General features: G+C 65.8%; 52 protein-coding genes, 7 tRNA genes, 1 pseudogene and 1 riboswitch. Of the genes and pseudogenes, 36 read left to right on the forward strand and 24 right to left on the reverse strand.

Features of this window, described 5'->3' with window-relative positions; translation table 11 throughout:
• Window positions 1-81 precede the first annotated feature (81 nt).
• Both msrB and FB478_RS00740 read right to left on the reverse strand, forming a co-directional pair.
• A complete protein-coding gene (gene msrB, locus FB478_RS00735) occupies window positions 82-648 on the reverse strand; it encodes a peptide-methionine (R)-S-oxide reductase MsrB (RefSeq protein WP_186447704.1) in 567 nt (188 codons plus the stop codon).
• A gap of 14 nt (window positions 649-662) precedes the next feature.
• Window positions 663-1,154, reverse strand: a complete 492-nt coding sequence (locus tag FB478_RS00740) for a hypothetical protein (protein ID WP_018770756.1) — start codon at window positions 1,152-1,154, stop codon at window positions 663-665.
• 170 nt (window positions 1,155-1,324) lie between these two features.
• On the opposite strand from FB478_RS00740, the gene FB478_RS00745 reads away from it, so the two are divergent.
• From FB478_RS00745 to FB478_RS00760, 4 genes are read left to right on the forward strand one after another with little or no spacing between them, the layout of a single operon-like run.
• Entirely contained in the window at window positions 1,325-2,596 is a 1,272-nt protein-coding gene (locus FB478_RS00745) for a S9 family peptidase (RefSeq protein ID WP_144599649.1), read from the forward strand.
• A gap of 1 nt (window position 2,597) precedes the next feature.
• Complete coding sequence (locus FB478_RS00750; RefSeq protein ID WP_144599650.1) at window positions 2,598-4,238, forward strand: succinic semialdehyde dehydrogenase; 1,641 nt, start codon at window positions 2,598-2,600, stop codon at window positions 4,236-4,238.
• Window position 4,239: 1 nt separating this feature from the next.
• Complete coding sequence (locus tag FB478_RS00755; protein WP_018770759.1) at window positions 4,240-5,118, forward strand: SDR family oxidoreductase; 879 nt, start codon at window positions 4,240-4,242, stop codon at window positions 5,116-5,118.
• 60 nt (window positions 5,119-5,178) lie between these two features.
• Window positions 5,179-6,954 carry a multicopper oxidase family protein gene (locus FB478_RS00760; RefSeq protein WP_144599651.1) on the forward strand — a complete coding sequence of 592 codons (1,776 nt, stop codon included), beginning with the start codon at window positions 5,179-5,181 and terminating at the stop codon, window positions 6,952-6,954.
• A 25-nt stretch (window positions 6,955-6,979) separates the two neighbouring features.
• Here FB478_RS00760 and ybaK read toward each other — a convergent pair whose 3' ends face one another.
• Genes ybaK through FB478_RS00775 form a run of 3 tightly spaced genes read right to left on the reverse strand, consistent with a single transcriptional unit; the run spans window position 6,980 to window position 8,914 of the window.
• A complete protein-coding gene (ybaK, locus tag FB478_RS00765; protein WP_056393654.1) occupies window positions 6,980-7,492 on the reverse strand; it encodes a Cys-tRNA(Pro) deacylase in 513 nt (170 codons plus the stop codon).
• 10 nt (window positions 7,493-7,502) lie between these two features.
• Window positions 7,503-7,961, reverse strand: coding sequence for a SufE family protein (locus tag FB478_RS00770; RefSeq protein WP_056393656.1), 459 nt, complete (start codon window positions 7,959-7,961; stop codon window positions 7,503-7,505).
• Window positions 7,962-7,990: 29 nt separating this feature from the next.
• On the reverse strand, window positions 7,991-8,914 hold the full coding sequence (locus tag FB478_RS00775) for a sulfurtransferase (protein WP_018770763.1): 924 nt from the start codon (window positions 8,912-8,914) through the stop codon (window positions 7,991-7,993).
• Between the two features lie 215 nt (window positions 8,915-9,129).
• Here FB478_RS00775 and zapE point away from each other — a divergent pair, with 215 nt between their 5' ends.
• On the forward strand, window positions 9,130-10,167 hold the full coding sequence (gene zapE, locus FB478_RS00780; protein WP_018770764.1) for a cell division protein ZapE: 1,038 nt from the start codon (window positions 9,130-9,132) through the stop codon (window positions 10,165-10,167).
• On the opposite strand, the gene FB478_RS00785 is transcribed toward zapE, so the two are convergent.
• The 7 genes from FB478_RS00785 to FB478_RS00815 form a co-directional block, all read right to left on the reverse strand.
• On the reverse strand, window positions 10,164-11,384 hold the full coding sequence (locus FB478_RS00785) for a benzoate/H(+) symporter BenE family transporter (protein WP_186447705.1): 1,221 nt from the start codon (window positions 11,382-11,384) through the stop codon (window positions 10,164-10,166). The genes zapE and FB478_RS00785 overlap by 4 nt on opposite strands.
• Before the next feature lie 165 nt (window positions 11,385-11,549).
• On the reverse strand, window positions 11,550-11,813 hold the full coding sequence (locus FB478_RS00790) for an antitoxin (RefSeq protein WP_026265999.1): 264 nt from the start codon (window positions 11,811-11,813) through the stop codon (window positions 11,550-11,552).
• A gap of 137 nt (window positions 11,814-11,950) precedes the next feature.
• A tRNA-Val gene (locus FB478_RS00795) sits at window positions 11,951-12,025 on the reverse strand.
• 32 nt (window positions 12,026-12,057) lie between these two features.
• Window positions 12,058-12,130: transfer RNA gene (locus FB478_RS00800), tRNA-Gly, on the reverse strand.
• Window positions 12,131-12,184: 54 nt separating this feature from the next.
• Window positions 12,185-12,256: transfer RNA gene (locus FB478_RS00805), tRNA-Val, on the reverse strand.
• Window positions 12,257-12,294: 38 nt separating this feature from the next.
• Window positions 12,295-12,365, reverse strand: a tRNA-Cys gene (locus tag FB478_RS00810).
• A gap of 47 nt (window positions 12,366-12,412) precedes the next feature.
• Window positions 12,413-12,485 (reverse strand) — tRNA-Gly (locus tag FB478_RS00815).
• Between the two features lie 328 nt (window positions 12,486-12,813).
• Between FB478_RS00815 and FB478_RS00820 the strand changes: the two genes are divergently transcribed.
• The 14 genes from FB478_RS00820 (at window position 12,814) to hisF (ending at window position 24,171) form a co-directional block, all read left to right on the forward strand.
• Window positions 12,814-12,885 (forward strand) — tRNA-Val (locus tag FB478_RS00820).
• A gap of 105 nt (window positions 12,886-12,990) precedes the next feature.
• Window positions 12,991-13,851, forward strand: a complete 861-nt coding sequence (locus tag FB478_RS00825) for a cytochrome (RefSeq protein ID WP_056393657.1) — start codon at window positions 12,991-12,993, stop codon at window positions 13,849-13,851.
• 77 nt (window positions 13,852-13,928) lie between these two features.
• Entirely contained in the window at window positions 13,929-14,531 is a 603-nt protein-coding gene (gene def, locus FB478_RS00830) for a peptide deformylase (protein ID WP_018770768.1), read from the forward strand.
• The gene (gene fmt / locus FB478_RS00835) at window positions 14,528-15,448 is read left to right on the forward strand and encodes a methionyl-tRNA formyltransferase (protein WP_056393658.1); all 921 of its coding nucleotides are present in this window, start codon (window positions 14,528-14,530) and stop codon (window positions 15,446-15,448) included. Before def ends, fmt begins: the two co-directional genes overlap by 4 nt.
• Complete coding sequence (locus FB478_RS00840) at window positions 15,445-17,025, forward strand: RsmB/NOP family class I SAM-dependent RNA methyltransferase (protein ID WP_186447706.1); 1,581 nt, start codon at window positions 15,445-15,447, stop codon at window positions 17,023-17,025. Before fmt ends, FB478_RS00840 begins: the two co-directional genes overlap by 4 nt.
• Window positions 17,026-17,203: 178 nt before the next feature.
• Entirely contained in the window at window positions 17,204-17,881 is a 678-nt protein-coding gene (rpe, locus tag FB478_RS00845) for a ribulose-phosphate 3-epimerase (protein ID WP_018770771.1), read from the forward strand.
• 39 nt (window positions 17,882-17,920) lie between these two features.
• Window positions 17,921-18,069: riboswitch (FMN riboswitch) on the forward strand.
• A 168-nt stretch (window positions 18,070-18,237) separates the two neighbouring features.
• Window positions 18,238-19,377, forward strand: a complete 1,140-nt coding sequence (gene ribD / locus FB478_RS00850) for a bifunctional diaminohydroxyphosphoribosylaminopyrimidine deaminase/5-amino-6-(5-phosphoribosylamino)uracil reductase RibD (RefSeq protein ID WP_144599652.1) — start codon at window positions 18,238-18,240, stop codon at window positions 19,375-19,377.
• A complete protein-coding gene (locus tag FB478_RS00855; protein WP_144599653.1) occupies window positions 19,377-20,039 on the forward strand; it encodes a riboflavin synthase in 663 nt (220 codons plus the stop codon). Before ribD ends, FB478_RS00855 begins: the two co-directional genes overlap by 1 nt.
• A complete protein-coding gene (gene ribB, locus FB478_RS00860) occupies window positions 20,036-20,785 on the forward strand; it encodes a 3,4-dihydroxy-2-butanone-4-phosphate synthase (RefSeq protein ID WP_144599654.1) in 750 nt (249 codons plus the stop codon). The genes FB478_RS00855 and ribB overlap by 4 nt, the downstream gene beginning before the upstream one ends.
• Window positions 20,782-21,516 (forward strand): GTP cyclohydrolase II, encoded by a 735-nt coding sequence (gene ribA, locus FB478_RS00865; protein ID WP_056393665.1) that lies wholly within the window; start codon window positions 20,782-20,784, stop codon window positions 21,514-21,516. Before ribB ends, ribA begins: the two co-directional genes overlap by 4 nt.
• 15 nt (window positions 21,517-21,531) lie before the next feature.
• Window positions 21,532-22,020, forward strand: coding sequence for a 6,7-dimethyl-8-ribityllumazine synthase (ribH, locus tag FB478_RS00870; protein ID WP_056393668.1), 489 nt, complete (start codon window positions 21,532-21,534; stop codon window positions 22,018-22,020).
• A 123-nt stretch (window positions 22,021-22,143) separates the two neighbouring features.
• Window positions 22,144-22,407 carry a phosphoribosyl-ATP diphosphatase gene (locus tag FB478_RS00875; RefSeq protein WP_009358176.1) on the forward strand — a complete coding sequence of 88 codons (264 nt, stop codon included), beginning with the start codon at window positions 22,144-22,146 and terminating at the stop codon, window positions 22,405-22,407.
• An 85-nt stretch (window positions 22,408-22,492) separates the two neighbouring features.
• Window positions 22,493-23,353 (forward strand): ATP phosphoribosyltransferase, encoded by an 861-nt coding sequence (gene hisG / locus FB478_RS00880; RefSeq protein ID WP_018770777.1) that lies wholly within the window; start codon window positions 22,493-22,495, stop codon window positions 23,351-23,353.
• 41 nt (window positions 23,354-23,394) lie between these two features.
• Window positions 23,395-24,171 (forward strand): imidazole glycerol phosphate synthase subunit HisF, encoded by a 777-nt coding sequence (gene hisF / locus FB478_RS00885; RefSeq protein ID WP_018770778.1) that lies wholly within the window; start codon window positions 23,395-23,397, stop codon window positions 24,169-24,171.
• A gap of 66 nt (window positions 24,172-24,237) precedes the next feature.
• Here the strand turns inward: hisF and FB478_RS00890 are convergent, their stop codons facing one another.
• Window positions 24,238-24,882: a TIGR03085 family metal-binding protein gene (locus FB478_RS00890; protein WP_018770779.1), complete on the reverse strand. Its 645-nt coding sequence runs from the start codon at window positions 24,880-24,882 to the stop codon at window positions 24,238-24,240.
• A 112-nt stretch (window positions 24,883-24,994) separates the two neighbouring features.
• Here FB478_RS00890 and hisI point away from each other — a divergent pair, with 112 nt between their 5' ends.
• The 11 genes from hisI to pyk all read left to right on the forward strand — a co-directional run bounded on the left by hisI (window position 24,995) and on the right by pyk (window position 40,414).
• Window positions 24,995-25,447 (forward strand): phosphoribosyl-AMP cyclohydrolase, encoded by a 453-nt coding sequence (gene hisI, locus FB478_RS00895; RefSeq protein ID WP_018770780.1) that lies wholly within the window; start codon window positions 24,995-24,997, stop codon window positions 25,445-25,447.
• A gap of 111 nt (window positions 25,448-25,558) precedes the next feature.
• Window positions 25,559-27,121, forward strand: a complete 1,563-nt coding sequence (locus FB478_RS00900) for an anthranilate synthase component I (protein WP_018770782.1) — start codon at window positions 25,559-25,561, stop codon at window positions 27,119-27,121.
• Window positions 27,121-27,825 (forward strand): Trp biosynthesis-associated membrane protein, encoded by a 705-nt coding sequence (locus FB478_RS00905; protein ID WP_261377327.1) that lies wholly within the window; start codon window positions 27,121-27,123, stop codon window positions 27,823-27,825. Before FB478_RS00900 ends, FB478_RS00905 begins: the two co-directional genes overlap by 1 nt.
• A 104-nt stretch (window positions 27,826-27,929) precedes the next feature.
• Complete coding sequence (locus FB478_RS00910; RefSeq protein WP_018770784.1) at window positions 27,930-28,217, forward strand: HGxxPAAW family protein; 288 nt, start codon at window positions 27,930-27,932, stop codon at window positions 28,215-28,217.
• Window positions 28,217-29,038, forward strand: coding sequence for an indole-3-glycerol phosphate synthase TrpC (gene trpC / locus FB478_RS00915; protein ID WP_144599655.1), 822 nt, complete (start codon window positions 28,217-28,219; stop codon window positions 29,036-29,038). Before FB478_RS00910 ends, trpC begins: the two co-directional genes overlap by 1 nt.
• A 126-nt stretch (window positions 29,039-29,164) precedes the next feature.
• Window positions 29,165-30,484 carry a tryptophan synthase subunit beta gene (gene trpB / locus FB478_RS00920; protein WP_134164343.1) on the forward strand — a complete coding sequence of 440 codons (1,320 nt, stop codon included), beginning with the start codon at window positions 29,165-29,167 and terminating at the stop codon, window positions 30,482-30,484.
• Window positions 30,485-30,495: 11 nt separating this feature from the next.
• Window positions 30,496-31,329: a tryptophan synthase subunit alpha gene (gene trpA / locus FB478_RS00925; RefSeq protein WP_144600022.1), complete on the forward strand. Its 834-nt coding sequence runs from the start codon at window positions 30,496-30,498 to the stop codon at window positions 31,327-31,329.
• A 3-nt stretch (window positions 31,330-31,332) separates the two neighbouring features.
• A complete protein-coding gene (gene lgt / locus FB478_RS00930) occupies window positions 31,333-32,499 on the forward strand; it encodes a prolipoprotein diacylglyceryl transferase (protein ID WP_056393675.1) in 1,167 nt (388 codons plus the stop codon).
• A 263-nt stretch (window positions 32,500-32,762) separates the two neighbouring features.
• On the forward strand, window positions 32,763-37,376 hold the full coding sequence (gltB, locus tag FB478_RS00935; RefSeq protein ID WP_144599656.1) for a glutamate synthase large subunit: 4,614 nt from the start codon (window positions 32,763-32,765) through the stop codon (window positions 37,374-37,376).
• On the forward strand, window positions 37,369-38,826 hold the full coding sequence (locus tag FB478_RS00940; protein ID WP_056393678.1) for a glutamate synthase subunit beta: 1,458 nt from the start codon (window positions 37,369-37,371) through the stop codon (window positions 38,824-38,826). The genes gltB and FB478_RS00940 overlap by 8 nt, the downstream gene beginning before the upstream one ends.
• A 91-nt stretch (window positions 38,827-38,917) precedes the next feature.
• The gene (gene pyk, locus FB478_RS00945) at window positions 38,918-40,414 is read left to right on the forward strand and encodes a pyruvate kinase (RefSeq protein ID WP_134164340.1); all 1,497 of its coding nucleotides are present in this window, start codon (window positions 38,918-38,920) and stop codon (window positions 40,412-40,414) included.
• A 122-nt stretch (window positions 40,415-40,536) separates the two neighbouring features.
• Here the strand turns inward: pyk and FB478_RS00950 are convergent, their stop codons facing one another.
• Window positions 40,537-41,142, reverse strand: a complete 606-nt coding sequence (locus FB478_RS00950) for an ANTAR domain-containing response regulator (RefSeq protein ID WP_009358190.1) — start codon at window positions 41,140-41,142, stop codon at window positions 40,537-40,539.
• Between the two features lie 201 nt (window positions 41,143-41,343).
• Between FB478_RS00950 and FB478_RS00955 the strand changes: the two genes are divergently transcribed.
• Both FB478_RS00955 and FB478_RS00960 read left to right on the forward strand, forming a co-directional pair.
• Window positions 41,344-41,425, forward strand: a tRNA-Leu gene (locus FB478_RS00955).
• Window positions 41,426-41,677: 252 nt separating this feature from the next.
• Window positions 41,678-42,822, forward strand: a protein-coding gene (locus FB478_RS00960; RefSeq protein ID WP_144599657.1) for an IS3 family transposase whose coding sequence is annotated in 2 segments (ribosomal slippage) — window positions 41,678-41,954 and window positions 41,954-42,822 — 1,146 coding nt in all. Because the reading frame shifts where the segments join, the coding sequence is not laid out codon by codon here.
• Here the strand turns inward: FB478_RS00960 and FB478_RS21505 are convergent.
• From FB478_RS21505 to FB478_RS01010, 10 genes and pseudogenes are all read right to left on the reverse strand, one after another.
• The gene (locus FB478_RS21505) at window positions 42,819-43,052 is read right to left on the reverse strand and encodes an ankyrin repeat domain-containing protein (RefSeq protein WP_395858334.1); all 234 of its coding nucleotides are present in this window, start codon (window positions 43,050-43,052) and stop codon (window positions 42,819-42,821) included. The genes FB478_RS00960 and FB478_RS21505 overlap by 4 nt on opposite strands.
• A gap of 58 nt (window positions 43,053-43,110) precedes the next feature.
• Entirely contained in the window at window positions 43,111-43,569 is a 459-nt protein-coding gene (locus FB478_RS00970; RefSeq protein ID WP_144599659.1) for a hypothetical protein, read from the reverse strand.
• Window positions 43,570-43,800: 231 nt separating this feature from the next.
• Window positions 43,801-44,646 carry a fumarylacetoacetate hydrolase family protein gene (locus FB478_RS00975; protein ID WP_056393925.1) on the reverse strand — a complete coding sequence of 282 codons (846 nt, stop codon included), beginning with the start codon at window positions 44,644-44,646 and terminating at the stop codon, window positions 43,801-43,803.
• 2 nt (window positions 44,647-44,648) lie between these two features.
• A complete protein-coding gene (locus FB478_RS00980) occupies window positions 44,649-45,434 on the reverse strand; it encodes a 2-keto-4-pentenoate hydratase (RefSeq protein ID WP_056393927.1) in 786 nt (261 codons plus the stop codon).
• Between the two features lie 90 nt (window positions 45,435-45,524).
• The gene (locus FB478_RS00985) at window positions 45,525-47,105 is read right to left on the reverse strand and encodes an aldehyde dehydrogenase (NADP(+)) (protein ID WP_056393929.1); all 1,581 of its coding nucleotides are present in this window, start codon (window positions 47,103-47,105) and stop codon (window positions 45,525-45,527) included.
• A gap of 43 nt (window positions 47,106-47,148) precedes the next feature.
• Window positions 47,149-47,565 carry an ester cyclase gene (locus FB478_RS00990; RefSeq protein ID WP_056393931.1) on the reverse strand — a complete coding sequence of 139 codons (417 nt, stop codon included), beginning with the start codon at window positions 47,563-47,565 and terminating at the stop codon, window positions 47,149-47,151.
• Window positions 47,562-48,143 carry a flavin reductase family protein gene (locus FB478_RS00995; protein WP_056393932.1) on the reverse strand — a complete coding sequence of 194 codons (582 nt, stop codon included), beginning with the start codon at window positions 48,141-48,143 and terminating at the stop codon, window positions 47,562-47,564. The genes FB478_RS00990 and FB478_RS00995 overlap by 4 nt, the downstream gene beginning before the upstream one ends.
• A 45-nt stretch (window positions 48,144-48,188) precedes the next feature.
• Window positions 48,189-48,707 (reverse strand): flavin reductase family protein, encoded by a 519-nt coding sequence (locus tag FB478_RS01000; RefSeq protein ID WP_056393934.1) that lies wholly within the window; start codon window positions 48,705-48,707, stop codon window positions 48,189-48,191.
• Window positions 48,704-50,017 (reverse strand): annotated as a pseudogene (locus tag FB478_RS01005) (flavin monoamine oxidase family protein); the annotation flags it as partial. The pseudogene FB478_RS01005 and the gene FB478_RS01000, both read right to left, overlap by 4 nt.
• Before the next feature lie 27 nt (window positions 50,018-50,044).
• Window positions 50,045-51,442, reverse strand: a complete 1,398-nt coding sequence (locus FB478_RS01010) for an LLM class flavin-dependent oxidoreductase (RefSeq protein WP_056393938.1) — start codon at window positions 51,440-51,442, stop codon at window positions 50,045-50,047.
• A gap of 345 nt (window positions 51,443-51,787) precedes the next feature.
• Here FB478_RS01010 and FB478_RS01015 point away from each other — a divergent pair, with 345 nt between their 5' ends.
• The 4 genes from FB478_RS01015 (at window position 51,788) to FB478_RS01035 (ending at window position 56,466) form a co-directional block, all read left to right on the forward strand.
• Window positions 51,788-53,152, forward strand: a complete 1,365-nt coding sequence (locus tag FB478_RS01015; protein WP_235509896.1) for an MFS transporter — start codon at window positions 51,788-51,790, stop codon at window positions 53,150-53,152.
• Between the two features lie 58 nt (window positions 53,153-53,210).
• Window positions 53,211-54,068 carry an HpcH/HpaI aldolase/citrate lyase family protein gene (locus FB478_RS01020; protein WP_056393941.1) on the forward strand — a complete coding sequence of 286 codons (858 nt, stop codon included), beginning with the start codon at window positions 53,211-53,213 and terminating at the stop codon, window positions 54,066-54,068.
• A gap of 129 nt (window positions 54,069-54,197) precedes the next feature.
• Window positions 54,198-55,016 (forward strand): IclR family transcriptional regulator, encoded by an 819-nt coding sequence (locus FB478_RS01025; protein WP_056394025.1) that lies wholly within the window; start codon window positions 54,198-54,200, stop codon window positions 55,014-55,016.
• A gap of 1,174 nt (window positions 55,017-56,190) precedes the next feature.
• Window positions 56,191-56,466 carry a hypothetical protein gene (locus FB478_RS01035; RefSeq protein WP_056393943.1) on the forward strand — a complete coding sequence of 92 codons (276 nt, stop codon included), beginning with the start codon at window positions 56,191-56,193 and terminating at the stop codon, window positions 56,464-56,466.
• The last annotated feature ends 166 nt before the right edge of the window (window positions 56,467-56,632 follow it).

Raw genomic sequence — 56,632 nt, forward strand, 5'->3', positions numbered from 1 at the left:
GCTTAGCCTCGATGGTTTCCGGGAAGGATCGAGACTGTCCCTCCGCTGTGGGATCAGTCCCGGAACGCTGCCCTCTCCGGCTCAGCTTTCCGGCGTGCTGTCCCCAACATCATCCCGGGCCACCAGCCGGAGTGACACCGAATTGATGCAGTAGCGCTGGTCGGTGGGCGTTCCATACCCCTCGCCCTCAAAGACGTGGCCCAGGTGCGAGTCGCACGACGCGCACCGCACCTCAATCCTTTCCATGCCCAGGGTCCTGTCGTGGATGTAGCGGACATTCCCCTCAGCGAGCGGAGCCCAGAAGGAAGGCCAGCCGCAGTGCGAGTCAAACTTTTCGTTGCTGGTGAACAGTTCGGCGCCACACGCCCGGCACTGATACACACCCTCTGTGTGGGTGTCCCAGTACTCACCGGTGTAAGGGCGCTCGGTTCCGGCCTGCCGCAGCACGTGGTACTCCTCCGGCGTCAGTTCCTCCCGCCACTGTTCATCGCTCTTCCTGACGGCAGTTTCCGGGATGCCGGTGTCCTGCTGAGGGGTGTCCTGCGTGGCAGTGTCATGCCGGGCCGGGTCCTGCGTGGCAGGGGCCGGTGCTCCGCCAACAACGCCTGCCGACTTGTTACCGAAGATGCTGTTTCCAAAGATGCTCATAGCATTCCCAACGCTCAGGAGTCGCCGATAAATCCCGAGCCCGCGTACAGGTGGAGCACAGGGACACCGAGCTGGTCCTGCGCCTTGTTGGCCCAGTCGGTGTGGAAGGTATCGGCCACGGCATGCGGCCTGGTGATCACCACGGCCTGCGAGGCGCCGGTTTCCCGGACCTTCGCCACAAGGCCGTCCACCGCCTTCCCCTCCACCACCTGGCCGCTCACACCCGAGCCCAGGCCCTCCAGCGCGGCAAGCGAGGTGGCGAGCGTTTCATCCGCGTGCGCCCGCTCGGCGGCGGCGTCCGGGTTGCGGCCGGCGAGTTCCCGGAATGCCTTGGCAACGTCCAGCATGGAGAGGTTTTCGAGGAAGTCCACGAGCAGGTGGCGCTCGGTGTTCGCAGGGACCAGGACCAGCAGCCGGCTGTCCGACCCATCCACCAGCCGTTCAATGTTCACGCGGTCGTCCGCGCCCAGGGGTTCTTCGGTCAGGATGATGATCGGATCACTCATGGCCTTAGCCTAGCGCCGCTCGGGGGCGCCTGCACCGCACTTGCGGAAAGTGCCGGAACACGACCGGAGAGCCGTGCGCCGCCGTGCCTTTCCTGTCCGGGAATGCGGGTATCGGCGGCAACGCCGGTAAGAATAGTCCCATGGCACCTTTCCGGCGAGCGCGCCCTGCAATGACTGCAACCACCAGGGATTCCGGCGGAATGTCGCCGGGGGCGAAGTGGGCCATCGGCGGAGCTGTCGCCGGCGGCTCCGTGGCCAGCCTGCTGGGCGCCGGTTCGTCCGCGCTCGCCGTGTACTTTGCCCGCCGCGTCATTACCCCGGCCCGGCAACGGGCAGCGGACAAGGAACTGCTGGCCGTAATCCGGGACGGGCAGAAGCAGCAGGTGATCCTGGCCGCCAATGACGACACCACCGTGGATGGGGTTTACGGATTCTTTTTCGACGGCGGCAAGGGCCACGCGCGGATCGGCCGCATCATCTCCTACTCGCCGGCCGAACGCACGGTCCTGCGCGAGGTCGAAGCCGTCTACAGCGGCGACCTGTCCACGGCCCGCTGGGGATGGTGGAGCGGCGCCACCTACCCTGACCCGGCCGCCGTCGGAATTCCTGCCGAGGACGTGCTGATACCCGTGGAGCGCGGGGAAGCGCCGGCCTGGCTGGTCCGGGCCAAGGGGACAGCCCGCACCTGGGCCATCATGGTGCACGGCCGCGGAGCCACCCGGCAGGAAGCGCTGCGGGCGGTGGGACCGGCACTGGAGCTGGGCCTGACCAGCCTGCTGGTGTCCTACCGCAACGACGGGCTGGCGCCGTCGGCCGATGACGGACGGTACGGCCTGGGCTCTACGGAGTGGCAGGACATCGAAGCCGCCATTGAGTATGCGCTGGCCCAGGGGGCCGAGGAAATTGTCCTGTTCGGCTGGTCCATGGGAGGGGCCATCTGCCTGCAGACCGCGGACCTTTCCCGGTACCGGCACCTGATCCGGGCCATGGTGCTTGACGCACCCGTGATCGACTGGGTCACCGTGTTGGCGCACCATGCACAGCTGAACCGGATTCCGTCGCTGGTGGGCCGCTACGGGCAGCTGATGCTGGGCCACCCGCTGGGGCGCCGCCTGACCGGCCTGTCGGCACCGGTGGACCTGAAAGTCATGGACTGGGTGTCCCGGGCCGTGGAGCTGCGGACACCCACGCTGATCATCCACAGCGTTGACGACGAGTACGTGCCCTACGGACCGTCCGCGCTCCTGGCCGAACGGAACCCGGAGATGGTCACGTTCGAGACGTTCAACCACGCACGGCACACCAAGGAATGGAATGTGGACCCCGAGCGCTGGGAACGGCTGGTTAAGGCCTGGCTCCGGCAGCAGCTCGCTCCGCGCCTCAACCCCGGCACGGGGCTCACCCCTGGAACGCTGGCCGGGCACACCGCTGCGGGGGCGTGACATGGCGGACGAACTCCACGAACAACAGCCCGGGACGGCGGCCTTGAGCGCGCGGGGCCGGGATCTCGCCGCGGGACTGTCAAGGCTGGTTGCGGCAGCACCGGGCGCTCCGACGCAGGCTTCGCACGCACCCTTTGACGGCACGCATGTGGGCGAAGTGCCCGTGTGCAGCGCACCCGACGTTGATGCCGCCGTCGGAACTGCCCGCGTGGCGCAGCGGTACTGGGCAGGCGTTTCCGTCGAAGACCGTTGCCGGGTGATCCGGCGCTTCCGCCGGCTGGTGCTGGACCGGGAGCAGGACATCCTGGACCTGGTGCAGGCAGAGAGCGGCAAGTCCCGGCTGAGCGCCTTTGAGGAACTTGCGGACGTGGTCCTGACGGCGGACTACTATGCGCGCACAGCAGAACGGCACCTTGGGCCGCGCCGCCGGAAGGGCGCCGCCCCGGTCCTGACCCGCACCACCGAACACCGTCTTCCGAAGGGAGTGGTGGGGGTCATCAGCCCCTGGAACTACCCGCTGACCCTTGCGGTCTCGGACGCCGTCCCGGCCCTGCTGGCCGGGAACGGCATCGTCCTGAAGCCGGATTCGCAGACGCCCTTCACCGCCCTGCTGATGCTCAAAATGCTCCGGCAGGCGGGGCTTCCCGCAGGCCTGTTCCAAGTGGTCACAGGGCCCGGCACTGCAATTGGCCCTGCCTTGATCGCGCGGGTCGACTTTCTGATGTTCACCGGATCCTCGCAGACCGGCAAGACCGTGGCGCGGCAGTGCAGTGAGCGGCTGATCGGCTTCTCGGCCGAACTCGGCGGCAAGAACCCCATGCTGGTCCTGGCCGATGCGGATGTGGGCAAAGCCGCCGCCGGCGCGGTACACGCCTGTTTTTCCAACTCCGGACAGCTGTGCGTCAGCATCGAACGGATCTACGTGCACACTGACGTCCATGACAGCTTCCTGGCCGCCTTCGCGGCCGCGGTGAAAGGCATCCGCATGGCTCCCGGACCGGACTGGGACATTGGCATGGGATCCCTCATCAGCCCGGCGCAGCTGGAACGGGTTGACCGCCACGTCCAGGATGCGCTCGCCAAAGGAGCCCAACTGGTCACCGGCGGACGGCACCGGCCGGATCTGGGGCCGCTGTTCTACGAGCCAACGGTCCTGACGGGAGTCACGCAGGAGATGCTCCTTGCCAGGGAAGAGACCTTTGGGCCGGTGGTGGCCGTCTACCGCACAACGGACGACGACGAAGCCGTTGCCCTGGCCAACGATTCCGACTTCGGACTGAATGCCAGCGTCTGGTCGGCCCGGCGGGGCGAGGCAGTGGCCCGCAGGCTTCTGACGGGAACGGTCAATGTCAATGAAGGCTACGCAGCCACCTGGGCATCCCATGATGCACCGATCGGGGGCATGAAGGAGTCCGGCGCAGGCCGCCGCCACGGCCGGGAAGGCATCCTCAAGTACACCGAGCCGCAGACCATCGCCGTGCAGCGGCTGCTCCGTGTTGCACCCCTTCCCGGCATGTCCAACCGGACCTACGCACGGATCATGAAAGGGGCCATCAGGGTGATGGGCCGCGTACCCCGAAGCCGTCAAAGGACACTGCCCGTGGCGCCGGGACACGCGCCGCCAACATCGCAGGAGGACTGATATGCCCCAGGGAACCAGGCTTTCCGGCGCAACTGTGCTGATCACGGGAGGCGGCAGCGGGCTGGGCCGCCGCCTGGCGCTTGGAGCAGCCCGGCGCGGAAGCCGGGTGGTGATCTGGGATGTGGACGTCCAACGCGGCACGGCGGTGCGCGACGAGATCCGGGCTGCCGGCGGTTTGGCCGAAGCCCATGCCGTGGACGTCACGGACCGTGGGGGCGTGAAGGCCGCGGCGGCTGTTGCCGGACCCGTGGATATCCTGGTCAACAACGCCGGAGTGGTCAGCGGCCTGGCACTCCTCGACGCCACGGAAGAAGCCATCGAAAGGACCATGAAGGTCAACGTCATGGCCCTGTACTGGGTCACCCGCGGCTTCCTGGGCGGAATGGTAGACCGCCGGCGGGGAACCGTGGTCACCATTGCCAGTGCTGCAGCCCTGGTGGGCGTCGCCCGCCAGACAGACTATTCCGCCAGCAAGTTTGCCGCCTTCGGCTTCAACGAATCACTCCGTGCCGAGCTCCGCGCTGGAAAAATTGGTGTCAATACGCTGGCGGTGTGCCCTTATTACATCGACACGGGGATGTTCGACGGCGTCCGGACGCGCTGGCCCCTGCTTCTTCCCATCCTCCAGGAAGAGCAGGTGGCAACCAAGGTCCTGGATGCCATCGAGGCCGGGCGCCGAAAGCTGGTCCTGCCGCCCATCGTGAACCTGCTGCCGGCCCTGCGGGTCCTTCCGGTTGGCGTCTTCGACCGGGTCATGGACGTGCTGGGGGTCAACCAAACCATGGACCATTTCACCGGCCGCGCCGCGGGGCGGACTGGAGGGCATACCGGGGTGGCCCACCCCCTTACAGAGGGGACCCGTGACCCTATGACGGACTAAAGCACAGGTTTATCCTGCTGCCCAAGGGGGGATACCGCTGCGAAGAAATGGGGCCCCAAAATGCGCATTACAAGACGACAACTGCTGCAGGCCGGCGCTGTGGCCGGTGCAGGTGTTCTGACCCAGGCTTATGGATCCGGGGCCAGCCCGGGACTGGCGGCCCCCGTTCCCCCGCCCGGCATCTTTACGGAGCAGCTTCCCACGCTCGCCGACCTGGGGGTTATCGACATGCGGTCCGGCGGCAACCTTGAGTTGTGGGCCCGCAACTCCCGCCACCGCTTCCAGGCCCGGATGGGCCTGACCGACACCCTGACGTACCAGGACGCCGGATCATCCAGGACTTACCTGGGCCCGGTCATTATCGCCCGGAAGGGTACGCCCCTGAGCCTCACCGTCCACAACGATATGGGGCGGCATCCTCTTGCCTTCGCCATTGACCCCGAACTGGTACCGCAGGGCAGCAACGATGCCCGTTTTCCCAGGACGGCTGTCCACCTCCACGGCGGCAACACTGCACCAACGTCCGACGGCGGCCCTGGACAGACTTTCCGGCCCGGCGCCTCGTACACCTACCACTATGGCAACAACCAGGATGCGGCCGGCCTCTGGTACCACGACCACGCGCTGGGCCTCACCCGCCTGAATGTCTACGCCGGGCTGGCCGGTGGCTACCTGCTCCGGGACACCCGCAGTACGGGCATCGACACCGGCGACGGGACACATCTTCCACCGCCGCCATATGAATTGCCGCTGGTCATCCAGGACCGCATGTTCAACCCGGACGGCTCGTTTGCCTACCCGCCCAACCCTGAACTAGTGGACGCAGACGGCGCAGCCCGGCCCTGGGCCCCTGAGTTCTTCGGCGATGTTGCCACGGTCAACGGAAAATGCCGGCCCAACCTGGACGTGGCCCGCGGCAAGTACCGCTTCCGGATGTTCAACGGCTCCAACGCGCGGTTCTACGACTTCAAGTTCATCGCGGACGGCACCGCAGTCACTTTCCACCAGATAGGGTCCGACGGCGGCCTGCTGGACGCCCCGGTCAGGCTCAACAGGCTGGTCATGGGACCCGGTGAGCGGGCAGACATTGTGGTGGACTTCGCCGGGCTGAAGGCAGGTTCGAAGGTGGTCCTGGCCAACAGTGCCCGGGTGCCCTTCCCGAACGGGCCGGAATCTGTCCAGCGCGGCGCCATCCCGCTCCCACAAATCATGCAGTTCACTGTCCTCTCCGAGCCCGGCTATACGGTGCCGCTGCCGGCCCAGCTGCGGTCCGAGCCTCTCACCCGGCTGGAACTGCCCACCGTGGCCACCAGGTCCATGGCATTGGTGGAAGTGGCGAACGCCGATGACGTTCCCATCATGGCGCTGCTGAACAACAGGATGTTCGACAGCCCCGACATCACGGTGGTGAAGCAAGACACACTGGAGCAGTGGGAGCTCATCAACACCACGGTGGACGCCCACCCGATCCACCTTCACTTCACCCAGTTCCAGGTGCTCAACCGGCAAAAGTTCGATGCCGACTCCTACCTTGAGGCCACGGACTACGTAGACCCCAAAACCGGACTCGTCACGCCCGGAAGGGGGTGCGCTGTACCGGTCAAGCCCTTCCTGATCGGCCGTCCCAAGGCCGCGCCGGCCAATGAACAGGGATGGAAGGACACCGTGGTGGCGATGCCTGGCGAAGTGACGCGGATCCGCGTCCCCTTCGGTGCAGCCGCGGCAGGAGGTGACCCACTGGCCATCGGCTCATCCTTCACGGGTGAATACGTCTGGCACTGCCACATTTTGGAGCACGAGGACAACGACATGATGCAGCGGTACGTAATCGAGTAGCCAGGGGCTCCCAGCCCCTGCACTGCTATGGACGGGAGCTGCCCGCAGCCGGCGAACCAATGGGCGCCGCAACAGCTTCCGTCAGCCGGATGAGGTCGGCCGGAGCTAGCTCGATGTCCAGGCCGCGGCGCCCCCCGGACACCAGCATCGTCTCCAGCCGCAACGCGGAGGAGTCCAGGACCGTGGGGGAGGGCTGGCGCTGGCCGATCGGGGAGATGCCGCCCAGCACATAGCCTGTGCGCCGCTGGGCCGCTGCGGGATCGGCCATGGCAGCCTTCTTGGCTCCGAGTGCGGCAGCCATTGCCTTCAGGTCGAGGGTTCCGTTGACAGGTACGATGCCCACGGCCAGCCGGCCCTCCACGTCCACCATCAACGTCTTGAAGACGCGGGACGGATCAATGCCGAGGGCCTCGGCGGCCTCGGTGCCATAGCTCGCGGCCGCCGGATCGTGGGTGTAGGGGTGGAGCACAAAGGGAACCCCGGCCGCGGTCAAAGCCGCTGTGGCCGGGGTTCCCTGGGAGCCGTTCCTGCGTGCCATGGAGGCGGGGTCAGGCGACCTTGGCGGCGGCGGCCACCTTGCGCTTGATCCTTCCCAGCATGGCCGTCATGCCCCTCATGCGCAGCGGGGTGATGGCCCGGGTGAGCCCCAGCAGCTCCGGCATGTCGTCCGGCACGGACAGGATCTCCTCCGCGGACAGGCCGTCCAGTCCCTCGTGCAGGACGCCGGCAAAACCCCGGGTGGTGGGAGCCTCAGCCGGGGCCTTGAAGTACAGCCGCACGGCGCCGGCGGGACCGGCGTCGTTCTTCTCTGTCTCGATGGTGAGGAACAGCGGCGACTGGCACTCCACCACCTGCTCCAGGAGTTCGGGGTGGTCCTTGAGCCGGTCGGGGAGCTCCGGCAGTCCTTCGGAGAACTCCAGCAGCAGCTGCAGCCTCTCGGGTTCGGACAGGGCCTGGAAGTCGTCCACGATTGCCGCCAGGGCGGAAGGCAAAGCTTGAGTAGTCATCGTTCCAAGTCTACGCGGGTGGTCCTGCGTCAGGCTCCGACGGCGACGGGAACGGAACCACGCTCGGCGCCCTTGACGATCGGCACGCGCACGGCGTTGCCCCACTCGGTCCACGATCCGTCGTAGTTGCGGACGGAATCAAAGCCCAGGAGGTACTTCAGGGCGAACCAGGTGTGGCTGGACCGCTCGCCGATGCGGCAGTACGCCACGACGTCGTCACCCTCGGACAGCCCGGCTTCGCCCAGGTAGATGGCCTCCAGCTCCTCCCTGCTGCGGAAGGTGCCGTCAGCTGCGGCGGCACGGGCCCAGGGAATGGATGCCGCAGTGGGGATGTGGCCGCCGCGGAGGGCGCCCTCCTCCGGGTAGGCAGGCATGTGGGTGCGCTGGCCGGTGTATTCCTCGGGGGAGCGGACGTCGATGAGGGGCTTGCCCAGGTGAGCCAGGACGTCGTCCTTGAAGGCGCGGATCGGGGCGTCGTCGCGCTCAACTACCGGGTAGCTGCCCCGGGCGGGGGCAGGCCGGTCCTTGGTCAGCTCGCGGCCTTCGGCGATCCATTTGTCCCGGCCGCCGTCGAGCAGCCGGACATCCTGGTGGCCAAAGAGCGTGAAGACCCAGAGCGCGTATGCGGCCCACCAGTTGGATTTGTCGCCATAGATGACCACGGTGCTGTCCCGGGAGATGCCCTTGGACGCCGCCAGCTCAGCGAAGGCCGCGCCGTCAATGTAGTCGCGGGACACTTCGTCGTTCAGGTCGGTGTGCCAGTCGATCTTGACGGCACCGGGGATATGGCCGGTCTCGTACAGCAGCACGTCCTCGTCGGACTCCACCACCACCAGCCCGCCATTGGCCACTGCGCCGTCCTTGATGGCAGCCGCGAGCCACTCCGTGGAAACGAGCCGCTCCGGGTGGGCGTAGGCTGCGAACTTCTCATTCTGTTCAACCGGGTAGGGCATGGCTTGGCCTTTCAGTAAGAGCACGGGAAACCGTGGAACATGCATTGGAACCTGTTCCCACCCTAGCCAGCGCCCATGACGTTGTCCGTATTCCGTTAATAGGACGAAATGTTGCCTTCGTCACGCCCTCGGTCGGGAGGGAGGCAACCAGCCCGGGTCCGGTCCGCATTGCCGGTATCCTTTCTGGGGACCAACCACCAGCAGAACGGACCACCTTGGTACAGATCGAACAGCTTGCCGCCCGCACTCCGGCAGTTTCGGTGGACGAACTCCTCAAGGGCTTCTACCCATCGCCGCGGTTCGGGGAGGTCTCCTTTGCGAGCTACCGCCCGGACCCCAAGCAGCCCAGCCAGGCCGCCGCCGTGCGCGAACTGGAAGGGTTTGCCGACGGCGTGGGGTCGGGCAACGGAGGCGGGCTGTTCAAGAAGCTGTTCGGCAAAAAGGACGATTCCCGTGCCGGCATCTACCTTGACGGCGGGTTTGGCGTGGGCAAGACCCACCTGCTCGCTTCGCTGTGGCATGCCTCGCCGGGCCCCAAGGCTTTCGGCACGTTCGTGGAGTACACCAACCTCGTGGGCGCCCTGTCCTTCCGCAAGACCGTTGACGCCCTGAGCAGCTACAAGCTGGTCTGCATCGACGAATTCGAACTCGACGATCCCGGCGACACCGTCCTGATGTCCCGGCTCATGCGGGAACTGGCCGACGCCGGCGTCAAGCTCGCCGCCACGTCCAACACTTTGCCGGGTTCCCTGGGTGACGGCCGCTTTGCCGCAGTAGACTTCCAGCGCGAAATCCAGGTCCTGGCGGACCAGTTCGAGGTCATCCGCATCGACGGCGAGGACTTCCGCCACCGCGGCCTCCCCGCCGCACCGGCCCCGCTGAGAAACAGCGAACTTAACGCCCACATGAAGGCGGAGTTCGACGGCAAGACGGTTGCCCAGGACGAATTCTCCACCCTCATCCACCACCTGGCCGGTGTCCACCCCAGCCGCTACCGCCAACTGATTGACGGCATTGACGGCGTGGTGTGGCGCAACGTGGAAACCATCAAGGAGCAGGCTGTGGCGCTGCGGTTCGTGGTTCTGGCGGACCGGCTCTACGACAAGGACGTTCCCATCCTGGCCAGCGGCGTCCCCTTCGACCAGCTGTTCACCGAGGAAATGATGACCGGCGGGTACATGAAGAAATACTTCCGCGCCGTGTCCCGCCTGACCGCCCTGGCGCGTGAAGGGCAGAACCACGAACCGTCCTAAGAGGCGGTCCCGCTGCGCCGTGGCTGCAGCACCCACCGCACCGCCAGCCCGGCAATGAGCGCCCAGAACGCGGAACCGATTCCCGCAAATGCCAGGCCTGAGGCCGCCATCAGGAACGTGACGGCCGGGGCGATGCGGTCTTCCGTGTCCGCCAGGGCAGCCGAAATCGCCGACGCAAGGGTTCCCAGCAGGGCCAACCCGGCCACTGCTTCGAGCATCCCGGCCGGCGCCAGGTTCACCACCGCCACCAGGGCAGCGGAAAAAGCGGCAAGCACCAGGTAGGCCAGCCCGGAGGTGAAGCCGGCAACCCACCGCCTGCTCCGGTCCCCGCCTGCTTCCCCGCCCGCGGCCAGCGCCGCGCTGAGCGCTGCAAGATTGATGGCGTGGCCGCCGAACGGAGCCCCCGCAACAGTCCCCGCTCCCGTGACCAGCATCGCCGGCCGCCACGGAGTGTCATATCCGAATGACCGCAGGACAGCCACCCCGGGAACGTTCTGCGACGCCATGGTCACCACGAACAACGGGACGGCGATGCCCACCAGGGCCTGCAGGCTGAACGCCGGCGTGGTCCAGGCGAGTGCGGGCATAAGGCCTCCCGCGTCCACCGGCGTCCCGGCGGACGCCAGGGAAATTCCGATCACGCCCAGGGCCATGAGCAAAGCCGCGGGTACCGCCCACCGCGGAGCGAACTTCATCATCACCAGCCAGCACAGGATCACCGGCGCCACAAAACCGGGCACCGTGCCCAGGGCTTTGAAGGGGGCCAGGCAAAGCTGGAGCAGGACCCCCGCCAGCATCGCCTGCGCCAGCGGGGACGGAATCCGCGCCATCAACCTGCCAAGCGCCGGCACCATGCCGGTCAGGGCCAACAGCAGGCCTGTCGCCAGGAAGGCGCCGACGGCGGCCGGCCACCCGCCGTCGGGCATTCCCGCTGCAGCCAGCAGCGCCGCACCCGGCGTCGACCAGGCCAGTGTCACCGGAACCCGGGAGCGCCAGGCGAGGACCAGGACGCCCAGCCCGACGGCGAGGGTCAGCGCCAGCAGGCCGGACGCGGCCTGGGTGGAATCGGCGCCCACCGCCTTGAGGCCGGCGAGGACTACGGCAAAGGACGAGGTAAAGCCCACCAGGGCGGTAACGATCCCGGCGACAACGGGCCGGGAGTCGAACCGCGGCAGTCCGGCCTTGGTTGTCCTGGAGGGTGCAGGGGAGTTGGGCATACCCGGCAGGTTACCGGCGCGGGTTTGGGAACCGGCAATCGGGGCTGCCAAAGGCAGACTGGCCGGGCAGCCGAGGGCATTTTTAAACGCCAAAGGCGCGGGCGCCGCCTCGCGGCGGGACCCGCGCCCCGTTGACGTGCTGGGGCAAGGCCCCGACCAAATCCTTTACGGAGCCCTGTCCACCGGCGGAACCGGATTTTCAGGAGCTGCCGGGGGAACCTGTCCGGGGGCAGGTGCCTGGCCCGGGGTTCCGTTCTTGTCAATGAGCTTGGAAGCGCCATCCTGGATCTTGTCGACGTGGCCTGCGTACTTGCCGCCGGTCTTCGTGTCGACGAAATCGCCGGCCTTGCTGATGCCGTCCTTGATGGCCTGCTCGTTGCCGCGGATGAGACCCTGAGCCTTGCCCTTTAGATCGTCAATCAAACCCACGAGCACCTCCCTTCTGTCGCGGAGCCAGGTCGCTCCTCGCGCCTTCGATCCTATCCGGGCGTGAAAGGTGTGCCAAGGGAATTCGCCTGCAGCGGATTGGGAATACGAAAAAAGCAGCTCCGCAGAGCTGCTTTACATGGTGGGCGATACTGGGATCGAACCAGTGACCTCTTCCGTGTCAGGGAAGCGCGCTACCGCTGCGCCAATCGCCCCGAACCGGAAGACCGGCTGTGGGATGTAAGAGAGCGGACGACGAGATTCGAACTCGCGACATCCACCTTGGCAAGGTGGTGCTCTACCAGCTGAGCTACGTCCGCGTGTGCAGGATGGACCGGTAAACCGGTGGTACTGCGGGCAAGTTGCCTTGCCAGTGGGCGATACTGGGATCGAACCAGTGACCTCTTCCGTGTCAGGGAAGCGCGCTACCGCTGCGCCAATCGCCCATTGCATCCGAAGGATCCGGAAACCATGGTTTTCACCGAGGTGGGTACGGGATTCGAACCCGTGTATACGGCTTTGCAGGCCGCTGCCTCGCCTCTCGGCCAACCCACCGTGTTAGCGTCAATTCCGAAGAACCTTTGCTGTGACAGTGTCCTGCGAGCGGACGACGAGATTCGAACTCGCGACATCCACCTTGGCAAGGTGGTGCTCTACCAGCTGAGCTACGTCCGCATTTTGGAGGGTTGATTCCCTGCCGTTTCCGGCATTTCCTCGCGTTCCAACGAGTAAAAACAATATAGGAGGTTCCGGGATTCTCCAAATCGCGCCGGCCCTGCGCCCATTGTGTGCCTCCAGATCGCTGTAATCACGCGGTTTTTGCGAGTTACAGGTGTGTAATTTCCGACGGCGGCAGGGGCGCCCGGGGGCGGCAGGCTGTGCTCCGCCGGGCTGCTTTCGAGGATTCCCGGCCAGGCAGAGGCTGCGGCGCGGTACCGGTCAGCGGGGTGTGTTGTTCGATTTTTGAAATAGGGCAGAGGTGGGCTAGCATTCAAATGCATCGGGGCGATTGGCGCAGTGGTAGCGCGCTTCGTTCACACCGAAGAGGTCACTGGTTCGAACCCAGTATCGCCCACCGCAGAGGCCCGTTTCCGCTCATCAGCAGCGGAGACGGGCCTTTTTCATGTGCAGCGCCTGCCTCCCGGAGCTTTTGTCGGCCCCCTGTGAAAGAGTCTTTTGTATGACTGATCCGCTTCTCGCCCACGCCACCGAATACGGCCGGATGTACGCACGGTCAACGTCTGAGCAGTTTTCCGTACCTTCCATCACCACGGTTATCAGCCAGCAGCCGCATGGCCTTGATGGCTGGTTCGGTTACATGGGTGCCAGCAGCCTGGCCAATGATCCGCTGCTGTCGGACTGCCTGGGCAGCCCGGCCAAAATCAAGCAGGCCATCAACCGTGCGGCCAAGGCTGCGGAAACCTATCGTGATGATGCCGCCCGGCGCGGGGACCGCGTCCACAATTACTGCGAGCAGGTGGCGTTGCGAGCGCTGGGACGTCCCCACGCCATGAAGGAGGCCCGTGAGGCGTTGGCCGCCAACGGGGAGGAAGCGTTCGCGGTCCGCTTCGACGAGTGGTGGGAGCTCTTCCAGGTGGAGCCCATCGCCCCCGAGATCACGGTCTGGAACAACACCGTGGGCTACGCCGGCACCCTTGACCTTGTGGCGCGGATCAACGGACGCATTTGCCTGATCGACTACAAGACCAAGGGCACAACGCGAGACGGCCTGGTCAAACCGCTGGACGACAAAGTAGTGATGCAGCTGGTGGCCGGCATGAAGGCGGAGGAAAGCCTGGTGGATGCGGAGGCGGGAACCTGGGAGCCCTGGAAGTACGGCGAAAACCCGGTCCTGCTGGCCGTCGCCATCGGGGAGACGGAGGTCCGGCCCGTCCGTGCCAACCCCGAGGTCCTCAAGAACCACTGGTGGAAATTCTGCGCCTTGCGCCGGGTCTGGGAACTGTCGGCGGACACCATCAGTGCAGGCACCGCGCTGCTGCCCATCGCACCCCCGCCGCTGGCACAGGCCCGTACCGCCTAAGCGCCGGATGGACCCGGAGAGACTGCACCTAAACTGGATAGGTTCCCTTTGCCGCCAACCGTGAGGACAAACAGCGCATGGCTATTCTGAATATCCGCATCATCGGTGATCCTGTGCTGCGCACAGTTGCCGATCCCGTGACGGAATTCGGACCCGAGCTTGCCAAACTGGTGGCCGACATGACCGAAACCATGGAGGACGTGGACGGTGCAGGGCTTGCCGCCCCGCAGGTCGGCGTCAGCAAGCGCGTCTTCACCTACCGCATCGACGGTGTGGAAGGGCACATCATCAATCCGGTCCTGGAGAACAGCGGGGACTACCAGCCGGACCAGGTGGAAGGCTGCCTGTCCATTCCGGGCCTCGGTTTCCCTGTCCGCCGCTTCCGCGCCACCCGGGTCACCGGCGTGGACATGCATGGACATCCGGTGTCCATCGACGGGGAGGGCATGCTGGCACGCTGCTTCCAGCACGAAAATGACCACCTGGACGGCATCCTCTACACCGACCGCCTCGAAGGCGAAGACCGGAAGGCTGCCTTGCGGTCCATCCGCAACGCCAATTACGACGCCGTCGCCGGGCGGACCACAGCCAAGCGCGCCAAGAACGTGGGATCGAGTTTCGGCGGGGCCGGCTTTGGCCAAACCAGCACCCCCGGCTCCAGCTTTGGCGGAGCAGGGTGAGGGTCCTCTTCGCGGGGACGCCCGCCGTCGCCGTGCCATCCCTGGACGCCCTCGTCAATGCCGGCTTCAACGTGGTCGCGGTCCTGACCCGTCCCGATGCCCCGGTAGGCCGCAAACGCGTACTGACGCCGTCGCCGGTGGCACAACGGGCCGGGGAACTGGGCATTGATGTCATCCGTGCCGCCCGGGTCGACGCCGACGCCGTCGCCGCCATCGCCGCAGTGCAGCCGGACGTCGCGGCCATCGTTGCCTACGGCGGACTGGTCCCCCCTGCGGCCCTGGGCATACCGCCGCACGGCTGGGTCAATCTGCATTTCTCCCTGCTGCCGGCCTGGCGAGGCGCGGCACCGGTCCAGCGGTCCGTCATTGCCGGAGACGATGTCACAGGTGCCGTGACCTTCCAGCTTGAAGAGGGACTCGACACCGGTCCTGTTTTTGGCACCCTCACCGAGGCGGTCAGGCCCCAGGACACGGCAGGAGACCTGCTTGAGCGGCTTTCCCGCAGCGGTGCCGTCCTGCTGGCGCAGACACTGTCCGCCATCGAGGCCGGAAAAGCGTCGCCGCAGCCGCAGGCCGGAGAGGTCTCCCTGGCACCCAAGCTGACCCTGGAAGACGGACACCTTAACTGGTCCCACCCGGCCCTTGCCATCAACAGGCAGGCACGCGGAGTCACCCCTGAGCCCGGCGCCTGGACCCTGCTGGACGGGCAGCGGGTCAAGCTCGAACCTGTCCGGCTCCGGCCGGATATTTCAGGACTTGCCCCTGGCTCAGTGGCATTGCAGGGGAAAGCCGTGTTGGTGGGAACAGGTTCACACGCCGTGGAACTCACCCGGGTCCAGCCCGCTGGGAAAAAGATGATGGCTGCAGCCGACTGGGCACGCGGCATGGCTTCACTGGAGGGTGTGGTGTTCGAATGAGCGTGTCCGGCGGTAATACAGGTGGACGGAACACGGGCGGACCAAACACCGGCGGAGGGGGAAGCGCCGGAGGAGGCGGCCGCGGCAAGGGCGGACCCCGGGATGCCAGCAGAAGGGATGCCAAAGGGCGGGAACGCAACCGCGGGCCGCAGCGGAACTTCACCGGGCAGGCGCCGTCGCAGCGGACCAGGCGCGCCGATCCAGCCCGCCTGGTGGCCTTCGAAGTGCTGCGTGCCGTGGCTGAGGAGGACGCCTACGCCAACCTCGTGCTGCCCGCGCGGATCCGGCACCACCGGCTGGACAAACGCGACGCCGGATTCGCCACGGAACTAAGCTACGGAGCCCTGCGCGGCCAAGGCACCTACGACGCCATCCTGGCGCGGTGCGTGGACCGGCCCCTGGCCCAGCTTGACCCCGCCGTCCTCGACGCCCTCCGTATCGGCGCCCACCAGCTGCTGGCCATGCGGGTCCCCGCGCACGCCGCCCTGGACCAGACGGTTGGACTTGCCCGTGCCGTCATCGGGGCGGGACCCTCCGCGCTGATCAATGCCGTCCTCCGCAAGGTCACTGCCCACCCCCTTGAGGAATGGCTGGACCTGCTGGTGGAGGGCGAAACCGACGAGACGAAGATTGCCTCGCTCAGGTACGCCCACCCCGAATGGATTGTCCGGGCAATGCGCCAGTCGCTCGTGGCCCATGGCCGGCCCGCAGCCGAGATCAACGACCTGCTCGAAGCGGACAACGCCGCCCCTGTGGTCAACCTTGTGGCCCTGCCGGGGCTGGGCAGCCTCGACGAAGCGCTGGAAAACGGTGCCACCCCCGGGGAACTGGTGGAAGGCTCCGCGCTCTCCAGCGGCGGTGACCTGAGGCGGCTGGCATCCGTACGCGCCGGTACCCTCCGGGTGCAGGATGTCGGTTCCCAGCTGGTGGCCAGGGCCCTGGCCGCAGTGAACCTCGGCCAGGCGGCCGATGGTGCCGGTGAAGCGTGGCTCGACCTCTGCGCAGGCCCGGGTGGAAAGGCGGCACTCCTTGGTGCCCTTGCGCACCAGCGGGGGGCCACGCTTCTTGCGAACGAGCCCGCCCCGCACCGCGCAAAGCTTGTCAGCCAGGCACTGTCCGCCGTACCGCAGGACAGCTGGCAGGTCCGGACCGGCGACGGCCGGGATGTAGGCGCCGAACAGCCGGGGCAATACTCCCGTGTCCTTGTGGACGTTCCCTGCACCGGCCTGGGGGCACTTCGGCGCAGGCCCGAGTCCCGGTGGCGTCGCTCGCCCAAGGACATTGCAGACCTGGGCCCACTGCAGCGCGAGCTGCTGAACTCTGCCCTGGCCGCGGTTCGGCCCGGGGGAGTGGTGGCCTACGTGACGTGTTCACCGCACCCGGCAGAGACCACAGCTGTTGTGGCCGACGTGCTCCGGAAGCGCGGCGACCTGGAACTCCTCGATGCCGGCGCCGCACTTGACGCAGTCAGCCTCACTGGAAGCCTTGGCGCGGGCCATGAACTGACCGCGCAGCTCTGGCCCCACATCCACCACACCGATGCCATGTTCCTGGCCCTGATACAGAAAAAATCCTGACAGGAGAAGAAACCCTGACAGGCAAAGAAACCTGACAGGCAAAGAAACCTGACAGGCAAAGAAACCTGGCCAGGAAGAATTCCCGGCTTCCCGACCTGCGGCTACCAGCCCCGCCCGCTCCCTGCAGCGGGCTGGAACTTCGCTGCGACCAACGCACGTTCATCCGAAAGGCAACCCTGTGACGCAATGCTGCATCAACCCGAGCATCCTCTCCGCCGACTTCGTCAACCTTGAGGCCGAACTGCGGCGGATCAGCAACGCCGACGCCGTGCACGTGGACGTCATGGACAACCACTTCGTCCCCAACCTGACCATCGGGCTGCCGGTGGTGCAGCGGATCCAGGCCGTCAGCCCGGTTCCACTCGACGCCCACCTGATGATTGCCGACGCGGACCGCTGGGCGCCCGGGTTCGCCGACGCAGGCCTGGCATCGGTCACGTTCCACGCCGAGGCATCCATTGCGCCCATCAAGCTGGCGCGGGAACTGCGCAGCAGGGGGGCCAAAGCGGGCATGGCGCTTCGCCCCGCCACCCCCGTGGAGCCGTACCTCGACATGCTGCCGGAGCTGGACATGCTGCTCATCATGACTGTGGAACCGGGCTTTGGCGGCCAGGCGTTCCTGGACGTCACGCTCCCCAAAATCCGCCGGGCCCGCGAAGCTGTGGAAGGCTCCGGGCTGGGAGTTGCCATCCAGGTGGACGGCGGGATCACCGAGGAAACCATCACCCGCGCCGCCGAGGCCGGCGCCAACGTCTTTGTGGCGGGCTCTGCCGTCTACGGCGCCGATGACCCCGCCGCAGCCATCGACCTGCTGCGCCACAAGGGCAGCCGGACATTACGCGGGGCGACGGAATAACCGGGTGCCCCTGCCGGTTGTGGCACAATAACAACACACATACGTGCTCCGGGGTCGGTGTAAGTCCGAACCGGCGGTGACAGTCCGCGACCCGCGAGCCGGCTTCCTCCCAGGAGGATTCCGGCGGACGGTTGAACCGGTGGAATTCCGGTACCGACAGTTAAAGTCTGGATGAGAGAAGCACGTACAGCTGTATCAGTGGGCCCGTTGGGTCCGCAACGTTCTGCTGTCGTATCCCCGGAGCCATCGCGGTTCGACAGGGAAGGAACGACACGCATGAACCCCCAGCGATGGCTCTTAACCGCCGAAAATACTGCCGCCTCCAAGGCAGGCACCCCATCCGTCCCGGCCGCCGCATGACGGGCCCGGTGGAACTGAAGCCCGCGGCCGGGGTGGTCACCGCCTTCAGCGCCGACGTAACCCGCGCCATGGAGCACGCCCTGCAGGCAGCCCTGCAGGGTCCGCGCGGAGCGAATCCCCTGGTGGGCGCCGTCGTCGTCGGTCCTGACGGGCGCCAACTTGTCACCGGCTACCACCGCGGCGCCGGCACCGCGCATGCCGAAGCGGACGCAATCGCCCAGGCCGCCGCCGTCGGCCTTGATCTATCCGGCTGCACCATGGTGGTCACGCTGGAGCCCTGCGACCACGTGGGCCGCACCGGGCCGTGCACGCAGGCGATCATCGACGCCGGCATCACGGACGTGGTGTACGCCGTCGACGACCCCCATGACCCGGCGGCCGGTGGCGCAGCAACACTGCGGGCGGCCGGCGTCCGGGTCCGCAGTGGCCTCGGCGCCGACGAATCCCTGGACCTGAACCGCCAGTGGTTTGAGGCAGTCGCCGCCAAGCGCCCGTTCGTCACCCTCCACATCGCCCAGACCCTGGACGCCCGGATAGCAGCCGAAGACGGCACCAGCCAATGGATCTCCAGCCCTGAGTCGCTGGCAGACAACCACGGAATCCGCGGCCGCATCGACGCCATCCTGGTGGGCACCCAGACCGTGCTGGTGGACAACCCCCGCCTGACCGCCCGGGAACCCTCCGGAGACCCCGCACCCAAACAGCCGGTACGGGCCGTCATGGGACTGCGCGGAATTCCGGACGACGCCGCGATCCACGGCGATGACGGCCTGGCTGTCCACCTCCCCACCCGGAACCCCCGCGAAGCGTTGACCCTGCTGTACAAAGCCGGGATCCGGCATGTGATGGTGGAAGGCGGCTCACGGATCCTCAGCTCCTTCCTCTCTGCCGGCCTGGTAGACGAACTCATCGTCTACCTTGCCCCCACCCTGCTGGGATCCGGCACCCCCGCCCTGAACGGGCTGGGCATCACCAGCCTCCCGGACGCCCAGCAATGGGAATGGGACGAGGCCGACGGCGGCGCCGTCCGGACGCTCGGCCGGGACCTCAGGCTTCACCTCAGACCGCAACGGAAAGTTGCACTCGACCACCCACCAACCCGCGGCAGCGCGGAGCAAGCCCAGGGAGGCTACTGATGTTCACCGGAATTATTGCCGAGCAGGGGCAGGTGCTGTCCGTCGAGCGTGACGGTAACACCAGCGCCACCGTGCGGCTGCACGCCCCCGGCTCCACCGAAGGCCTGGCACTTGGCGGCTCCATCGCCGTGAACGGGGTCTGCCTCACGGCAACCGCCATCGACGGCAAGGAGTTCAGCGTGGACGTCATGGGGGAGACCCTGGTCCGGAGCACCATCGGCGAACTCGCAGCCGGCGATTCGGTCAACCTGGAGCGCTGTGTTCCCGCGGGCGGCCGGCTGGACGGACACGTGGTCCAGGGCCACGTGGACGGCGTGGGGGTCCTGCTGGAACGCGAACACCAGGGCAACTGGGAGCGGCTGCGTTTTGGCGTCCCCGCCAACCTGGCCCGCTACATTGCCGAGAAAGGCTCCATCGCCATCGACGGCGTCTCCCTCACCGTGACGGCCGTCAGCCCGGCTTCGGAGCAGGAACCCTGGTTCGAGGTAGGCCTGATCCCCACCACGCTGGCAGAAACGGGCCTGGGGACCAAAACCACCGGCAGCCGGGTGAACCTGGAGGTCGACGTGCTGGCAAAGTACACCGAGCGGCTGCTGGCCTTCCGCGACGCGGATGCAGCAACCGGTACCGGTGGCGCCGCGGTTGCAGGAGGTGCACGGTGAACGCCGCCGTACGCCTGGAACCCGCCGCATCCGCGGAGGCTGTCACTGTGACCGATGGACGGACGTCCGCGCCTGCCGTGGGACTGGACTCCATTGAGGACGCAGTCCGGGCCATGGCCGCCGGCCGGCCCGTGCTCGTCGTCGACAACGAGGACCGCGAAAACGAAGGCGACATCATCTTCGCCGCCCAGCACGCCACGCCCGCCCTGATGGGCTGGACCATCCGGTACAGCTCCGGCGTCATTTGCGTGCCGCTGACCGGAGACCGCGCGGATGCGCTGGCACTGCCTCCCATGACGGCGATCAACGAGGACGCCAAAGGCACGGCCTACACGGTGTCCTGCGACGCCGCCACCGGCGTCAGCACCGGAATCTCCGCCACGGACCGGGCCCTGACCGCCCGGATTCTGGCCGACCCGCACGCCGGTCCTGCATCCGTGACCCGCCCGGGGCATATTTTCCCGCTTCGCGCGGTTGACGGTGGAGTGCGGGAACGCCAGGGGCACACCGAGGCCGCGGTGGACCTGTGCCGCCTTGCAGGCCTGGAGCCTGTCGGGGTGATCGCGGAAGTGGTGTATGACGACGGTGAAATGATGCGCCTGGACGGGCTCCGTTCGTTCGCAGCTGAACATGGATGCCCCCTGATCTCCATCGAGGACCTGGTGGCGTATCTTGAAGCCGGGGCCGGGGGAACCCAGCGTGAGGATGTCCGGGTAACGCCGGGCGAAGAGAAGGAGAAGCGATGACGGCAGCGGCAGCCACCGACGACAGCCACCAGAACGGCCACCGGAAACACCACACGGTGTCCGGCGCAGCGCCCCATCCCGTCAGCGGAGGGCCGGTTGTACAGTTGCCCACGGCCTTCGGCGAGTTCGTGGCACAGGCATGGACGGACCTGGTGACGGGTGTGGAACACCTCGCCGTCAGTTCCCCCAACGCTCCCACTGACGGTAAAGCACCACTGGTGCGGCTGCACTCCGAGTGCCTCACCGGCGACGTCTTCGGTTCCTACCGCTGCGACTGCGGCGAACAACTTGCCTTCGCGCTGGAACTGATCCGGGACAACGGCGGCACGCTGCTCTACCTGCGCGGGCAGGAAGGCCGCGGCATTGGCCTGGCCAACAAGATCAAGGCCTACGCCCTGCAGGAAGCCGGCTTCGACACAGTTGAGGCGAACGAGCAGCTGGGCCTCCCCGTTGACGCCAGGTGCTACAAGGCCGCAGCCCAGATCCTGGCCGAAATGGGCCTGCATGAGGTGCGGCTGCTGAGCAACAACCCGGACAAGCAGAACAGGCTGGCCAAGGCGGGCGTGAAGGTCGTGGAAATGGTGCCTACGGAGGTGCCGTCCCGCGAACAGAACATCCGCTACCTGCGCACCAAGAAGGACCGCATGGAACACCGGCTGCTGCTGGACACCGGCGTGGCTCCCGTGCCCGTGCCCGCCCCTGAAACCCCTTTCGACCACGAACAAGACTGAACGGAACAAGAACCCATGAGTGGACACGGCGCCCCCGACATCGACCTCAGCACCCTCAACCCGGCCGAGACGTCGCAGCTGAAACTGGCCATCATCGCAGCAAGCTGGCACACACAGATCATGGACGGGCTCCTGGACGGCGCACTCCGGGCCGCCAAGGATGCCGGCATCGCCGAGCCCACGGTGCTGCGGGTTCCCGGCAGCTTCGAGCTCCCGGTTGCCGCGGCGCGGCTGGCACGGCACTTTGACGCCGTTGTTGCCCTCGGCGTCGTGATCCGCGGCGGAACCCCGCACTTTGACTACGTCTGCCAGGCCGCGACGTCGGGCCTCACCGACGTCAGCGTGTCCACGGGCGTGCCGGTGGGCTTCGGCGTGCTCACCTGCGACAACGAACAGCAGGGGCTGGACCGGGCAGGCCTGCCCGGCTCCAAGGAAGACAAGGGCCATGAGGCCGTGACAGCTGCGCTGGCTACCGCCGTCGTCCTCAAGCAGTACCGGAGCTAGGCGCAGCACCGGACCCGGCGTCAGGTTGTTGCACGGGCGCGGTGTGTGTATTCGCTCACATCGCGCCCGTCATGCAACGGCCCGGGAAGCGCCGCTGCGGCTGCACCAAGTAGGCTGGAGGGCGTGAAGAATTTCGAGACGCTGTTCGCTGAGCTCAGCGAGAAGGCAGCCACCCGCCCGGAAGGCTCCCGCACCGTCGCTGAATTGGAGTCCGGTGTTCACGGCATCGGCAAAAAAGTCGTTGAGGAAGCAGCCGAAGTGTGGATGGCTGCCGAATATGAATCCGATGAAGCCGCGGCCGAGGAAATCTCCCAGCTGCTGTACCACCTGCAGGTTCTGATGCTCGCCAAAGGCCTGACCCTGGAAGACGTCTACAAGCATCTGTAGCCACCGGTCCGGCGCACTGCCGCCGGGCCCGCCGTGGCCTGCACTGCCTGAAAACCCAGACCTTCCACCCCAGAAAGAATTTCCCATGCTGCGAGTAGCCGTCCCCAACAAGGGCTCCCTGTCCGAAGCCGCCTCCGCCATGCTCTCCGAAGCCGGCTACCGCCAGCGCCGCGACACGCGCGAACTGGTCATGGTGGACCCTGACAACGAGATCGAGTTCTTCTTCCTCCGCCCCCGCGATATTGCGGTCTATGTCGGCCAGGGAACGCTCGACGTCGGCATCACCGGACGCGACCTGCTCCTGGACGCCGGCGTGGAAGCCGAAGAGCTGCTGCCGCTGGGTTTCGCCGGCTCCACCTTCCGTTTTGCCGGACCCGTCGGCGACTTCAGCAAGGTGGAGGAACTCGAGGGCAAGCGCCTGGCCACCAGCTACGACGGACTGCTGCGCAACTACCTGGCCGAACGCGGCATCAACGCCAAGGTGGTCCGGCTGGATGGCGCGGTTGAATCCTCGGTCCGCCTGGGCGTCGCCGACGCCATCGCCGACGTCGTGGAAACCGGCAACACCCTCAAGGCCGCCGGCATGGAAATCTTCGGCGACCCCATCCTCAAATCCGAGGCCGTCCTGATCCGCCGCACCGGCAACGGGGGCGCCGCCAACGGCACCGCCAAGGAAATCGACGTCCTCATCCGCCGGCTCCAGGGCGTCCTGGTGGCACGCCAGTACGTGCTGATGGACTACGACATCCGCAAGGAACTCGTGGAGAAGGCGGCCGGCCTGACGCCTGGCCTCGAATCGCCCACGGTCTCGCCGCTGCGCGACTCCGACTGGGTGGCCGTCCGGTCCATGGTTCCCAAGAAGGAAACCAACCGCATCATGGATGAATTGTACGACCTCGGCGCCCGCGCCATCCTGGTCAGCAGCATCCACGCCTGCCGCATCTGAGCCGGCCCCGCAGCAACCAACACAGACTCCAGGAGTACCCCATGGCAGTAGCAGTACGCGTCATTCCCTGCCTCGACGTCGACGCCGGACGCGTCGTCAAGGGCGTCAACTTCGAGGGCCTGCGCGATGCCGGCGACCCCGTGGAACTCGCCCACCGCTACGACAACGCCGGCGCCGACGAACTGACCTTCCTTGACGTCACAGCTTCCTCGGGCAACCGCGAGACCACGTTCGACGTTGTCCGCCGCACGGCCGAAGAAGTATTCATCCCGCTGACGGTGGGCGGCGGCGTCCGCGGCGTGGCGGAAGTGGACAAGCTCCTGCGCTACGGCGCCGACAAGGCCTCCATCAACACCGCGGCCGTGGCCCGGCCCGACGTCATCGACGAAATCACCCGGCACTTCGGTTCCCAGGTGCTCGTCCTGTCCGTTGACGCCCGCCGCACCCGCCCGGGGTCCCAGCCCACGCCGTCGGGATTCGAAGTGACCACCCACGGCGGCCGCACCGGCACCGGCATCGACGCCATTGAGTGGGCCAGGGAAGCGGCTGACCGCGGGGTGGGGGAGATCCTGCTGAACTCCATCGACGCCGACGGCACCAAGGACGGGTTCGACCTCGAACTCATCAAGCTGGTCCGGGCGGCCGTCAGGGTCCCGATCATCGCGTCCGGCGGTGCCGGAGAGCCCGCACACTTCCCGCCGGCCGTCGCAGCCGGCGCGGACGCCGTCCTGGCGGCTTCGATTTTCCACTGGGGACCGGACAACATGATGTCCCAGGTCAAGGAAGCGATCCGGGAAGCCGGCTTCGAAGTCCGCTAACCCGACTGACTCGCATTTGTTGTCGTTATGAACGCCCATAACGACAACAACTGCGACCCAGTTGGGTCAGAGGCCTACTTCGGCTGACTGGAGGAGGGCGACGGCGTCGGGCTGGCCTTCGAAGGTGACCAGCGCGTGGCGTGTCCGGCCGTGGGCGTGCATCAGCAGTTCGCCCGGCTCGCCGACGATCGCCACCGAAACGGGGGCGCGCTTGGCAACATGCCGCGGACCGGACGGACGGACCAGGACAATGCCCAGGTCCACGCCGCGGTAGAGGATGGCGGCACGCTTGACCAGTTCGTCCCACAGCGCGTCAGAGTACGCTTCATCAAGTGCCCTGGGCGCCCACCGGTCCACGGCCCGCCGGACATCCTCGGTGTGCACGAAGTATTCGATCAGGTTGGAACTTTCGTCCAGTGCCTTGATCTTCATCGGCGACAGCGCCGGCGGACCGGCGCGGAAGGTGTTGACCAGCCGGGCGTAGTCCTCGTTGGTGGTCAGCTTGGCTGCCAGCTTGGCGGTTGCCTGGTCCGAGGCCTTGGCCAGGCGCTTGATGATCAAACCGAGCCCGACGGCGGCCTTCCGCTCGCGCAGGTAAAGGTGCGCGGCAAGGTCCCTGGTACGCCAGCCCTTGCACAGTGTGGGCGCATCAGGGCCGGCCGCAAGCAGGGTTTCGGCCAGGACTTCTCGGGACGGTTCGACGAAATGCATCACTTGGAAAACTAGCACGACAGGCGCGGAGTTGGGCAGCAGCGCAGGGGCAGGTGGCGTGCCGTTGTTCACAACAGGAGGACGGGCACGTGAAGGCACTAGACTTGACCCGATGTCTGAGCAGCCAACCCCCGTCCCCACCGCAGGATCCGCCGTGTCCCAGCCTGTGGCATCCGTGCCGCCGTCGTCCGGGGAATCCGTCCCGGCCAGCCCGCTGCCCATGGAGGTAGCCGCGGCACTCAAGCGCGACGCCGCCGGCCTGGTGGCCGCGGTGGTGCAGCAGTACGACACCAACGAAGTCCTCATGCTTGGCTGGATGGACGACGAGGCGCTGCACCGCACCATGACCACCGGCCGGGTGACCTTCTACTCCCGCTCGCGGCAGGAGTACTGGCGCAAGGGTGATACCTCGGGGCATGTGCAATGGGTCAAATCCGTGGCCATGGACTGCGACGGCGACGCACTGCTGGTGCGCGTGGACCAGGTGGGCGCGGCCTGCCACACGGGCACCCGCACCTGCTTCGACGGCAGGGACCTCGACGTGGTGGCAGGCCACGCAGGCTAGGCGGACACGCTGCCCGGCCGGGCTTCCTCCACAGCCCCGGCCACCCCAGCAAGCACACCAAGGCGCCCGGCAATGCCGGCCCTTTCGAAGAACAGGCGGACAAGCATAACCATGCAGGACCTTGGAACCATCAGCCCGAGCCTCGAGGAATTCCGGGAACTTGCCGGCCACAGCCGCGTCATTCCCGTCCGGCTCAAGGTCCTCGCCGACGCCGAAACCCCCATCGGGCTGTACCGGAAGCTGGCGCAGGGTCAGCCCGGCACCTTCCTGATGGAATCGGCAGCGGTGGGCGGAGCCTGGTCCCGGTACTCCTTCATCGGCGCCAAGTCCCGCGCCACCCTGACCACCAAGGACGGCCAGGCGCACTGGCTGGGCCAGCCGCCCGCGGGCGTGCCGGTCAGCGGCAGTCCGGTGGACGCCATCCGCGACACCGTGGAGGCGCTGCGCACCGACCGTTTCGAAGGGCTGCCGCCCTTTACCTCCGGGCTGGTGGGCTTCCTCGGCTGGGAAACCGTCCGGCACTGGGAACGGCTGGTCAGCCCGCCCGAGGATGACCTGCAGCTGCCGGAAATGGCCCTGAACCTGGTCACCGACATGGCCGTGCATGACAACGTGGACGGTACGGTCCTGCTCATCGCCAACGCCATCAACTTCGACAACAGCTCCGAACGCGTTGACGAGGCCTGGCACGACGCCGTGCGCCGGGTCAAGGAACTCCTGGCCAAAATCAGCACCCCGGTGGTGCAGCCGGTCTCCGTCCTGACGCCGGCGGCCCTGGACTTTGCCTCCAGCGTCCAGGAACGCTGGGACGAGGCTGAATACCTTGCGGCGCTGGACCGCGGCAAGGAAGCGATCGTGGACGGCGAGGTCTTCCAGGTGGTGATTTCGCGCCGGTTCGAGATGGAGTGCAAGGCGTCCGCGCTGGACGTCTACAGGGTCCTGCGCAACACCAACCCCAGCCCCTACATGTACATCTTCAGCCTGGCCGACGCCGAGGGCCGCGAGTACTCGATCGTCGGCTCCTCGCCCGAAGCCTTGGTCACGGTCACCGGCGAGGAAGTCATCACCCACCCCATCGCCGGCTCGCGTCCGCGCGGCAAGACGGTCGAAGCGGACAAGGCCCTGGCCGAGGAGCTCCTGGCGGACCAGAAGGAACGTGCCGAACACCTGATGCTGGTGGACCTCTCCCGCAACGACCTCTCCAAGGTCTGCGTGGCGGGAACGGTGGACGTCACCCAGTTCATGGAGGTGGAGCGCTTCAGCCACATCATGCACCTGGTGTCCACCGTGGTGGGCCGTTTGGCTCCGCAGGCCAAAGCCTATGACGTGCTGAAGGCCACCTTCCCGGCCGGCACCCTCTCCGGCGCACCCAAGCCCCGTGCCCTGCGGCTGCTGGACGAGCTGGAACCGCACCGGCGCGGCATCTATGGCGGCGTGGTGGGCTACCTCGACTTCGCCGGCGACATGGATATGGCCATCGCCATCAGGTCCGCCCTGATCCGGGAAGGACGCGCCTACGTCCAGGCAGGGGGTGGCATCGTGGCAGACTCCGTGAACCCCACCGAGGCCCTGGAAACGGTCAACAAGGCCGCCGCTCCGTTGCGCGCCGTGCACACGGCCGGATCGCTGCACAACATTTCCGCGGAATCCCTTCCCGACGGGTCGGTTTCCTGATGCCGGACTCCGGCATGGCGGCAGGCCGCCCCGAAGAGGCGGCCAAGGCAGGAGAGGCGGATACGGCGGCCAAGGCCGGCAAAGCCCGCAAGACCCGGGCCGTGCCGGTCTGGGCGCGCAAGTCCACCCTGGTCATGCTGATTACCCTCCTGGCGCTGGCCGCCTTCGGCACCACCACCCAGACCTGGATGACCGCCACCCTGGACCCCAACCAGGTGGGACAGGCCGGAGCCGCCCAAAGCACCATCCAGGTGCAGGGCAGCAAGGCCGCCACCACGGTGACGGCCCTGGCCCTGGTGGCCCTGGCAGGCGGGCTCGCAGCGGCCATCGCCGGCAGGATCGCCCGGTGGGTGATCACGGCCATCATCGTCCTTGCCTCCGCAGGCGTGGTGACGGCGGCGGCCACCGTCCTGGCCGATCCGCTCGCCGCGGCGCAAGGGTCCATTGCGGCAGCCACCGGCGTCTCCGGCAGCCAGGCGCACGTGGACGTTACCCCGTTCCCGCTGCTCGCCGTCGTCGCGGGCTGCCTTCTCGCCCTGTCAGCCCTGCTGATCCTGCCCGCCTCCCGTTACTGGAAGACGCGCACCAAATATGACGCGGCCGGAGCGGCAGCACCCACGGCCGCCGGCGCCACGGCGGTGGCCGGCCCCGTGGACGAGGTCGACAGCTGGGACCGGCTTTCCCGGGGCGAGGACCCCACCTAAGACCGGCGGACGCCGGCGCCGGCAGGGGCGGCAGGCCCTGCGGTACGCGGGCGGCAGCCAAAAAATGGCAGAATGTAAGCAGTATCCATCCTGAGGAGATTTCCATGAGCAAAGCACCTGCGTCCGTTTCCAAGTCAGGCACCCGCACCGTTGCCCCCGGCGCCATTGACCACAGCCAGGAACTGGGCCACGGCAACAGCCCGGCCGCGTGGACCTGCGTCATCGTCATGCTCGTCGGCGCGCTCATCGCAGCCATCGCCTTCGTCATCGCCAGCACCCCCATCTTCATCGGCGGCGCCGTTGTCATGGTCGTCGGACTGATCCTCGGATACGTCATGCGCAAGGCAGGCTACGGCGTCGAAGGCAGCAAGCTGAAGAACTCCGGCCACTGATGGCGACTGTTCTCGACGACATCAACGCCGGTGTCAGGGAGGATATGGAGGCCAGGAAACGGCTCGTTTCCCTGGCTGAGCTGAAGGACCTGGCCCAGGCCGCGGCACCTGCCCGTGACGCGTGGGCAGCCCTCGGCGGCACCTCCCCAACCCGGGAACAGCTGAAAGTCATTGCCGAAATCAAACGCCGCAGCCCCTCCAAGGGCGATCTCGCCAGCATCGGGGATCCGGCGTCGCTCGCCCGGCAGTACGCCGACGGCGGTGCCTCCGTCATCAGCGTCCTCACCGAACAGCGCCGCTTCAACGGGTCCCTGGCCGACCTCGACGCCGTGCGCGCCGCCGTCGACATCCCGCTGCTGCGGAAGGACTTCACGCTCGACGAGTACCAGATCTGGGAGGCCCGTGCGCACGGCGCCGACCTCATCCTGCTCATCGTGGCTGCCCTCTCGGACGCCCAGCTGGCCGAATTCAGCGGCCTCAGCCGGGACCTGGGCATGAACGTGCTCTTGGAGACCCACACGGAAGAGGAAATCGAGCGGGCCCTGGCCGCCAACGCGCGGATCATCGGCGTCAACGTGCGCAACCTCAAAACGCTCGACGTCGACCGTTCCGTCTTTGCCGCACTGGCGGGTCTGATTCCGGCCGAGGCCGTGGTGGTTGCCGAATCCGGCGTCCGCGACGCCGCCGACGTCACGCACTACGCCGGCAGCGGCGCCAACGCCATACTGGTGGGCGAGGCACTGGTAAGCCACGCCACGCCCCGGGAACGCATCGCAGAGTTCACTGCCGCAGGTGCCGCCGCCATCGCCGCCCGCGGCTGACGAAACGGACCAAACCGTCGTCCTGCGGGCCCGTGGCACGCCGGCCCGCAGGACAGCACACCATTCCGGCCGCCACCGCCGGAACAGCAACTTTTTGACCAACCACCACCGAACAGGACAGGACTGATGGCTGACGCACCCTCAGGAAACGCTGACAACAACACCGCGGAAGCATTCCTGCAGGGCGGATCCCTCCGCCACGCCCCGGGGCCGTACTTCGGAAACTACGGCGGGCGATGGATGCCCGAGTCCCTCATCGCCGCCCTGGACGAACTTGAAGAGACCTTCAACAAGGCCAAGGACGATCCCGACTTCCGTGCGCAGATCGCTGACCTGAACAAGAACTACTCCGGCCGGCCGTCCCTCCTGACCGAAGCCAAGCGGTTCTCCCAGCACGCCGGGGGAGTGCGCATCTTCCTCAAGCGCGAAGACCTCAACCACACGGGTTCGCACAAGATCAACAACGTCCTTGGCCAGGCGCTGCTCGCCAAGCGCATGGGCAAGACGCGCGTCATCGCCGAGACCGGCGCAGGCCAGCACGGCGTGGCAAGCGCTACCGCTGCCGCCCTGATGGGCCTGGAGTGCGTGGTGTACATGGGCGCCGAGGACTGCCGCCGCCAGGCGCTCAACGTCGCCCGCATGGAGCTCCTGGGCGCCAAGGTGATTCCCGTCACCAGCGGATCCCAGACCCTCAAGGACGCCATCAACGAGGCCCTCCGGGACTGGGTGGCCAACGTTGGCAACACCCACTACCTGTTGGGCACCGCTGCCGGAGCCCACCCGTTCCCGGCCATGGTCCGTTACTTCCACGAGGTCATCGGCGAGGAAGCCCGCGCCCAGATCCTGGAGCAGGAGGGCCGCCTCCCGGACGCCGTCTGCGCCTGCATCGGCGGCGGCTCGAACGCCATCGGCATCTTCCACGGGTTCCTGGATGATCCCTCCGTGAAGATCTACGGCTTCGAGGCCGGCGGCGACGGCGTCGAAACCGGCCGGCACGCCGCCACCATCACCCTGGGCAAGCCCGGCGTGCTGCACGGCGCACGCTCCTACCTGATGCAGGACGACGACGGCCAGACGATCGAGTCGCACTCCATCTCCGCCGGCCTGGACTACCCCGGCGTGGGACCCGAGCACTCCTACCTGGCCGACATCGGACGGGTCAGCTACGAGCCCATCACGGACAGCGAAGCCATGGAGGCCTTCCGCCTCCTGTGCCGCACCGAGGGCATCATCCCCGCCATCGAGTCCTCGCATGCGCTGGCCGGAGCCATCAAGGTGGGACAGCGGCTTGCTGCCGAAGACCCGGCGGCCGCGGCCGAAAAGATCGTCATCGTCAACCTGTCCGGACGCGGAGACAAGGACGTGGCCACCGCCGCCGAATGGTTTGACCTGTTGGACAAGAATTCCGCCGAATCCGAGATCGGCAAAGAGGGGGAGCAGCTGTGAGCAGTGCAGAAATGGCCAACCGGGCAGAGATGACCAGCAAGTCGGCAGCAGCCATCGACAGGGCGCGCTCCCAGGGACGCTCCGCCCTCATCGGCTACCTCCCCGCCGGCTACCCCAGTGTGGAGGACACCATCGCCGCAGGCATTGCCCTGGCGGAAAACGGCGCGGACCTGATCGAGATCGGCATTCCCTACTCGGACCCCGTCATGGACGGCCAGGTCATCCAGGCCGCCACCACCGAGGCACTGGCCAAGGGCTTCCACGTCAGCCAGGTGTTCGACGTCGTGGCCGGCATCACCAGCAGGACCGACGCCGCCGTCCTGGTCATGACGTACTGGAACCCGGTGGTCCGGATGGGCGTGGATGAGTTCTCGCGCCGGCTGGCCGAAGCCGGAGGAGCCGGGCTGATCACCCCGGACCTGATTCCGGACGAGGCCGCCGAGTGGATGGAAGCCTCGGACAAGTACGGCCTGGACCGTGTGTTCCTCGTGGCGCCGTCCTCCACCGCGGAGCGCATGCAGCGGACCGTGGATGCCAGCCGTGGATTCGTGTACGCCGTCTCCATCATGGGCGTCACCGGTGCCCGCACCTCCGTCAGCACCGCAGCCAAGGACGTTGTGGCGGCGGCGCACGGCGCCGGCGCCGAGCGCGTCTGCGTCGGGCTGGGCGTCTCCACCGCGGACCAGGTCCGCGAAATCGCCGCCTACGCCGAAGGCGTCATCGTGGGCACCGCCCTGGTGGCGGCCCTCCGCGACGGGGGAGTGGATGCCGTCGCCGCCCTCACTAAGGACCTGAGCACCGGCCTGGCGCCTGAACCGGGCCTGGCGCAGGAAGCCGGGGCCTAGGACATGCAGCCACTCCTTCAGGCAGCCGCGCTGGTACCCACGATGGTGCCGGCCAGCATCCCCAGCCCGGACTGGTCCGGCTTCGACATTCCCCTGCCTTGGGGCAGCCTCCGGATCCACGCCTACGCGCTGTGCATCCTCGCGGGGATCGTCGCGGGGCTCTGGCTCACATCCGTCCGCTGGGCCAGGCGCGGCGCCCCTGAAGGCAGCGTCTGGGACATCGTCATCTGGGCCATCCCCTTCGGCATCATCGGAGGCCGGCTCTACCACGTGGTGTCATCACCGGACGCTTACTTCGGCCCGGGGTTCGACGGCACCGGAGACCTCTCGCTGATCCCGCAGATCCAGCGCGGCGGGCTGGGAATCTGGGGCGCCGTGGTCCTTGGGGCCCTTGGCGCCTGGATCGGCTGCCGCCGCAGCGGAGTGAAACTGAGCGCATTCGCCGACGCAGCGGCCCCGGGCCTGCTCCTGGCCCAGGCCATAGGCCGGTGGGGCAACTACTTCAACCAGGAACTTTTCGGCGGTCCCACCACGCTGCCGTGGGGCCTGCAGGTGGACGCCGACAACCCCAACTTCCCCGCCGGCATGCCCGCGGACACCCTCTTCCACCCCACGTTCCTCTACGAGTCCCTGTGGAACCTGGCCGGCGTCCTGATCCTGCTGGCCCTGGACCGGCGCTTCAACTTCCGCCGGAGCCGGCTTTTCTGGCTGTACGCCATGTACTACACCCTGGGCCGGGTCTGGATCGAGGCAATGCGCATCGACGACGCCGAACAAATCACCATCTTCGGCATCACCACCAGGCTCAACGTGTGGACCAGCATCTTCGTGTTCCTGGCGGCACTGGTCGCCTTCATCCTGTTGGGCCTCAAAAGCCGGACGGACCCGGACACCGTGTACCTTCCGGGGCACGGAGCGGAGAAAACCGTGGAACCGGGAACCGATTCCGTGGCCAGTCATGAAGTCCGTGATCCGGACGATGTTGTCTCAGATAGTGATTCGCGTGGTAATCTCCCTGATAACCACAGCGGTTCCAGGCATGCTTCCGACCCCACGGAAGAAGCCGCGGCGGCACCGGCGGGCTCAAAGCCCGGAACGGATGCAACGGCTGCCGGACACTCCGGCAGCACAGCCACAGGACCCGCACCGGAGGCCGGCACCGGCAAGTAGGGCGCCGGCCAGGCAGGGCAGCAGAGCCACCGCTCGAAGCGCCCGAAAACCACAATGTCGTGGCATGGGGCACCGTCCGCCCAGCATGGATTTGCTGGCTGATGATGCCTCGGGCAGGGGCCTGCGTAACCGTTAGTTCAGCAGGCTGCGCTGACCTACAATTTCCAGTAATCAACACTTTGTTGTGCCCACCGCAGCGGCGCCGACGAGTGGGGCCAACGGTGTCCCTTCCATACGCACGATCAGGAGGAAGGACGTCTCCCATGACCCAAACTCTTCACACTCCCAGCTGGTCCGAACCGGACCAGCCTGAGACTGCAATGTCGCCGTTCAAGCGCTTCGCAGCCATGCCGGAGGCCGCCGGGCTCTACAACCCGGAACAGGAGAAGGACGCCTGCGGACTCGCGATCATCGCGACCCTGCGCGGCGAACCCGGGTATGACATTGTCGACGCCGCCCTGACCGCCCTGCGCAACCTGGAGCACCGCGGTGCCGTGGGTGCTGACGAGGGCACGGGCGACGGCGCGGGCCTGCTCATGCAGATCCCCGACGAGTTCTTCCGTGCGGTCACCGAGTTCGAGCTGCCCGCACCGGGCCAGTACGTCGCCGGTACCGCGTTCCTGCCTGCCGAGCAGCGCGAGGCCGACGCCGCCAAGGCAGGTATCGAGGGCCTGGCCGCCGATGAGGGCCTGAAGGTCCTCGGCTGGCGTGAAGTGCCGGTGGTCGCCGACCTCGTGGGCGCCATGGCCCGCGCCTGCATGCCCTACTTCTCCCAGCCCTTCCTGGCATCCGCCAACGGCGAGGAACTGGACCGCAACGAGCTCGACTCGCGCGCCTGGCGCATCCGCAAGCGTGCCCAGAACAAGTTCGGTGTGTACTTCCCCTCGCTGTCCTCGCGCACCATCGTCTATAAGGGCATGCTCACCACCGCCCAGCTGGAGCCGTTCTACCCGGACCTTTCGGACAAGCGGTTCAAGACCAAGCTGGCGATCGTGCACTCACGCTTCTCCACGAACACCTTCCCGTCCTGGCCGCTCGCCCAGCCGTTCCGGACCATTGCCCACAACGGTGAGATCAACACCGTCAAGGGCAACCGGAACTGGATGCGCGCCCGCCAGTCCCAGCTCGCCAACCCGCTGCTGGGCGACTCGCCGGAAGAGCTGTACCCCATCTGCACCCCCGGCGCCTCCGACTCCGCCTCGTTCGACGAGGTAGCGGAGCTGCTGTGGCTGTCCGGCCGGCCCATCACGCACTCGATCATGATGATGATCCCCGAGGCCTGGGAAAACCACGCCACCATGGATCCGGCCCGTCGCGCCTTCTACGAGTACCACTCCCTGCTGATGGAACCGTGGGACGGCCCGGCTGCCGTGTCCTTTACCGACGGCAACCTGGTGGGCGCAACCCTTGACCGCAACGGCCTGCGCCCCGGACGCTTCTGGATCACCGAAGACGGCCTGATCGTCTTCGCCTCCGAGGTGGGCGTGATCGACGTCGAACCCTCCAAGGTGGTCAAGAAGGGCCGCGTGTCCCCGGGCAAGATGTTCCTGGTGGACACCGAGGCCGGCCGCATCATCGATGACGAAGAGGTCAAGGCCGAAGTTGCCGCGGCCAACCCGTGGGCGGAGTGGGTCAAGGACAACCTGATCGACCTCAACGACCTGCCCGAGCGTGAGCACGTGGTGCACACTGCCGCGTCCGTGAACATCCGCCAGCGCACCTTCGGCTACACCACCGAGGAACTGAAGATCCTGCTCGGCCCGATGGCCCGTACCGGCGCCGAGCCGCTGGGCGCCATGGGTTCCGACACCCCCGTGGCAGTGCTGTCCAAGCGCCCCCGCCTGCTCTTCGACTACTTCGTGCAGTCCTTCGCGCAGGTCACCAACCCGCCGCTGGACGCCATCCGCGAGGAACTGGTCACGTCCCTGACCTGCGCCATCGGACCCAACGGCAACCTGCTGGACACCAAGCAGGTCCGCCAGCCCCAGGTCCAGCTGCCCTTCCCGGTGATCAACAACGACCAGCTCGCCAAGATCGCCAACATCGAGGACGCGGATGGCAACCGCGTGGCCATGAAGGTCCGCGGCCTGTACCGGCCCGAAGGCGGCGAGAACGCGCTCCGCGCCCGGCTCACCGAGATCTGCGAGCAGGTTTCCGGTGCCATCAACCGCGGCGTGCAGTACATCGTGCTGTCCGACCGTGACTCCAACGCCCAGTGGGCGCCCATCCCGTCGCTGCTGCTGGTCAGCGCCGTGCACCACCACCTGCTGCGCAGCGCCAACCGCACCAAGACCGCCCTGGTGGTCGAGGCCGGCGATGTCCGCGAAACGCACCACGTGGCCGTGCTCATTGGTTACGGCGCGTCCGCCGTCAACCCGTACCTGGCGATGGAATCCGTGGAGCAGCTGATCGCTGCCGGCGACGTCACCGGTGTGACCCCGCAGGACGGCGTCTACAACCTGATCAAGGGCCTGGGCAAGGGCGTCCTGAAGATCATGTCCAAGATGGGCATCTCCACCGTGGCGTCCTACACCGGCGCCCAGACCTTCGAAGCCCTTGGCCTGGGCCAGGACCTGGTGGACGAGTTCTTTGCCGGCACGCACTCCCAGCTGGGTGGCGTGGGCCTGGACGTGATCGCGGCCGAGGTGTCCGCACGCCACCAGATGGCCTACCCCGAGGGCGGCATCGAGCAGCCGCACCGCCCCCTGCTGGGCGGCGGCGAGTACCAGTGGCGCCGTGACGGCGAACCGCACCTGTTCAACCCGGAGACCGTGTTCCGGCTGCAGCACGCCACGCGTGAGCGCCGCTACGACATCTTCAAGGCCTACACCAAGGGCGTGGACGACCAGTCCACCAACCTGATGACCCTCCGCGGCCTGCTCAAGTTCAAGAACGACCGCCCGTCCGTGCCCCTTGAGGAAGTGGAGCCGGTCTCCAGCATCGTCAAGCGGTTCTCCACGGGAGCGATGAGCTACGGCTCCATCTCGCAGGAGGCCCACGAGACGCTGGCCATCGCCATGAACCAGCTGGGCGGCAAGTCCAACACCGGTGAAGGCGGCGAGGACGTGGATCGCCTGCTCGATCCCAAGCGCCGCTCTGCGGTCAAGCAGATCGCGTCCGGCCGTTTCGGCGTGACCAGCCTCTACCTGACCAACGCGGACGACATCCAGATCAAGATGGCCCAGGGTGCCAAGCCCGGCGAAGGCGGCCAGCTGATGGCGCAGAAGGTCTACCCCTGGGTGGCCCGGACACGGCACTCAACCCCCGGCGTGGGGCTGATCTCCCCGCCTCCGCACCACGACATCTACTCGATCGAGGACCTCGCGCAGCTCATCTACGATGCCAAGCGCGCCAACCCCTCGGCGAGGGTCCACGTGAAGCTGGTCTCGGAAGTCGGGATCGGCACCGTGGCGTCCGGCGTGACCAAGGCCAAGGCCGACGTCGTACTCGTTTCCGGGCACGACGGCGGTACCGGCGCCTCACCGCTGAACTCGCTCAAGCACGCCGGTGTCCCGTGGGAGCTCGGCCTGGCCGAAACCCAGCAGACGCTGATGCTCAACGGCCTGCGCGACCGCGTGGTGGTGCAGGTGGATGGCCAGCTCAAGACCGGCCGCGACGTTGTGATCGCCGCGCTGCTGGGCGGCGAGGAGTTCGGCTTCGCCACCGCTCCGCTGGTAGTGGAAGGCTGCATCATGATGCGCGTCTGCCACCTGGACACCTGCCCCGTGGGTGTGGCCACGCAGAACCCCGAGCTGCGCGCCCGCTTCAGCGGCAAGCCGGAGTTCGTGGTCAACTTCTTCGAGTTCCTTGCCGAGGAAGTCCGCGAGATCCTGGCGGAGCTTGGCTTCCGCAGCCTCGAGGAGGCCATTGGCCACGCAGAGGTCCTGGACGCCCGCGAGGCGATCGACCACTGGAAGGCCGACGGCCTGGACCTGGACCCGATCCTTCACGGCCTGGAGTTCGACGACGACGCGCCCCTGCGCAACATGACGGGCCAGAACCACGAGCTGGACAAGCACTTCGACCAGCGGCTGATCACCATGGCCACGGAAGCGCTGACGGACCGCAGCCCGGTGAAGATCACCGTTGACGTCATCAACACCGACCGTTCGGTGGGCACCATGCTGGGCCACGTGGTCACCAAGACCTTCGGCACGGATGTCCTGGCCAGGGACACGATCGACATCACGCTGAACGGCACCGCCGGCCAGTCGTTGGGTGCCTTCCTGCCTGCCGGCATCACCCTGCGGCTCTACGGCGACTCGAACGACTACGTGGGCAAGGGCCTCTCCGGCGGCCGGATCGTCGTCCGCCCGGACCGAACCAACGTGTTCAAGGCGGAGACCAACGTCATCGCCGGCAACGTCATCGGCTACGGCGCCACCAGCGGCGAAATGTTCCTGCGCGGCCAGGTGGGCGAACGCTTCCTGGTCCGCAACTCCGGTGCCACCGCCGTCGTCGAAGGCATTGGCGACCATGGCTGCGAGTACATGACCGGCGGCCAGACGCTGATCATCGGGCGCACCGGCCGCAACTTCGGTGCCGGCATGTCCGGCGGAACCGCCTACGTCCTGGACCTGGACACTGCCAAGGTCAACAAGGACGCCCTGCAGTCCGGCGAACTCCAGCTCCGCGAGCTGGACGCCGAAGACCGCGACATCGTCCACGGCCTGCTGGTCAAGCATGTGGAAGAAACTGACTCCCAGCTGGCGGCGCGTCTCCTCGAGAACTTCGATGACACCGCTGCCCGCATTACCAAGGTGCTGCCGCGCGACTACGCGGCTGTGCTGCAAACCCGTCTCGACGCCATCGAAGAGGGCCTTGACCCTGACGGCGAAGAAGTATGGTCTCGAATCCTGGAGGTGACCGGTGGCTGATCCACGCGGATTTCTGAAAGTACGCCAGCGTGAAACCCAGCCACGCCGTCCTGTTCCCGTCCGCATCATGGACTGGAAAGAGGTCTATGAGGCGCAGGAAAAAGGCACGCTGAAGGCCCAGGCCGGACGCTGCATGGACTGCGGCGTCCCGTTCTGCCACCAGGGCTGCCCGCTGGGCAACCTCATTCCCGAGTGGAACGACCTCATGTGGCGGGACAAGGGTGAGGAAGCGATCGAGCGCCTGCACGCCACGAACAACTTCCCCGAGTTCACCGGACGGCTCTGCCCGGCGCCGTGCGAGGCGTCCTGCGTGCTGGGAATCAACCAGCCCGCGGTCACCATCAAGCAGGTGGAAGTCTCGATCATCGACGAAGCCTGGGACAACGGCTGGGTCAACCCGCTGCCGCCCGCACGCCTGACCGGCAAGACCGTTGCGGTGGTTGGCTCCGGCCCGGCCGGGCTGGCCGTCGCCCAGCAGCTCACCCGCGTGGGCCACACGGTTGCCGTCTATGAGCGGGACGACAAGATCGGCGGCCTGCTCCGCTACGGCATCCCCGACTTCAAGATGGAAAAGGAGCAGGTGGACCGCCGCGTCGAGCAGATGAAGGCCGAGGGCACCCGCTTCCGTACCGGCGTCTCCGTGGGGACCGACGTCACCTGGGAGCAGCTGCGCAGGCGCTACGACGCCGTCGTGGTCTGCACCGGCGCCACCGTTCCGCGTGACCTGCCCATCCCGGGCCGCGACCTGGACGGCATCCACTTCGCCATGGACTACCTGGTGCCGGCCAACCGCGCTGTTGCCGGGGAAACCATCGAGAACCAGATCAATGCCCACGGCAAGCATGTTGTCATCCTGGGCGGCGGCGACACCGGCGCTGACTGCCTGGGGACCGCGCACCGGCACGGCGCTGCCTCGGTGACCACCCTGGCGATTGGCAAGCAGCCGCCGTCGGAGCGTGCCAGCCACCAGCCGTGGCCGACGTTCCCCACCCTGTTCGAGGTGGCCAGCGCGCACGAGGAAGGCGGCGAACGCACCTACCTCGCGTCCACGGTCGAGTTCGTTGGCGAGAACGGCAAGCTGACCGGCGTGAAGGTGGCGGAGACCGAGTTCGTTGACGGCAAGCGCCTCCCGAAGGCCGGCACCGAGCGGATCATCCCGGCGGACCTGGTGTTCCTGTCCCTCGGCTTCACCGGTGCCGAGCCTGCCGGCATCACCGAACAGGTGCACGCCGAGTTCGACGGCCGCGGCAACGTGGCCCGCGACGGCTACTACATGACCAACACCGAGGGGGTGTTTGTTGCCGGTGACGCCGGCCGCGGGCAGTCCCTGATCGTGTGGGCCATCGCCGAAGGACGTGCCGCCGCTGCCGCCGTTGACAAGTACCTGATGGGAAGCACGATCCTTCCCGCTCCCGTAGCACCGACGGACCGGGCTATCGCCGTCCTCTAGCCGCTGTCCTCTGGCCGCAGTCCCGCAGGATGCATCGAGGGTTCACCTCGCAGACAACTTAACCAATGCAAGAGACCAATAGGGTAGGTATATGAGACGCGCAAAAATTGTGGCTACGTTTGGCCCGGCAATTGCCAGCTACGAAAACACCCTCGCGGTGCTGGAAGCCGGCGTTGACGTCGCCCGCATGAACATGAGCCACGGCGACTACTCCGTGCATGACAACACCTATGAGAACGTCCGCAAGGCAGCATCCGACCTTGGCAAGGCCGTGGCCATCATGGCCGACCTGCAGGGCCCCAAGATCCGCCTGGGCCGTTTCGTCGACGGTCCGCACGCCCTGGCCGTGGGTGACGTCTTCACCATCACCACCGAAGACGTTCCCGGTACCCAGGAGATCTGCTCCACCACGCTGAAGAGCCTCACCGAGGACGTCAAGGTGGGCGATGCCCTGCTGATCGACGACGGCAAGGTGGCCCTGCGTGCCACGGCGGTGGACGACGTCAAGGTGGTCACCGAGGTGACCGTTGGCGGCATGGTGTCCAACAACAAGGGCATCAACCTTCCCGGCGTGGCCGTGAACGTGCCCGCGCTGAGCGAAAAGGACGAGGACGATCTCCGCTGGGCGCTGCGCCGCGGCGTGGACCTGGTGGCGCTTTCGTTCGTGCGGGACGCTACGGACATCGCCCGCGTCCACGAGATCATGGACGAGGAAGGCCGCCGCGTACCGGTCATCGCCAAGATCGAAAAGCCGCAGGCCGTTGAGCAGCTGCCCGAGATCATCGACGCCTTCGACGCCATCATGGTGGCCCGTGGCGACCTGGGCGTGGAGCTTCCGCTGGAGGAAGTGCCGATCGTGCAGAAGCGCGCCATTGAACTGGCACGCCGCTGGGCCAAGCCGGTCATCGTGGCCACCCAGGTCCTTGAGTCCATGATCGACAACCCGCGCCCCACCCGTGCAGAGGCTTCCGACTGCGCCAACGCCGTCCTGGACGGTGCTGACGCCGTCATGCTGTCCGGTGAGACCAGCGTGGGCAAGTACCCGATCGAGACGGTCAAGACCATGGCCCGGATCATCGAATCCACCGAAGTCCACGGCCTGGAGCGCGTCCCCCCGCTGGGGACCAAGCCCAGGACCCGTGGTGGCGCCATCACCCGTGCCGCCGTCGAAATCGCCGACCAGCTGGACGCCAAGTACATCTGTGCGTTCACCCAGTCCGGTGACTCGGCCCGCCGGCTCTCCCGCCTGCGGCCCATCAAGCCGGTCTTCGCGTTCACCCCGGTGGAGCAGGTCTGGAACCAGATGGCGCTGACCTGGGGCATCCAGCCGGTGCTTGTCCAGATGGTTGACCACACCGACGCCATGACGGCCCAGGTGGACCGCAGCCTTGAGGAAATGGGACTTGTGGAAGACGGTGACCTGGTGGTCATCGCCGCCGGTTCGCCTCCCGGAAAGGCCGGCTCCACCAACTCGCTGAAGGTGCACAAGGTGGGCGACCTCGCCGACTCCACGCGCGCCGGAGACGTCGCCAGCAACAAGGAAAAGCTCGGCCCGTGGCCGGAAAAGAAGAAGAAGGCCCAGGCCTAGTCTTCAGACACAGCGAAGGACCCCTGCCGGTTGGCAGGGGTCCTTTGCTTTGGTGCTGTGCGCGTTAGGGTACCCGTGGGGGCCGGGCCGCCGTCGGAAACTCTTCGGGCCCGGCCGGCGCGTTAGTTGACCTGGTTGATGATGGTCTCTGCAACCTCGCGCATGCTAAGGCGGCGATCCATCGAGGTCTTCTGGATCCAGCGGAAGGCTTCGGGTTCGGTCAGGCCCATCTTGGTGGTCAGCAGGCTCTTGGCGCGTTCCACGAGCTTGCGGGTGGCGAACTGCTCCTGCAGGTCGGACACCTCGCTCTCGAGGGCCTTGATTTCCTCGTGGCGAGAGAGTGCGATCTCCAGCGCCGGGATGAGGTCCGCGGGGGTGAAGGGCTTGACGACGTAGGCCATGGCGCCGGCGTCGCGGGCACGCTCCACCAGTTCCTTCTGGCTGAAGGCGGTCAGCAGCACCACGGGGGCGATACGGGCCTTGACGATCTTTTCGGCCGCAGAAATGCCGTCCATGACGGGCATCTTGACGTCCATGAGGACCAGGTCCGGCTTGAGTTCCTCGGCGAGCTGGACGGCCTTCTCGCCATTGTCCGCCTCACCCACGACATCGTAACCTTCGCCGCGCAGGATCTCGATGATGTCGAGGCGGATGAGGGTTTCATCCTCTGCCACAATGACGCGGCGCGCCGGCTGGGACGTGGGCTTGGACTCCGTCTGTTCAGTCACGGGATCTCCTTGAAAAGGTACGGCGGGACATCACTATCTTAGGTGCCACCGCTGCTGTACTTGGTTTGCAGGGTTCGTTTGCGGCGACGGCGGCGCGATTCTGGAATTCAGCCTATCTGCATGTAGAGTAATTCCGCGTACGTGAAGCGATCGCGTTGCTCACAGTCAGCTGTGAGCGTACTTTGGCTCCGCGTAATCCGCGCCCGAGTGGCGGAATTGGCAGACGCGCCGCACTCAAAATGCGGTATCGAAAGGTGTGTGGGTTCGAGTCCCACCTCGGGCACGACGTATTCCCTCGTCAGAGGCGATTTTGCTTTGACGTGTTGACAAAGCTTGCGGTCGCGTCGTCTGACGGGTTGGGTCGCGGGCTGTCGCCTGGCCGCCGCGATGGCCTATTCAGGTGTGTGGGTGGCGGGCTCGGGACGCTGGCTGGTGGTCCTTCCGCCTGCTGAAGTGGGTTATATGGTTCGGGACTGCCCCCGGTTTTGTTGACTCCTTGACCTAGCGAGCTTGTGCTCGTGGAAGGATGTTGACCATGCCCACGCCGTATGGGGCGGAGTTCCGCCAGGATGTTATAGATGTGGCCCGCAAAGGCGAGGCGCCGCTGGCGCAGATCGCGAAGGATTTCGGGCTTTCGGTCACGACGCTCAAACGCTGGATCGCCATTGCCGAACGTAAAGATTCCGGTGCCGGCCCAGCTGCGGCGGAGTCGGCTGAGATGAGGGAATTGAAGAAGCGGAACCGCCTGTTGGAGCAGGAGAACGAGATTCTGCGCCGGGCTGCTGCTTATCTGGCTAGGGACATTAACCCAAAATGACCTACCCGCTGGTCACGGATCTTGCCGCCGACGGTATCCCCGTGGCGGTGACCTGCAGGGTGTTGGGTTTCAGCAAGCAAGGCTATTACCGCTGGCGGGCATGCCCGGTGACCGAACGGGACTGGATTGATGCGCACCTGGTCAACGCCGCGCGGGATATCCATGCCGACGACCCTGCATTCGGGTACCGGTTCATCGCCGACGAGCTCCCGGAGAAGGGCATCACAGCAGGTGAGAACAGGGTCCAGCGACTATGCAGAGACCACGGCATCTGGTCGGTGTTCTCCAAGAAGCGGGGCCTGAACAGGAAGCCGGGGCCACCGGTCCACGACGACCTGGTCGAACGGGACTTCACCGCCACGGCACCGAACGCGCTGTGGCTGACGGACATCACCGAACACCCCACTGCCGAGGGGAAGCTCTACCTCTGCGCGGTGAAAGACGTCTATTCCGGCAGGATCGTCGGTTACTCGATGGACTCACGGATGAAGTCCTCGCTGGCCGTCGCCGCGCTGGAGAACGCCGTACGGGCTCGCAACCCGGCAGGGACCGTGGTGCACTCGGATCGAGGGTCCCAGTTCCGGTCCCGCCGGTTTATCGAAGCGCTCCGACACCACGGACTCACCGGCTCGATGGGCAGGGTCGGTGCGTGCGCGGACAACGCCGCGATGGAATCCTTCTTCTCGCTGCTGCAGAAGAACGTCCTGGACCGTCAGCGGTGGACCACAAGGCAACAACTACGGTTGGCCATCACGACCTGGATCGAAAGGACCTACCACCGCCGGAGACGGCAAAGACGGCTGGGAAAACTCACACCCATCGAATATGAAACAATCAACCGGACCGCGCTCAAAGCGGCCTAAGACCCCGAGTCAACAAAAGCCGGGGCAGTCCCGGCGTTCAGGGCATACTCCTGAGACGCAAGGTGAAGTGGGGTAAACCCCTGCCTATCCGCGGAGTCGGGCGACTCACCGGCAGCAATCAGTCGAGTCACCTCTGCTGCAGCATCGGTAAGTGCTGCGTAGTGCAGCGGCGAACGACCGGCGGGATCCAGGAATACCTCAACTTCTGGACGGTAGGGGCAAACTGCCACGATAGACGATCCTCCACTAGGCGGGTGATCCTTCCTTGCGATGAGCGCCCTCGACGGACTACCAATCAATCAACACTTCGTGCGCCGCCTCCACAATCTTGTTGCAAATGTCCTCCCGGCTTTGCGGCATGTCGTCCCAGTCGTCCCTGAGGACAACCAAATAGTTCAACTCCGTGGGCTGACCTAGTTCGTGCCAAGCATGGCCCAGAATGAGATTTGTCCCAAGGTATGGGTCGAGGACGCCGTCAACGATTTGTTGGAGCCAGTGCCGAACCAATGCGCGCCGAGCGTCGCCGTCGTCCTCATAGGGCCTGCCCAACTCCTCCCGGACCTGGACCCATAAATCAGCTGCCCCCCGTGGATCATTCCGTAGATGTCCGGCCAGTTCGCGAAGCGAGGGAGAGTCATAGCCCTCAACAAGCAAATCAGCTGCTACATCCGGATAGTTCTCGCTGGGTACCAACCCCACTTGGTCGCGCAAGAACATCAGGCGCACATTTCCGGTTTCCTGTTCCATGGGAAAACCCTAGTCCCGGTGTCGACCATCCCTCACCTCCACAGGGGACGTGCCACCGGGTGATCCTTTACCAGGAACTCCTATTTGATCCGCGATTTACAGTTGTCCGCCCCGAACGGTCCCTATTCGCCCGTCCGAGCCTCGTCATTGCTCCAGACGGTGGTCCTCAATCAAGCCGTCATGATGGCCGTGAATCACGTTGACATATTCACGCTTACTGTTTTTGCCCCGTTATTGCATCAGGTGGCGCATTTTGCCCACACCCTGCACCCAGCTGAGCAGCTCGTCCCCCGGTTTGAGGAAGCGCTGTGGGGTACGACCAACGCCCACGCCGGCTGGCGTGCCGGTGAAAATTACATCACCGGGCAGCAAGGGCGTTACCTGTGAAAGGCGGGCGATGATCTCGGGCACCGGGAACACCATGTCCGATGTGCTCCCCTTTTGGATTTCTTCGCCGTTGATGGAACAACCCAGTTCAATCCGGTCCGGGTCCTCAAACTCGTCGGGGGTCACCAGCAGCGGCCCAATGGGTCCAAACCCGGGAAACGACTTCGCCAGGCTGTACTGGGGCGCGGGCCCGGATGACTGCAGAGTCCGCTCTGAGAGGTCCTGGCCCACGGAGACGCCTGCCACGTACTTCCACGCCTCTTCGGCAGGAATGCCCGTCCCGCCGCGGCCCATCACCACGACGAGTTCCACTTCCCAGTCAACGGTGCCGGGCGGCAGGGAGATGGTTCCGTGTGGACCGGTCAGGGCGGTGACGAACTTGGTGAACACCGTGAGGTCATCGGGTACGGCCAGCGAAGCTTCCGCGGCGTGGGCTGCGTAGTTCAGCCCGATCGCGAAGACCTGCCGGGGCTGCGGCGCGGGGTTTCCGAAGGAGGACGGCGGAACCTCGGCCAGCGGTGTCCCGCGCCATTGCTCCAGCGTGTAGGCGACACTGCGGAGTTCTGACCAGCGTTCGTAGCAGTCCTGGATCCGTGGACTGAAATGTCCGCCCGTTTCCATCGCCACATCGATGACGTGGTCATCGGGCGTCACCAGGTGGAGGCGTCCGGAAATGTTGGCCAGGCGCATGATCAGGCCGAAACGTCGAATTCCACGGTGCCCCAGCCGTCGAAGGTCCCGGACCAGCGGCCGGCTTCGTTCATCGGAACGGCCTGGAGGCAGCTGCCGGGAAGGATGACCTGGCCTGCTTCGAACTCCACGTCGTAGTCGGCGAGGCGGTTGACCAGCCAGGCGACGGCGGCAAGGGGGTTGCCGAGGATGTTTCCGGTGGTGCCGGAAATGATTTCGCGGTGGTTGAAGGTCAGGACACCGCGGGTGTCGCGCAGGTTCAGGTCGGTGACCTTCCGGGGGGTGCCGCCGAGGATGACGGCGCCGGTGGAGCCGTTGTCGGCGAGGGTGTCCGGCAGGCCGATGGCCCAATTCTGCACACGCGAGTCGATGATTTCGATGGCGGGCAGCGCGTAATCGATGGCGTTGATGACGTCCGCGATGGTGGTGTTCCGGCCGCCCAGGCGGGAGCGGAGCACGAACGCCGGTTCGAGTTCCACATAGGGTGCAATGAAGTTGTCGCGTTTGAAGGTTGTGCCCTCGAAGGCGAAGAGGCTGGCGAGCAGGTGGCCGTAGTCCGGCTGGTCCAGGCCGAAGGCGTCCTGCATGACCTTTGCGATGTTGCCGAGCTTGTAGCCGACTAGCCGGTCGCCGCCGTCCAATGCGTGTTCGACGTTGATCTTCTGGACCTGGAATGCGGCGTCCGCGTCCAGGCCGGGCCAGGTCTCGGTCGGAGCCGGTACGGGCTGTCCCTGAAGCCGTGCGGTGCGGAGCGTATCGGCGACATCGTCGAGTGTGATGGTGGACATGGTTCCTCAGTTCTGTGTGTTGGGGTTCCGGCCCCGGGCGACTCGTTGCGGGAGGCGTGCCCGGGGCCGGAAGATGGGGCGCGGCGGGGCCTAGCGCTGTTCGGGTTGCCCGTCGATGAGGCGGTTGACGTGCCAGGGGTTCGCGTCCTGGAGCGGTGCGGGGCGCAGTTGCTCCGGAAAGTTCTGGTAGGCCACGGGGCGGAGGAACCGTTCGATTGCCAGGGTGCCAACGGACGTCGTTTTGGAGTCGGATGTGGCGGGGTAGGGGCCGCCGTGGACCATGGCGTGGCCGACTTCGACGCCTGTGGGCCAGCCGTTGATGATGATCCGGCCCACTTTTCGCTCAAGGGCGGGTATGAGCGGCGCGGCAGCGGCGTAGTCGTCCTCGGTGATGTGCAGCGACGCGGTGAGCTGGCCGTCGAGCTTGTTGGTTGCTTCGACCAGGTCATCGATGCCCTTATAGCGGACCACCAGGGACGCAGCCCCGAATATTTCCTCGTGCAGTACCGGGTTTGTGGTGAAGACGCTAAGTTCGGCGCTGAACACGGCCGGTGCCGGTGCGTTCTCGCCGGGGCCTTTCTGGCCCCGGCCGAGAAGCTCGACGTCGGTCTCGGCGTCGAGTGCATCGTGGCCGTGCTGCCACGCGGAGGCGATGCCGCCACTGAGCATGGTCTGCCCGGAGAGTGCAGCGATTTCCTTTGTGACGGCGGCAGCGAACCGGTCGCCGGCGTCGCCCGCGGGGACGAAGGCCAGGCCGGGGGAGGTGCACAGCTGCCCCGAGCTGCCGGTCACGGAGGTGACGTACTGCTTCGCCAGGGTCTCTGCATCGCCATCCAGGGCGCCCGGGAACACATAGACCGGGTTGATTGAGGACATTTCGGCATAGACGGGAATGGGCTCAGACCGTGCAGCCGCGGTGCGCATGAGGGCCGTGCCGCCTTCGCGGGAGCCGGTGAAGCCAACTGCTTTGATGTTCGGGTCTGCCACCAGGGCCTGGCCGATGCTCGCCCCGGAGCCGTAGACCAGGGAGAACACGCCTGGGTGCAGGCCCAGGTCCGTGACGGCCTTGACGATGGCCTGGCCGACGAGTTCGGCGGTGCCGGGGTGGGCGTTGTGGGCCTTGACGATCACGGGGCAGCCTGCGGCGAACGCGGAGGCGGTGTCACCGCCGGCAACGGAGAACGCCAGGGGGAAGTTGCTGGCTCCGAACACGGCAACCGGCCCAAGGGGGATCTGGCGCTGCCGGATGTCGGCCCTGGGCAGGGGTGCCCGGTCGGGGATGGCCGGGTCGATGCGCACGCCGCGGAAGTCACCCTGGCGCACCACGTCGGCGAACAGTCGCAGCTGGCCAACAGTACGCGCCCGTTCGCCGCATAAACGGTCCAGGCCAAGGCCGGTTTCGGTGGAGGCCCGTTCGATGAGTTCGTCACCGATGGCTTCGATGTTGTCGGCGATGGTGTCCAGGAAGCGTGCGTGTTGTCCGGGGTCTAGTGCGCTGAAGGAATCGAAGGCGTCAGCGGCGGCTTCGGTTGCAGCCCGCAGCTGGTCTTCGCTGATCAGCGTGTACGTGGGTTCCAGTGCTTCGTTGGTGGCCGGGTTGATCCCGTTCGTGGTTCCGGTGGTTCCGGCGGTGGTTTCTCCGGCAATCAGGGAGTGTCCGTGAAGTGTCATGGGGTGCCTTCCGAGGCAGTAGAAAGTGGGTCGGGGTTTCTGGCTAGGCGTTGCCTGGCCCTAGGTGCCAGATTCCGAGTGCTGAGAGCAGTTCGCGGGGGTCCCAAATGACCCATTCCTCGGCGAGCTTGTCATTTTCGAAGCGCAGGAACGATGCGCCGGTCACGTTGACGCTGCGGCCGGTGGCGGGGACGTCCATGAACTCGCCTTGGTGGGTGCCTGTCGTTTTCCAATGGACTGCCACCTTGGTGCCGTCCTCCACGATGTCCAGGATTTCGGTGCTGGAATCGGGGAACGCGGTGTGCATGGCTTCGATGGTCTTCCTAAGGCTCGCGTAGTCTTCGCTTCCCGATTTGGACCGCCGGACATAGTCCGGTGCCAGCAGGTTTTCGAATGCTGCGAGATCACCGTCCCCCCAAGCGCCGTTCCAGGCTTTGAGGATGGCTTCGCTGCGGGTCATGATGCGCTCCTTGCTGGTACTGATTGCGGTGCGGCCGGTGCTGCGCTTTCGGGCGCCGGGATTTCGATGGGGAGGTACTGTCCGAACTTGCCACCACGGAACAGAAGTGCGTCACCGTTTCCTTCAGTCATGTTGGTGACCGCCCCGACGACCATGTAGTGGTCTCCCACGACGACTTCTGCGGTGACCATGCAGTCGATGTAGGCGGTGGCGCCGTCGAGGTGGGGGGTTCCGAGGGGGCCGGGGGTGCAGGGGAGGCCCTCGAACTTCTGCGGTCCTTTCTTCGACAGTGACCGGCAGATGCTGATCTGGTCGTCGGAGAGGATGTTGGCGGTGAACTTTTGCAGTTTGCGCAGTTTCGGCCAGCTTGAGGAGGACTTGTCCACGCAGAACATGACCAGGGCCGGTTCGAGTGAGAGGGATTGGAAAGTGCCCACGACGAGGCCGAGCTTTTCGTCGTCGTCATTGATGCCGGTAATGGCTGTGACGCCGGTGGGCAGTTTGCCCAGGATCTGGCGGTAGAGGGCCGGGGTGATGTCGCTGTCGGGAGTTTTTTCAGCGGCTGGGGTGATATCCATGTCAGGGTTTCCTTGAAGAAGGTAGATGCGGCCAGGCAGTGCGGATTAGGAGGCGGCTTCGCGGAAGCTTCCGAAGCGGCCGCCGTGGAAGATGAGCGGGGCGGAGGCCTGCTCAGCGGGTGTCATGTCCAGCACGCTGGCGATGACGACGAGGTGGTCACCGGCGGTGAACTGCTGTTCAATCCGGCAGTCGAACCAGGCAAGGGAGCCGTGGAGGTGCGGGGTGCCCCAGTCCGACTCGGACCACGCAACGGAGCTGAGCTTGTCCTCGCCTTTGGCGGACAGTGCCCGGCAGACCTGTTGCTGGTCCTCGGCGAGCAGGCTGACGCTGAAGATCCCGGCCTGGGAGATCTTTGGCCAGCTGGTGGAGGAGTGCATCACGCTGAAGGTCACCAGCGCCGGCTCCATCGACAGGGACGCGAAGGTTCCCACGATCATGCCGTTCTGGGTGCCGGTCACCGGATCTGTGGAGCAGATGGCTGCGACGCCGGTGGGCAGGTGCCGCATGACGGCCCGGTAGCGGTCGGAGTCGATGGTCCCGGGGGCAATGGCGGTGGCGGTCATGGTTGATCCTCCTTCAGTTCTGCGTGGACAGTGCGGCCCGCGCGCAGTCCGCTTTCGATGGCGCCGTCGAAGAATCCGGCCCAGATGTTGGCGATGTCGCCGCTGGCGAAGTGCAGGGCGCCTTCGCTGGCCTGCTGTGCGGCGTGGTACTTGGTGAGCTGGCCGGGACGCTGGACCAGCCACGTCTCTTCGGCGTAGGGGTCTTCGCCCCACTTGTGACCCGTGACCTCGAGGACTTCCAGGTCGTCCCGCCATACCTTGATCGCTTGCTGGACCTGGTCGATGTCGGTGACATCAATGCGGTTGGCGTCGGCACCGAAGCCCACCAGCACGGCGTCGTCCTTGCCGACGAATTCGGTCCGGATCACGGAGAGCGGTTTGTCCTGGGCGGAGTAGGCGAAGAAGGGCTTGATGGGACCCTTGACCCGGATCCACGCTTTGACGCCCTGGGATGCGGTTTTTTCCCGGCTGGGTGCGAGCTTGCCTTCGGACAGGGCGGGCTGGACATCGAGCTTGTGCAGCACGTTCTGCGGCAGGGTGATGACCACCTTCTTGGCCTCGATCTCCTGCCCGTCGGCGTAGAAGACCGTGGCTCCGTCACTGGTATGGCGCACTGCGTTGACGGGGGCACTCAGGCGGATCTCCGCATCCGTGTCGCCGGCAATCGCGTTCACCAGGGTGTCGTTGCCGTCCTTGAGCCGGTAGATCGCCGAGGCCTCGTGCATCAGGTGCCAGTGCCCGGAAGACCCGGCATTCCAGCGCAGCGCGTTGACGTAGGCGCACTGGTTCAGAGGTGCGTTGAAGTGGCCTACCCAGGCGGCTTCGTTGGCGTTGCGCTCGTCCTCGGAGAGGTCCAGTTTGTCCAGCATTTCCTGCAGGTTGTACTGGTCAACTTCTGTCAGGCCAGGGTTGGTAAGCGGTGCATCGGGACGGGGCAGCCACTTCACGGTGTCTTCGAGCAACCGCGTCATGCCTGGGTCGATCAGCTTCATGAAGTCGTCCAAGTTGCCGCGGCGCACCTCGTCGCCGGCGAGCCAGTAGGTTTCTTCCGAGCGCGGGCCGCGTGAGACCTCGAGCCCGTAGCGGGTGACCTCTGCCCAGACATGGGGCTGGGTCCAGTGCAGCCAGTTTCCGCCGAGTTCCAGTTTCTGGCCCAGGCGGTCTTCAGTCCACAAGCGGCCGCCCAGGCGGTCCCGGGCTTCCAATACAACCACCTTGTGACCGCGGTTGCTAAGCTCACGGGCGGTGATGAGGCCGGCGAGACCGGCCCCGATGACGACGACGTCAGTTTGTTCAGTCATGGAAAGGTCCTTCGTTGTTAATTCCGTGGTGCGGGATTAGCGTGCGGCGTCACTGAGGTGCTTGGCGCGCTGGGCCGTGGCTGGGTGGCCGTCCAGCGTGTATTTCTGGCCGAAGAGTTTCTCGCGGAGGGTGACGGGTTCCTGGTCCTCGGCGCGGGCCGGGGCGATGATGCCTTGGGCGCGCAGTTCCGGCAGGGCGAGTTCGATGAATTCCTCCCAGCCGCCGGGCTTGGTGATGTAGCTGAGGTTGAGGCCGTCGATGTCTGCCTCGTCGCGCCAGCGGCGCAGTTCCGCGGCGACGGTTTCCGGGGAGCCGATGATCGTGGATCCGGTGCCGCCAACGGCGAGGAACTCGGCGATCTGGCGGGGGGTCCAGTCGCGGTCGGGGTCGGCCTTGGAGAACATGTCCACCATGGACTGCCCTGCCTTGGTACCGACAGAGCGCAGGGGAGTGTCCAGTTCGTATTCGGCCATGTCGATGCCGGTCCAGCCGCTGAAGCGGGCCAGGACGGCGTCGATGGGTGCGTTCTCCACGGCCGCATTGTATTTGGCCTGGGCTTCCTCGTCCGTGGGCGCCACCACCACGGTGAGCAGGATGACGATCTTGACGTCGCGTGGGTCGCGGCCGGCGTCGGAGACGGCCTGGCGGAGCTTGGCAACGCTGCGCTTGGCACCCTCCACGGATGTGCTCTGGATGAAGACGGCCTCGGCGTGCTTCCCGCCGAACTCCATGCCCCTGGCGGAGGAACCGGCCTGGAACAGTACCGGGGTGCGTTGTGGGGAAGGCTCGCACAGGTGGAAACCGGGCACCGTGAAGTGCTCGCCTGCGTGTTCGATGGGGTGCACCTTTGCCGGGTCGATGTATGTCGCGGATTCGGCGTCGCGGACCACGGCGTCCTCTTCGAAGGAGCTTTCCCAGAGCTTATACACCACGTCCATGTACTCGTCGGCCATGTCGTAACGCTCGGCGGGGGTGAGCTGCTGCTGCTTGCCGAGGTTGCGGGCGGCGGCCTCGGAGTAGGAGGTGACGATGTTCCAGCCGACCCGGCCTGAGGTGAGGTGGTCCAGTGAGCTGAACTTGCGGGCCAGCAGGTAAGGCGGCTCATACGTTGCCGAGACGGTGACCCCGAAGGTCAGGTGCCTGGTGACGGCGGCCATGCCGCTGATGAGCACGGTGGGGTCGTTGATGGGAAACTGTGCGGCGTCGCGGAGGGCGGCGTCGCCGTTTCCGCGGTAAACGTCGTGGTAGCCGACGTTGTCGGCGAAAAAGATCCCGTCGAAGCCGGCCTTTTCCAGCATCTGCGCGATGCCCGTCCAGTACTGCAGGTCGGTGTAGCGGTAGCCCTGGTCCGCATCGTTCCGCCACGACCCGGAAGTCAGGTGAGACGGGGCGAAGACGTCAAAAGCGAAAAGGCTGAGAGGTTCGTTTTTCATGGCAGCGGTGCTTCCTTGGACTCGTGCCGGACAAAGCCGTTACTGGAATGGTGAGCGTTCAATTTGTGAACATTGCGTTCAATCTAGAATGTAAGCCAACTCACTGTCAAGAGGTGACCGTGATAGCGGAGGTGTCGCCGCCGGCGCGACCGCGTCCGGCGGGAGCGCAGGGACTTGTTGCGGTGTAACTCTTGACAGCCAGTGTGGCCCATGCCATATTTTTGATCACGACGTTCGAGAAATGAACGGCCCCCGGTCAATGTTTCGGCCGAAATCTCCTCTTCGCGCTGATTCCACCGGCGCCTGCATCCCTCCCCAGCAGCACGATCTACAAGGAAGTCCATCGTGAATTCATCTGTAACACCTTCCCGCCGGCTGCCCGTGCAGTCCCTGGCGCCCCAGGACCCGCAAAAAAAGAAGTTCCTGATCAAGCTCAGCGGCGTGATCGCCGGCGGTATGTTTATTGACGGCTTCATCCTGGGCGGCATCGGTCTGGTCATGCCCGCTTTGACGGCTGACCTGAGCCTGTCCGCTACCATGCAGGGGCTTATTGGGGCCTCTGCCCTGATTGGCATCTTCTTTGGCGGCCCCATCGGCGGTTACCTCGCGGACAAGGTCGGCCGCAAGCCGATGTTCATTGTCGACCTCGCGATCTTCCTGGTCGGTTCCGCCGCCCAGTTCTTTGTTGCGGACGCCTGGCAGCTCTTTGTCATCCGCCTGCTCATGGGCATGGCAATCGGGGCGGACTATGCCATCGGCTGGCCGCTTCTTGTCGAATTCTCACCAGCCAGGTTGCGCGGCAAACTCATGGCATTCCAGGAGGTTGCCTGGTACGTGGGGTACCTGCTGTCCTACGCTGTGGGCTACTACATGTCCACATCAATCCACGCCGACTGGCGCATCATCCTGGGCATGAGCACCGTGCCGTCGCTCATTGTGTTCCTGCTCCGGTTGGGATCACCTGAATCCCCGCGCTGGCTCCTCAGCAAGGGGCGTCGTGAGGAAGCGTTTGCCATCGCCCACCAGTTCATGGAGGACGCGGACGTCAAGGATCTGGAGCACGAGAAGTCCGAGAAGCCGAATTTCGGCAAGCTCTTCTCCCCGCAGTACCGAAACTCCACGATCTTCGTCTGCATGTACTGGGTCTGTAATGTCACCCCTTACTTCGCCATCGCCACCTTCGCGCCCATCGTTTTGGAAAGCCTGGGGGTCGAAGACGGCCTGGCAGGAGCGCTGGTGCTCAACGGCGTCGTGGTGGCCGGTTCCCTGGCCGCGATGTTCCTGATTGAAAAAGTGGGACGCCGCAAACTGTCCATCCCGCCGATGTGGATTGCCGCCGCCGCCCTGGTTGTCATCGGCCTGTTCTCCCACATGTCGCCGATGATCATCCTGATCAGCTTCATCATCTTCTCGTTTTTCAACGCCGTCTCAACGGCCCTGACCGGCGTCTATCCCGGCGAGGTCTTTCCGACCGAAATCCGCGGCGCCGGCGTCGGCTTCGCCACCGCCTTCTCACGGATCGGCGCAGCGGCGGGAACGTTCATCCTTCCCCTGTCCGTCGATGGCCTGGGCGTCGGAACCACGATGCTGATCGCCGCAGGCATCTGCGTGCTGGGTGCAGTGATCTCGCAGTACCTTGCACCGGAAACCAAGGGCCTGAGCCTGAGCGACACCTCCGCGCCGCTGGGCAAGCCTGCCCTGCAGCACTAACCATTCAACAACCACCATGGACGCCTGGCCGGGACCTCCCCGGCCAGGCGTCCAAGTAATGCCACCCAACATCATTGAAATCTGCCGAAGGGACACCATGAAGATCTACGGTGAAAGCGCCAACTCCACCAGCCTGCCCACGCCCCGCCTGAACCTCGACGACGGCGGCACCCACCCGGGCGCCTGGGTCAGCTTTCGGGACCCGGCAGCGGTCGACATCCTGGCCGCCGAAGGATTCGATTGGATCTGTATCGATGGCCAGCACGGCGGTGCTGAAATCTCCGAACTGCAGCCCCTGATCGAAGCTGCCCATCTGTTTGGCGTGCCGTCGATCGTCCGCGCACCCGGGCACGAGGCCGGCACTGTTGGCAGGGTGCTCGATGCCGGCGCAGGCGGCATCATCTTTCCCACCGTGGAAGATGCAACCACGGCAGCGGCCCTGATAGCGGCCACCCGCTTCGCTCCACGTGGAAAGCGCAGCTACGGCCCCACCCGTCGCAGTCCCCGCTACCCCAAACCGGTCCCGGGAAACCAGCAGGACGATGCACTGTGCATCCTCATGATCGAAACGGCCGCCGGTCTGGCAAACCTTGACGCCATCCTGTCCACCGGACCCGACGCCGTCTTTGTTGGCCCCTACGATCTCTCCCTCAGCCTGGGGATCACGCTCGAGGAACTCACCGGCGAAGGCGCCGACGGCATCCTCGCCGATGTTGCCCGCCGCTGCATTGATGCGGGCGTAGTCCCCGGCATCTACACCGGGGAGCCGGTTTTGTCCGAAAAGATGATCACACTTGGCTTCCGCTTCATGCCCACGGCGTCGGACAACGGTTTGCTGGCCGTGGCCGCACGTGAGGCCGTTGCAGCATCAGCCCGGTTGGCGGCACGGGCCTCCGAATCAGCTGTAGCGGGGTGACGTCGCCTGATTCCTGAACGCCCCGTTCGCTCTATGGAGGCATAGGATGGTGGAGACAGCCAGTCGGGGCATCATTGCCTTGAGCAGACATGAACGGAACCGGGGTTTAATGTGGCAACGGAAACAGGCGTGGACGTACAAGCGGTAACAGCCGGTGACGATGTCGCGGCCGGCGAGGCAGTAGACCTCACCAACAAGTCCGTTATCAAGGCCACCGTCCTGCTCAGTGAGCTCGGCCGGCATAGGGCAGGCATCACTGTCACCGAACTCGCCCAGGCTGTCGGAATGACGCGCCCCACCGCATTCCGCCTGTTGCTGAGCCTGGAGCAAACGGGGTTTGTTGACCGGGTCGACAACCGCTACACACTGGGCTGGGAGATGGCACGGCTGGGCCGGCTGGCCGACCCCTATACTGGCGCCGTGGCCAGGGTGCAGCCCATCCTGGAGGAGTACGCGGCAAAGCTAAAGGAGACCCTGAGCTTTGCCATGGTGCGTGAAGCACTGGCCTATGACGTTATCGCTGAAGCCTCCGGTTCCCGGTACCTGAACGTCACCATGTATGTCGGTGAAACCTACCCGGTGCACGCCAGTGCAACGGGCAAGCTCCTGCTTGCAGAGATGACCGACGAGGAAGTTATCAAGGCGCTGCCCAAGAAACTGGAAGCCTATACGCCGAGCACCATCACCAAGCGGGACGCGATCATCAACGAACTGCATACGGTTCGCGAACACGGATACGCCCTGCTCAACAACGAACTCGAAGAAGGACTCTTCGTTGTGGCGGTGCCGGTCCGGGACGTGGCAGGCGCCCTGGTTGGCATCGTGTCGGTCAACGGACCAGAGCAACGGCTGAACTCGGAGAGCCTGCCGGACACGATCAATGACCTTCGAATGGCGGGCAAGGACATCGCGAAGGCGCTCCTGGGCTTCGAGCCGGGCGACTCCTGACTGAAGCTCCTTTTGGTGTCACTTGGCGATAAGCCAGGCTGGGTAGTGGGGGGCAATCTGCGGAACGTACCGGCGCTTACCTGCGATTGCTTTGGGGACAGGGAGCTTAGCGGTGTGGCCTATGGCGGGCGAGCCAGACAACCATCGGGGCGGCTCTGTCTCGAACGGAAGTGTGGGCGGCTGTCCTTCAGTGGCGCCAAGCTGTTGCCCTCAGGTCAGCGTGGGGCATCCGCCATGGCCAGCAGATGTTCGAGGGATGGATACTTCCAGCGCACGTATTGGACTGGTATGCCCACGCGCTCGGCCACGAGGCTGTGTGTCAGCCCGCGTCCTTCCATGTCGCTGTTGATTTCCCTCACGCACTGAGCAAGAGCTGCCGTCCTGCGTGCATCGCGTTCCCGTATTACTTCAGCGGGGTCTCTGCGAGGCTTTTGCTTCTGCTGCCGACGCCAATGGGGTCTGGTCATCCTGCCACGTCCGGAAAGAGAGAACGCTCGTAGCCGGCTGGCTGAACGGGAACAAAATGCGGCGTGGCAGACGCAGGTACGATCTGCGACGGCGCGGTGTGGCGGAGGCCGGCAGTGGGCTTTTCCCCTCGTTTCATGGCCATCATCTCCGTTGATGCAAGGTCTTGCAGCAGCAAACCTAGAGTAATAACTTGAACGTGACGTTCATCAGATGAACATTTCCATTGTGGCCCTCGTTATCCTTCATTGCAAGGCCGGAGCGCCCGAAATCTTCCCAGCAGAACGGAATCAAGACATGCCCGGATACTCCCGTACTCCACGGCTCCGTCGCACACCCCCGCTCCCCTCGCCGGTCCCGGACTGGTCGAAGTTGTCCCGCGGGGATGTGGTGCAAGTGCTTCCCAGGAATGGCCTGAGTACGGTTGGGCAAATTGACATGCTCGCCCTGGATCGAAGTGTTTTCTGGATCATCCAAGAGGGAGGGCGCGGCCGGCTGCTGGTCTGCAGCGCCGACAAGCCAAGGGTTGTCGTAATGGCCCGAGGGGACAGCGAGAAGTAGAAAATCTTTTACCGCACTGCATTGCACCGCTGGGGTGAGGTATGCCACACTAATGTCACGTTCAATTTACGAACGCTACGTTCAAAAAGTTCTGCCGAGCTCTGGGACGGGGTTGTCCTGCAGCCGCCACAAGGAAGGAAAACTGATCATGTCGATCTCCATCGGCCACCGCGCTATTTTCGCCGCTTTCGGCCACCGTTACGCAGCCCCGTCACACGCCCATGTGACCTCCGTCCAGGCACCGTCGCCCGCAGCGGAAGTCACGGCCTTCGAGGCTGTCCCCTTCGAGGCAGGGGAGCTGAAGTGCTCACCGTGGGAGGGGCTTTACCTCGACCAGGCACGTCCGTTCACCGCAAGCGGCGATGAAGCATTTCCCCGCCGCCAGCTTGACGCGTTCCTCACCAACCTGATGTACGGCGAGTAAGTCATGTCCGTCATGCTCTACGCTGAGCCGGCGGGTGAGCGCGTTCAGTCATTGGCCGAGGCCACTCAAGATGCAGATGAGTGCGATACCGGAAGCTGCTTCTTTTGCAGTAGCCCGGAAACGGACTGATTCGCTGGCAGCAGACCGACCACCTAAACAGATTGAG

The organism is Arthrobacter sp. AG367 (genome assembly GCF_007828995.1).
In the GTDB taxonomy this organism is placed as follows: domain Bacteria; phylum Actinomycetota; class Actinomycetes; order Actinomycetales; family Micrococcaceae; genus Arthrobacter.

Coding starts and splice junctions, on each gene's coding strand:
- FB478_RS00775 (WP_018770763.1), bottom strand. CDS start 8,914: ATGCCCTACCCGGTTGAACAGAATGAGAAGTTCGCAGCCTACGCCCAC.
- ribA (WP_056393665.1), top strand. CDS start 20,782: ATGACGGCAGCGGCAGCCACCGACGACAGCCACCAGAACGGCCACCGG.
- FB478_RS00980 (WP_056393927.1), bottom strand. CDS start 45,434: ATGTCCACCATCACACTCGACGATGTCGCCGATACGCTCCGCACCGCA.
- FB478_RS00750 (WP_144599650.1), top strand. CDS start 2,598: ATGGCGGACGAACTCCACGAACAACAGCCCGGGACGGCGGCCTTGAGC.
- FB478_RS00900 (WP_018770782.1), top strand. CDS start 25,559: ATGCAGGACCTTGGAACCATCAGCCCGAGCCTCGAGGAATTCCGGGAA.
- hisF (WP_018770778.1), top strand. CDS start 23,395: ATGGCAGTAGCAGTACGCGTCATTCCCTGCCTCGACGTCGACGCCGGA.
- FB478_RS00990 (WP_056393931.1), bottom strand. CDS start 47,565: ATGACCCGCAGCGAAGCCATCCTCAAAGCCTGGAACGGCGCTTGGGGG.
- trpB (WP_134164343.1), top strand. CDS start 29,165: ATGGCTGACGCACCCTCAGGAAACGCTGACAACAACACCGCGGAAGCA.
- FB478_RS00910 (WP_018770784.1), top strand. CDS start 27,930: ATGAGCAAAGCACCTGCGTCCGTTTCCAAGTCAGGCACCCGCACCGTT.
- FB478_RS00745 (WP_144599649.1), top strand. CDS start 1,325: ATGACTGCAACCACCAGGGATTCCGGCGGAATGTCGCCGGGGGCGAAG.
- FB478_RS00840 (WP_186447706.1), top strand. CDS start 15,445: ATGAGCGTGTCCGGCGGTAATACAGGTGGACGGAACACGGGCGGACCA.
- FB478_RS00890 (WP_018770779.1), bottom strand. CDS start 24,882: ATGCATTTCGTCGAACCGTCCCGAGAAGTCCTGGCCGAAACCCTGCTT.
- FB478_RS01010 (WP_056393938.1), bottom strand. CDS start 51,442: ATGAAAAACGAACCTCTCAGCCTTTTCGCTTTTGACGTCTTCGCCCCG.
- FB478_RS00760 (WP_144599651.1), top strand. CDS start 5,179: ATGCGCATTACAAGACGACAACTGCTGCAGGCCGGCGCTGTGGCCGGT.
- FB478_RS00825 (WP_056393657.1), top strand. CDS start 12,991: ATGACTGATCCGCTTCTCGCCCACGCCACCGAATACGGCCGGATGTAC.
- hisI (WP_018770780.1), top strand. CDS start 24,995: ATGTCTGAGCAGCCAACCCCCGTCCCCACCGCAGGATCCGCCGTGTCC.
- def (WP_018770768.1), top strand. CDS start 13,929: ATGGCTATTCTGAATATCCGCATCATCGGTGATCCTGTGCTGCGCACA.
- FB478_RS00995 (WP_056393932.1), bottom strand. CDS start 48,143: ATGGATATCACCCCAGCCGCTGAAAAAACTCCCGACAGCGACATCACC.
- gltB (WP_144599656.1), top strand. CDS start 32,763: ATGACCCAAACTCTTCACACTCCCAGCTGGTCCGAACCGGACCAGCCT.
- FB478_RS01035 (WP_056393943.1), top strand. CDS start 56,191: ATGTCGATCTCCATCGGCCACCGCGCTATTTTCGCCGCTTTCGGCCAC.
- hisG (WP_018770777.1), top strand. CDS start 22,493: ATGCTGCGAGTAGCCGTCCCCAACAAGGGCTCCCTGTCCGAAGCCGCC.
- FB478_RS00740 (WP_018770756.1), bottom strand. CDS start 1,154: ATGAGTGATCCGATCATCATCCTGACCGAAGAACCCCTGGGCGCGGAC.
- FB478_RS01000 (WP_056393934.1), bottom strand. CDS start 48,707: ATGACCGCCACCGCCATTGCCCCCGGGACCATCGACTCCGACCGCTAC.
- FB478_RS00855 (WP_144599653.1), top strand. CDS start 19,377: ATGTTCACCGGAATTATTGCCGAGCAGGGGCAGGTGCTGTCCGTCGAG.
- ribH (WP_056393668.1), top strand. CDS start 21,532: ATGAGTGGACACGGCGCCCCCGACATCGACCTCAGCACCCTCAACCCG.
- trpC (WP_144599655.1), top strand. CDS start 28,217: ATGGCGACTGTTCTCGACGACATCAACGCCGGTGTCAGGGAGGATATG.
- pyk (WP_134164340.1), top strand. CDS start 38,918: ATGAGACGCGCAAAAATTGTGGCTACGTTTGGCCCGGCAATTGCCAGC.
- FB478_RS00770 (WP_056393656.1), bottom strand. CDS start 7,961: ATGACTACTCAAGCTTTGCCTTCCGCCCTGGCGGCAATCGTGGACGAC.
- ribD (WP_144599652.1), top strand. CDS start 18,238: ATGACGGGCCCGGTGGAACTGAAGCCCGCGGCCGGGGTGGTCACCGCC.
- trpA (WP_144600022.1), top strand. CDS start 30,496: ATGGCCAACCGGGCAGAGATGACCAGCAAGTCGGCAGCAGCCATCGAC.
- ybaK (WP_056393654.1), bottom strand. CDS start 7,492: ATGGCACGCAGGAACGGCTCCCAGGGAACCCCGGCCACAGCGGCTTTG.
- FB478_RS00985 (WP_056393929.1), bottom strand. CDS start 47,105: ATGACACTTCACGGACACTCCCTGATTGCCGGAGAAACCACCGCCGGA.
- FB478_RS00905 (WP_261377327.1), top strand. CDS start 27,121: ATGCCGGACTCCGGCATGGCGGCAGGCCGCCCCGAAGAGGCGGCCAAG.
- msrB (WP_186447704.1), bottom strand. CDS start 648: ATGAGCATCTTTGGAAACAGCATCTTCGGTAACAAGTCGGCAGGCGTT.
- FB478_RS00785 (WP_186447705.1), bottom strand. CDS start 11,384: ATGCCCAACTCCCCTGCACCCTCCAGGACAACCAAGGCCGGACTGCCG.
- FB478_RS00975 (WP_056393925.1), bottom strand. CDS start 44,646: ATGCGCCTGGCCAACATTTCCGGACGCCTCCACCTGGTGACGCCCGAT.
- lgt (WP_056393675.1), top strand. CDS start 31,333: ATGCAGCCACTCCTTCAGGCAGCCGCGCTGGTACCCACGATGGTGCCG.
- FB478_RS00755 (WP_018770759.1), top strand. CDS start 4,240: ATGCCCCAGGGAACCAGGCTTTCCGGCGCAACTGTGCTGATCACGGGA.
- FB478_RS00970 (WP_144599659.1), bottom strand. CDS start 43,569: ATGGAACAGGAAACCGGAAATGTGCGCCTGATGTTCTTGCGCGACCAA.
- FB478_RS01020 (WP_056393941.1), top strand. CDS start 53,211: ATGCCACCCAACATCATTGAAATCTGCCGAAGGGACACCATGAAGATC.